We start from the raw sequence: 57671 nt of genomic DNA, 5'->3' as shown, positions 1-57671 counted from the left end.
TCAGACCAATACGGTGATCTGTTACACGATTTTGCGGGAAGTTATACGTACGAATACGTTCAGAACGATCGCCCGTACCAACGGCAGATTTACGTGTTGCCGCATATTCTTCCTGTGCTTCCTGCTGAAATTTATCATAAATACGAGCACGAAGAACTTTCATTGCTTTTTCTTTATTTTTAATTTGCGATTTTTCGTCCTGACATGAAACAACAACACCTGTTGGAAGGTGGGTTAAACGAACAGCCGACATTGTTGTATTAACACTTTGTCCACCTGGTCCGCTTGATGTAAACGTATCAACACGAATATCTTTTTCATGAATATCAATTTCTACTTCTTCCGCTTCAGGAAGCACGGCTACTGTCGCTGTTGACGTATGAATCCGTCCCCCTGATTCTGTGGAAGGAACACGCTGTACGCGGTGTGCACCGTTTTCGTACTTTAACTTTGAATACGCACCTTTTCCATTAATCATAAAAATAATTTCTTTATAGCCGCCAAGCTCTGTATAACTCGCTTCAATGACTTCCGGCTTCCAGCCCTGCACTTCAGCATAGCGGCTGTACATCCGGTAAAGGTCGCCCGCAAACAGTGCTGCTTCATCTCCGCCTGCCGCGCCGCGAATTTCAACGATAACGTTTTTATCATCGTTTGGATCTTTCGGAAGCAGAAGCACTTTTAATTTCGCCTGCAGCTCTTCTTCTTGATCCTGCAGTTCTGAGATTTCCATTTTCACCATTTCACGCATTTCGTTATCAAGCTTTTCTTCAAGCATTGACTTTGCGCCTTCAAGCTCTTCTGTTACCTGCTTGTATTCGCGATATGCCGCCACAATTTCCTGCATATCAGACTGCTCTTTTGAATATTCGCGAAGCTTATCCATATCACTAATCACTTCAGGATCACTTAATAATTCATTTAATTTTTCATAACGATCTTCTATTGACTGTAAACGTTCTAACACGCTTTTCACCTCATTTACATTGCATTACAATGCGAGAAAACCCCAGCAAGCTGACTGTTTTCTTCTATGTTTATTTATTAACTGTACGCTGTTTATTAAAACGTATCAATTTAAACTGATTTATAACAGTATAATTATAGTATACGTTATGATGGGAGTCAAAGTGTTTAACATTCCCGAACACATCCTTTCCCATTAAACTTTCCGTTATAATGAAAGAAGGAAATCTAAACTTTTTACCAGCACCTCCACACATTATCTTTAAAAAGGTGGGAATACCGTTGCCTAAACGTCTTTATTGGAAGGTATGGCTTCTTATTACTTTAATTTTGATCGTTATTTTTTCCCGCGGATTTTATGGGAATTTCGCGAAGAACGTCCGCTTAACATTGCGGTTTTGGATAAAACCGTTCCAAAAGAAGATTATCGGGAACACCTCGGCTTGTTTTGGTTATTAACCCATGAAAAAATCGCAACGCCCGATTATAACCTTTATGAGCTTGAAGAAGACTATTACGGCTATGATCCTTATGAATCAAAAGGGGATACAGAGATGGAGCTTCTTCCTAATCTTGATATGATTTATATTGCCGATACGTACGGTGTTTATACTGATGATCTAAGAGAACTTCCTGAAGGAGAACGCTCTGAACTTCTTTACGGTGCTCTTGAACTAAAAGAACTCGATCAGCTGCTGCTTGCCAAAGAAGAACATACCACTCTCATCGCTGAATTTAATACCTTTGCAAGCCCAACCAGTGGGATTGCACGAAAAGGTGCTGAAAAAACCTTTCATCTCGATTGGAGCGGCTGGATAGGGCGGTATTTTCCTGACTTAAACAGTTCAGAAGTTCCACCTTGGCTAATTCGAAACTATGAAGCACAAACAGGGGAAAAATGGCGCTTTAAAGAAGGCGGACTTGCATTTGTTCATGAAAGCGACCGCGTTATCGTCTTTGATCGGGAAGGATATGAGGAAAAGGTAACATTTCAATGGACTGATTTAGGAAAACGCCATTATCCAAACGGAAAGAATACTGAATACCGCTATTGGTTTGATATTGTTGTTCCCGAAAAAGATACAACAATTGAAGCCGTGTATGAATTAAGCTTACGAGAGAGTGAAAAAGAAATTTTACAAAAAGAAGGCATTCCGCTTACATTTCCCGCTGTGATTCATCACCCCCAACACCATACCTATTATTTTGCGGGTGATTATGCGGATACAGTGAAAGTTGGATTTGAAAAGTAGACAACTTCCATTCTCGTTTCCAGCTGGGCCGCTTCAAAAAATGAAGAATTTTATTGGCGTTCCTATATTCCAATGATGCAAATTTTACTAGAAGAAGCAGAAGTAAAAAGAGAACAACAAGCGAAAAAAGGTGAGTAAATGAAAAACATCGATCGAAAAAAGCTGAAAAAGTTTTTATTATGGTTTCTATTTCTTAGTACGTTCGGCGTAGCTGGCGGGGTTACTTTTCTTTTTTCTGTCATCGTTCCATACGAACAGTATCTTTCTGATCAAGGAGCCTCACAGCGGAAAGTTGACAGCATTTTAAAATATTTCGTCGTCGGCTGGGTGGTGTTTGGATTTTTTGTCTCGTTTTTATATTACCGCTTTTTGCTTCGAAAAAAAGAACGTTTTATTATACCAGCACTTATTGCCTTTTTAACAACGATTGCGGCCGGTACGGTGACCTATTTGTTTTTTTCAGCAAACTCGACTGTCGTAATTGCCTCACAAGGTGATGTGGAAAGTTATGGAAAGAAGACTATGAAAAAGCCGTTCTCCGTTATCAAACCATTTTAAGTGAGGTTCACGAAGATACCGAAAAGTTAGGAATACGTTTTGAAGCAGACATTCCTTTTTGGTTTGATAAGCGCCGTTATGAAAATAGTCGATACGGAAGCGGGACATTAAGCGAATGGATTATTAACCTTGCAGACAGTGTGACAGTGATGGCTTACCGCAATAAGCTTGATGGCAATAACGGCATTTTAGCACTAACGAAAAATGAAATCGATTATGCCGAAAAACAGAAAAAAGAAATTGTCATTGCCCTTGAAACAAAACCGCTTGAAGAAAGTCATTTAAGCTTTGCCGGTAATCTGAAAGGACTCGATCAAGCAATCAATGAAATTAACAACATTTATAGCTCATACAAAAGCTTTCGCGGCATTGCCGTTCATGATTATAACTATTGGAAAGCGCTCGAGACGAAATAACGAACGTTACAATTTGTGCCTAAACGGGAATAATGAATGCATCAAAAGAAAATGAGGTGAAGGTATGCAGTATGTTATTATTGGCGGTGATGCGGCCGGCATGAGCGCGGCAATGCAAATTATTCGAAACGATTCAAATGCATCTGTCATTACTCTCGAAAAAGGCGGCATCTATTCCTACGCCCAGTGCGGGCTGCCTTATGTAATCGGTGGGAAAATTCCATCCACAGATAAACTGATTGCGAGAAAGCGAGAAACGTTTCAAGATAAATATGGGATTGATGCCCGCATTTATCATAATGTGGAGCGCGTTGATCCAAATCATAAACGAGTAGATGGAAAAAACTTAAAAACCGGAGAAACTTTTTCGATTGAATATGATCGCTTGTTAATCGCAACAGGAGCGGATCCGGTTCTGCCAAAATGGGAAGGGATTCATCTTAAAGGTGTACATAGCTTAAAAACCATTCCTGACAGCCATGAAATTATGAAAGACATAGACACCGCCGAAAAGATTACGATTATTGGCGGTGGTTATATCGGACTTGAAATGGCTGAAAATTTTGTGGAACTTGGAAAACATGTCACCATTATTCAGCGCGGTGAACAGCTTGCAACGATTTTTGATCAAGAAATGGCCGAACTCATTCATGCTGAAGCGAAACAGCACGGCATTGAAGTGCGGACAAGTGAAACCGTTACAGCGCTCAAAGGAAAAACGCGTGTTGAAGCGGTAGAAACAGAAAAAGGAACTTATGAAACAAATTTTGTCCTGGCCGCAGTCGGCATTTCACCAAATACCGCCCTTATTGAAGATACAGGCATCGTGACAAGCATAAAAGGAGCGATTGCCGTCAACCGCTATATGGAAACAAACATAAAAGACATTTATGCGGCGGGCGACTGCGCCGTCCATTATCACCGGGTAAAGGAAAAAGATGATTACATTCCGCTCGGCACGCACGCCAATAAACAAGGACGCATCGCAGGTCTTAATATGGCTGGAAAATCACGCACTTTTCAAGGGGTTGTCGGCACGTCGATTATGAAATTTTTTACCCTTGCACTCGGGCGCACAGGGCTATCAGAAAAAGAAGCAGCGCAAATGAATATTCCATGTGAAAGCATTGTCTATGATTCAACCGATCATGCAAGCTATTATCCGAATGCAGAGCCTATCCACATGAAACTTCTTTATCGAACAGACAATAGGCAGCTTCTCGGCGGACAGTTTATCGGCAAAAGCGGTGTAGATAAACGTGTCGATGTGTTAGCTGCTGCTCTTTATCACAACATGACAATTGAAGACTTAGAAAACCTTGATTTAGCTTATGCGCCCCCGTTTAACTCTGTATGGGATCCGCTGCAGCAGGCGGCACGCAGAGCAAAATAGCTGTAAGAAAAAGAAGGGGCGCCTTTAAAAGCCCCTTCTTTTTCTTATCGGTTGGAATCAGCAAACGGCAGCAGAATTTCAGCCGTTGTACCTTCGCCTTTTTTGCTGTAAAAATGAAGTTTCCCTTTATGGTTTTCAATAATTTTATAGCAAATCATCAGTCCTAAGCCTGTTCCTTTTTCTTTCGTTGTATAAAAAGGTTCACCAAGCTGTTTTAAACGCTCTTCTGGAATGCCGCACCCTTGATCAATAATACGCACTACTGCCTGCTCGTTATTTTGCTTTTTGCCTTCAATAACAATAGTACCGCCCTTTTCCATTGATTCGATGCCGTTATTTAATAAATTAATAAGCACCTGCTTTAATTGATTGCCCTCACATTCAATGAATGGAATATCCTCTTCACAATTTGTCACAAATTGAATATTTTTTAAAAGCGCTTCTGCTTCAAGTAATTTCACAACATCGTTCAAAAGGTTCTTCACGCTCTTCTTTTGAAAGGAGATTGCCTGCGGTTTTGAAAGAACGAGAAGTTCACTAACGATAAATTCAATTCGTTCAAGCTCTGACATCATAATATCGACATATTCCTGCTGTTTGCCGTTTCCTGATGCTATAAGCTGTGTAAATCCTTTTAAAGCTGTTAACGGATTGCGAATTTCATGGGCAACTCCTGCCGCAAGACGCCCTACAACGGAAAGCTTATCCGACTTCTTTAAAAGCTCTTCTGCTTGTTTGCGTTCGGTAATATCGCGAAACACAACAACATAGCTTTCAAGAAAACCTTCTTCATTTGTTACAGACATTCCTTTTGCTTCAAACACAACCCACTCACCATCTGTATGAAGCTTTCGAAGCTCAATTCCATTTCGAAGTTTTTGATCAAAGGCACTTCTTAATTCTTCCCTATCCTCAGGGTGAATAAAGTCAAAAATCGATTTTCCTTCATAATCGCGCGGCTGACGCTTTAGCACCCGTTCATGTGAAGGTGATGCATAGAAAACAATGCCTTCTGGATTCAAAATGACAATGAGATCGTGGGTATTTTCAGCAATAATCCGGTATTTTTCTTGGCTTTCCCGAAGTGCCTGTTCAACAAGTTTACGATCTGTTATATTGCGAAATACTGTTTGAACGGCAGGCATATTTGCATATTCGATCGGCACGCTCGTCATTTCCACATAAATACTTCTGCCTTCACGGCTAATAAATTTTTGTTCGATAAAGGGAAGGGTTTCACCTTGCTCGACAAGTTTCATTCGTTTTTTCATATCGTCTAAAGAATCGGGGTGAATATAAGAGATAAACGACTCTCCAATCGCATTTTCTTTCTTTTCAATTCCAAGCACTTCTGCCCCCGCTGTATTAATAAATAAAATTTCACCATCGTGGTAGACAACAAAGCCATCCGGACATAATTCCACTAATCGGCGATAATGTTCTTCACGATCTTTTATTTCCTTCTCTTTCTGCTTTTTCACCGTAATATCACGCGTAATGCCGGCAATGCCGGTAACATTGCCATATTTATTGCGCACAGGAGAAAGAGTTAAACTAATATGAAACAATTTACCGCTTTTATGTCTTCTTATCGTTTCAAACCCTTCCACACTGCCCCCATAGCGAACAATTTGAAATAAGTTTACAAACTCGCTTTGAAATTCAGGCTGAATCATTACAAAATTAACTCCCACCACTTCTTCCTGCTTCCAGCCGTAATTTTTTTCAAAGGCACTGTTAATTTGGAGCACTGTCCCCTGCAAATCTAACACGACCATTGAATCAGCAGAATGAAGGAAGAAGGATTCATACACTTCTTTTGTAAGCATCAGTTCATTTTCAAGTCGTTTTTGTTCACTTTGATCTTTTGCCACAACATAAACGCCAACAACTTCATCGTTGCTTATTTTCGGTAAAAACGTAACATTTACATCCACTGTATGCCCGCTTTTACAGGCAAGAACAACATCAATCTGTCGTGACGTTCCCCCGCTGACAAGCTTAAAAAGTTTCTTAATATCAATGAGTTCAGAGGATAACAAGAGATCCTCAAATAACATGCCGCTTAACTCTTTCGTTTCATATCCAAACAACATGCTTGCAGCCGCATTGCTTTCGATTATTTTAGTTTGTAAATCACAAGAAAGAACGGCATCAATATGCTGAGTAAACAATGATCTATACCCATCATCATCATAAAGGGAAGAGCTGCTTCTTTTATTAATAGGAGCTTTTGAGCTATGGTGTTCATAAGGTTTCATTTTATCACCTTTGAAGGAAAGTTTACTTCTATATTCCCTATTCCTTCAGCAAACTCCTGCACGTTAAAAGCAATCTCTCTTAATCATTCACCATAAAAAGCCTCGACAAAGGCTGTCGAGGTTAGTTATTATTTACCCGCAGATGAATGCGGTAGCGAGGTACTTCTTGTTGAATCGCCTGCTCCAGTTCTTGAATTCTGTTTTGCCGCTGGGCTTTCGATGGATTACCTGTAAGCGTGACGTTCACCCAGGCATGATTTCCAACAATTGAAACCGTTGTTGGCTTTGCAAAATTTGTTCGATTTACAAGCGCGCGAATTTTATCTTGATCATCACTAATTGTAAAGCGTTTATCCGATAAATTTCGATAATGATGAGGATTTTGGTTCGTGTCGAAACTGTACTGCACTCCTCTTCCTCCATCTGAAATTTCGTCAAGCTCTTCTTCATTGTTTAACTGATTATTGTAACCAACATCCAACACACCAGTTGTATCATTAGACTGTGCTTGCGGCGGCTCTACAGGCGAACAGGCACCAAGCAAAAGAACAGCGGTTAAAGTGAATGCACACATAATCTTCAAGCTATACACCTCCTACTTTTAAGGTGCCCTAATTTTTATTTTTATGTAGAAAATCTTTTTAATTAGAAAAACTTGGCTTATCGTATGAAATAGGATAGAACCGAAAAAAGCTGCCAAATCGGCAGCTTCTTCTCTATATTTCCGTTATGATTTCACTTTTCTTTGCTTTATAGGGCTTGCCGGGTACTTCATGGCAGTGACGGCACCGCGGTTCATATGATTCGGCAGCACCAACTAAAATAATTGGCTTTTCATATTTTGTATATTTTTAACATAAGAAAAGAGGGGGATGTTTATTATGTCCCCTCTTTATTTTTTATAATGCTACAACACAATGGTTATTTTCCATTGCGACTTCCTCTCCGTTCACAAACAATTTTCGGTCTTCGTTTTCAGGTAAATAGAAACGAAGGCTCTCATATGGAAGCTTGTATTCCCCTTCAATTCTGTAGGTTACATGAATTGCTTCAGAATCAGCATTCATTTGAACGGAAACGATCGTATGATTTTCTTGATAATTTGCTGAAATACCATCATCCTCAAAAAGATCATAGGACGTGCTTCCTGACTTCTTCTTATGCGGGAATAACAAGAAGCCCCTTTCATCCTTTTCCTTACTTTCAAATGAGGAATCTGCATCATTAATCGGAATCATACTTCCAGCTTTAATTAATAAAGGATTATATTCTAATGGTGCCGGGATCGTAACCGTTTGACCACCTTCATACCACTCAGAAGTGTGGAAATCATACCAGCCTGCTTCATGTTTTGGCAGGTAAACAGCTCTTTCTCTTTGTCCTTCTTCCACAACTGAAGCTACAAGTATGGATTCACCTAACATGAAATCATCATTCTCTTCAAATGTTTTGTCATCTGACTCAAACTCATAAAAAGTTGGACGTAGGATTGGCTCATACTTTTCATGTGCTTTGTACAAAGCATTATATAGATAAGGAATGATACGCTGACGGAACTTAATTAAATCACGGATTAACTCCGTTGTCTCTTCATACATCCAAGGCACATTAACCGATTGATCCTCATTCCATGAATGGATCGTAAAACGCGGATGGAAAATCCCATTTTGTACCCATCTTACTAATAATTCCGGTTCCGGAGCCGGTCCTGAGAATCCTCCGATATCATGACCAATATTATAAATACCTGACAAGCTTAATCCAAGTCCCATCTTAATATTGTATTTTAAGGATTTCCAACTCGTATAGTTATCTCCAGACCATGTTTGTACATAGCGCTGCATGCCTGGACTTCCAGATCTAGAAATTAAATACGGTCTAATTTCGGGAGCGAATTCCTTTTGTGCTTCATAAGAAGCCTTCATCATAAGAAGCGGCTGCAGGGAACGTAAAGCTTCAAAACTTAATTTCTCCCCAAATCCATCTACAATTGTATTTTTTGACCAAATTTCAAATTCATTATTATCATTCCAAGTGGAATCAATGCCATATTCTAAAAGCTGCTCTGTTACCTTTTGCTTCCACCAATTCACTGACTCTTCATTGGTAAAATCAAGATATGCACCGACTTCATCCCAAAACTGAGCCATTTCAACTTCTCCATGGTCATTCATAATAAACTTTTTTTCTTCCTTTAATTCATTAAAAACAGGGTGATCTTTTAGCAAAGCCGGTTTAATATTCGCGCAAAGTTTTACACCTTTTTCATGATACTCATTTATAAATCCTTTAGGATCTGGAAACTTATCCGTATTCCAGTTAAATACATAGCGCTTATCTTCAATGGATGTATATCCAGAAGATAATTGAAAAGAATCACAAATAATATCATGTTCTTCACACTGGTCTATAAACTTTTTTAATTGATTTTGTGCATCAGGCGCATCTGTATAAGTCATCGTTGAACCTGAATATCCAAAGCTCCATTTCGGGGCAAAAATTGTTTTACCAGTTAACCAAGAATATTTTTTTACAACATCCTTTACTTCCGGGCCCAGAATCACATAGTAGTCTAAATCTCCAGCCATGGATTGATAATAACGATACCACCCATGATAATTATCCATTTCATTTCCCATATCAAAAATACTTTGTGCCATATTATCATAGAAAATACCAAAAGAAATTCCTGTTTGATTATTTCTAGTAATATAAAATGGAATATGTTTGTATAATGGATCTGTGTATTGAGCATCATAGCCCATCGGATCTATACTTAACATACGATATCGTTTTCCATAACGATCCATTTCTCCACTTTTCTCACCAAGCCCAAAATACTGTTCATTTTTGTCCCGCTGTAAGTAATGGAAGATTCCCTCACCTAATGAACCATCAAAATTATAAGCCTGTGTATTTCGATCAGCAGCAATTTGCTGCATATTCCCATTACCATCTATTGAAAACCAAGTGACTTTAAAGCCATCTAAATCAATATGCAATTTTAACTTTTTTGTTTCAATCGTAACATTATTTCCTTCATTCCGAAAAATATATTGCGGTAATGAAAACGGTGATAAGTCAAAACGATCTCTACCTTTTAAAGGAACGTCATCCATTCCCGGAGCAACAAGCCATGTTTTATTGACCTCAAGTTGTTCACTTTTCGTCATTACTACTCGAATCATATCTTCTTCTAATACAATGACTTTTGCTGTAACTTCTGAACCTTCCAATTGGAACGTTAATATATTACTTTTTTCATCCAAAAATTGAAATTGATAATTTTCTTTTAAAGACATCAAACTCACCTTTTCTTATAGTTATCTGTTATTAAAATTCAAATGGTTTGCACCGATCTTACAGTCATTTCATTTATAAATAAGTTAGCGAATTACTAACTTGCCAATACGATCTTAGATCTCATTAATAACCGAACAACTTTGGCAGAACCATACTAATTTGTGGTATATACGTCACAAGAAGCAGAACGATAATAATCACAAAATAAAATGGGATAAGCGGTTTTATAACGTCCTCTAAATCTAAATTGGCAATACTTGCTCCAACAAATAACGCACTGCCTACAGGAGGTGTAATATTTCCGATACTTAAATTCATGACTAACATAATTCCAAAATGAATGGGATCCATGCCAAAACTTGTAACAATTGGTAAGAAAATTGGCGTAAAAATAAGTACGGCTGGCGTAATATCCATAAATGTCCCTATAAATAATAAGAATATATTTAGAATTAGAAGAATAATAATTGGGTTGTCAGAAATACTCATAATCATTTCACTAATTACAGTAGGAATACCTGTAAAAGCCATGACCCATGACATAATAGAAGAAGCAGCTACAAGCAGCATAATAACAGAGGTAATTTCGACTGCCTCCATTATTATTCTAGGAATATCTGAAATTTTAACCGTACGGTAAATCATAGCTAAAATAAATGTATAGGCTACTGCTACTGCCGCAGCTTCAGTGGCGGTGAACACCCCACCTAAAATCCCGCCTATCACAATCACAATCAACATTAAGCTTGGAATGGCCTCTAGAAACGTTTTAAGAGCTACTTTTAAAGGAACTCTTTCTGATACAGGGTATTTTCTACGCTTTGCAATAATAAAACCAACAACCATACATGCTAAGCCCCATAAAAATCCTGGTAAATAACCTGCAATAAATAAGGCAGCTACTGATGTTCCCCCACTTACTAGAGAATAAATAATTAACGTACCACTCGGAGGGATAATTAATCCGGTAGGTGCAGAAGCAATATTTACAGCAGCTGAAAATTTCGGGTCATATCCTTCTTTTTTTTGCAATGGCCCCATTACACCACCAATTGCCGCTGCAGCTGCAACAGATGAACCTGACAGAGACCCAAACAGCATGTTTCCTAGTACATTCGCATGTCCTAAAGAACCTGGCATTTTTCCAACTAGCACCTTTGCAAAATTTATAAGACGTTCAGCGATTCCACCATTATTCATTAAAATTCCTGAAAGAATAAAAAAAGGAACAGCTAACAATGTAAAGCTATCAAGACCAGTCACAATTTTTTGTGCTGAAGTAAATACAGCCATATCCATCGGCAAAACGATAAAAATAGCAGCCATAGAGGCAATTACAATACTTACCGAAATAGGGACACTTAAAACAAGCATAAGTACAAATACAATAACTAAAACAAGACCTGCTTGTAATGCCATGATGTTCACTCCTTTTTACTCACTATCTAAAGCTGTAGATTTTAGTTCATCTGCGACATTTGCTTATGTTTTACGAAATAATCTTTTATATGAAGAATGGAATAAAATAAAAATAAAACCCCTGATACGATAAGGCTTAAATATAAATACTCCATTGGCATCCCAATAGCAGATGAAACTTGTCCAATTGCATTTTGATATGCTTTTGTCCCTCCAAAAAGGAGAACAACAACAATAAACAATATAACAATTGCTTCAACGAGCAAATGAACGAATAATTGATATTTTACAGGTATTTTTCGAGCAGCAAAAACAACAGCTAAATGTTTCTTCTTTCCGTATGCATAAGCTGAACCAACCATAGTCAGCCAAATAAGAGAATACCTTAAAAACTCCTCTGATATTGTACTAGGTGCACTTAAAACAAAACGAGTAAATACTTGCCAACAAGCAATAAAAACCATCACGATCATTAAAGAACATGTTAAAAACGCTGTAACCCTATCTATTATTTCTCTCATAGGATTTTCACCTTCTCTTCCTATTTTTTAAACCTCTATTTCTGAAGATGAACCTATCAGAAATAGAGGCCTATTTCGTCCTTCCTATTTATTATTTAAGAAAGCTTTGGAAGTCATCAAAGAATGCTGCATTCTGTTCACTTTGTTGTTTATATGCTTCATGCAGCGGAGAGGCTGCATCAATAAACGCTTGTTTATCAATTGTATAAAATGTTACGCCCATTTCTTTTGAAGCATTAACAGATTTTTCAATTGCTTTTTTCCATGCATCTTTATGACTTTCGGATGAAGCTTTGGCTGCCTCTTGAATTGCGTTGCGCTGGTCATCTGACAGCTTTTCCCACATGGCAGTGCTTACAATTAACACATCAGGAACATATTGATGTTCTGTATACGTGTATGCCTTTGCAACTTCACCATGTTTACTATTCGTTAAAGCTGTTTCATTATTTTCAGCGCCATCAATAACACCTTGTTGAAGAGATGTGTAAACTTCACCATAAGACATCGGAGTTGGTGCTCCCCCCATCGCCTCAATCATTGAGATAGATGTTGGACTTTCTTGTACGCGAATTTTCAAACCACTCATATCATCAGGAGACGTTACTTTTTTGTCAACTGTATAAATACTGCGCTGTCCCGCATCATACCAACCAATAGCAATGAATCCATCATCTTTTGTACCTTGGAAAATTTCTTGAACAGCCTCACTATTATCCATTACTTCATAATAATGCTCTTTGCTTTGAAATATATATGGAAGTGAAAAAATACCGTAGTTTGAATCAAACGCTTCCAATGCGCTCGCACTTACCTTTGTCATATCAAGCGTACCTGACTTTACAAGTTCAATCACATCACGCTCTTGACCTAATTGTCCATTTGGAAAAATCTCAACCTTTACGCTTCCATCTGAATTTTCATCAGTAAGTTTAGATAACTCCATTAATGAAGCATGAACAGGATGATCTTCAGGCTGATTATGTGCTAAACGCAATGTAACAGGCTTTGCACCAGCGTCTTCTGAACTTCCATTATTTGCATTATTATCTCCACCACAACCAGCTAATAATGATAAAGATACAATACCTGTTGCTGCTATTGATAATATTTTTTTCAATTTCATTTAATATTCCTCCCATTTTTATAATTGTGTAATAAACATACGCTGTTGGGGTGTAATCCTTTTCAAAACAGTTTAATGAAACAAGTAATTTAAACGATAGAAAGAAAAGATTACTTACAAGAGAGCTAAACTCTTATCATTATTATCCATCATATAAAAAACGTTTTCATAAAACACTTTAAAAGGATGCTTCTAAATCTTTTCAAAACAATAATAACAACGTGATTATTACAATGTTCATTTTACTGTATAAAACAGAACATTTCAAGCGCTTTCTTAAAGATTTTATACTAAATAACCTGGAATAGTTTGACACATCGCCATTTTACTGTAAAAATATAAATATTAAATTACTTTTTTTCATTTTTATAATCACGTGATTATAATATATAATTTATTTGTACAAAATAATAAACAGTTGGTGAATTCTCATGAAAATAACGATAAAGGATATCGCAAAACAAATCGGTGTTAGTCATTCAACCGTATCTAAAGCTTTAAATGATAGTCCTCTTGTTAAACCAGAAACAAAGGATAGAATTATAAAATTAGCAAGAGAGCTGGGTTATGAGCCAAATTACGCCGCTCAAAGACTTGCCTCTAAACAATCTAATGTGATTGGCCTTATATGGCCAACACTAGAACGTGTTGCACCATCTATCTTGGTAACGAAAATTAATGAAGAGGTTAGCAAACATAACTATAAAATGATTCTTTCCATCGACTCAATTGAAGAATCGATAGAAATGTACAAACGTTTCCAAGTGGACGGTGTGATTGTATTTAATAAAGATAACATTGGTATGCCTAACTCCTCCCCGTTACCCATTGTTTCTTATGGTGTAAGTGAAAATAAGTCAATTCCTGTTATTGATGTAAATTACAGAGAAGCCATGCATGCAGCCGTTGAATACTTATACCACCTCGGACATGAAAACATTGCATTTGTTGGAGACTTCTCTTTTAATGACGAAAGACAAGTTGAAAAATGTTACGGTTTTCAACAAGCGATGGAAAAATTCGGACTTAAGATTGGTAATCATAACTTAATCAATACGAGAGGGCTGGATTGGTACGATGGATATATGTCCACGATTCAACTTTTAAAATCTTCGTTTAAGCCTACTGCAATTATCGGGTCAAGTTACGACATCAGTGCAGGAATTATCCGTGCATTGAGACAAGCGGACTATATCATTCCAAAAGATATGTCCGTTATTAGTTACGATAATATCCCACAGTTGGAAAGTTTAGAGATTCCATTAACAAGTGTGGGTGTACCTGTTGAAGAAATTGCCAAACATATGGTGAAAACATTGTTAGATTATATTAAAAATCCCAATTCTGTTCCACTAAGTCAAACGTTATCACCCAAAATTTCTGAAAGAACATCCTGTGCACTAGCTAGAACGATAAAAAGCTGAGTATTATTTATAACACCCGTTGTTGTTTCAACTTGATTTTTATATTCTTTTCTAATTTGTTAATTATAAACATGAAAATTAAAAAAATATGGAAAAAAGCAGACCTTGACTCGAGAAGATGATCCCTATAATAGAGGGGGCATCTTCTCCATTGTGATACAATTTTTTGTTTAGAAACTTTCATGCAGAGACTTTATACTCTGGTGACTTAATCGTCTTCTCTCAATCAAACCGATGAATAAATTGAGATAGGAGTGATACTATGAATCCAATCCAGCAGCAAAAAAAGAGACCACAAACAGCATTACCTTAAATTAAAAAGATAATGTGTTGTGGTCTCTCCGCTTCTCATACCGAAAATATTAACTTATCTATAGTGTAACAAATATCTTTCTTTTTTTGTATGGTAAATTAATGAACAATTTCTCCCTTTTTATTAAAAAGCATTGCTCTTGACATTGTATTTTTTACAGTACATATAGAAAATGGTATAATTCACTAAGATTACTAATAATGAACCTTTTACAGGGGGAATATAAAAATGGATTTTAATAAAAGAGCATCTGATGCAACAAAGTTAGGTCGAGCGATACAGTCAGGTTCAATTAATGTAAAAGATATGGCTTCTATTGTAAACACTGCAAACAACTTTAAATCAAGTATTGTTTTACATATTGAAAACAAAATAGTTGATGTAAAGAGCTTTCTTGGACTAAGTGTATCCTTATTGTCTAATTCCACTCAATATAAATTAGAAATTCATGGTGATGACGAAGAAGAAGCAAAAAATGAAATGACAAATGCTTTTAAAGAATATGGAATTAATGTAGAAATTATTTAATCACCATGATAACAAAAAAGAAGCTGCCAATCGGCAGCTTCTTCTATACTTCCGTGATGATTTCACTTTTCTTTGCTTTGTCTGGCTTTCCGGGCACTTCATGACAGTGACGGCACCGCGGTTCATATGATTCAGCGGCACCCACTAAAATAATTGGATCTTCATAATGTGCCGGTTCTTTATTAATAAGGCGCTGTGTACGGCTTGCCGGTGCGCCGCACTGCAAACAAATTGCCTGCAGCTTTGTCACAGATTCCGCCAGTGCCATTAATATCGGCATATGCGAAAAAGGTTCACCGCGAAAATCTTGATCAAGTCCAGCTGCAATGACGCGTTTGCCGCTATTTGCAAGCTCTTCGGCAACATTGACAACATTGTAATCAAAAAACTGCACTTCATCAATTGCGACCACATCTGTATCTTCTTCAATTCTTTCAGCAATTTCATAGGAAGTTTGAACAGGCAGCGCTACAACTGAGTTTCCATTGTGAGAAACAACTGATTCTTCACTATACCGATCATCGATTGCTGGTTTAAATACTTGTACTTTTAACTTTCCAAAGCTTGCTCGACGCACACGGCGGATGAGTTCTTCTGATTTCCCGGAAAACATACTGCCGCAAATAACTTCAAGCCAGCCGCCTTTTTCGACCCGATACATAAATGGTTGCCCCTTTCTCGATGTTCCTTTTTTAACATGTCCAGCTGCAGGCGCCATCGGCTTGAGGTCATAAGTCAATACGTCCAGAAGGTAAAAACCGACCTTCCAGCCGTTTTGCTTTATGCTTGTCGCCGATAAACAGGCGCCTTCCGCTTTTCTCATGACGTAAAAAAACAGGCAAGAGCGATTCTTGCCTGTGGTTTGGTTATTTACCAAATAGAAATCTAGCTTATTTAAGGTTATATTTCTTCTTGAAGCGATCAACGCGTCCACCTGCGTCCGCAAAGCGCTGACGTCCTGTGTAGAATGGATGACATTCAGAACAAATATCTACGCGAAGTTCTTCTTTAACAGAACCGGTTTCAAATGTGTTACCGCAAGATGTACATGTTACAGCAACCTTTTTATATTCCGGATGAATAGCTTGTTTCATTCTTTTCATCTCCTTCCGCCCTGAATCCTTTGGAAACAGAGTTATCTTAAGCACATAGAAGTATTATAACAGGGTCATTTTAAATTTGCAACGTTCTACATAAGAATTTAATCCATCCATCTTTTCAATGATTTCTTAGCGCTTTGCTCCTGCTTTATCTTTTTGAAAGCGTTCAAAGAACTCTTGATTGGATTCTGTTTGTTTTAAACGTTTTAAGAAATGTTCCACAAATTCCGCTGAATCATCCATTGTTTTTCGAATCGCCCATAATGTATCAAGCTCAGGTTTTGGCATTAATAGCTCTTCTTTTCTCGTACCAGAACGACGAATATCAATCGCAGGGAAAATACGGCGTTCAGCGAGACGGCGATCTAAGTGAAGCTCCATATTACCTGTTCCTTTAAATTCCTCATAAATAACATCATCCATACGAGAACCTGTTTCAACAAGCGCTGTTGCTAGAATCGTTAAGCTTCCGCCTTCTTCAATGTTACGCGCTGCCCCGAAGAAACGCTTTGGACGGTGGAATGCTGCTGGATCAATACCACCTGAAAGCGTACGGCCGCTTGGCGGAATCACTAAGTTATAGGCACGTGCTAAGCGCGTAATGCTATCTAATAGAATGACTACATCTTTTTTATGCTCGACAAGACGCATGGCACGCTCTAATACAAGTTCAGCCACTTTAATATGATTTTCCGGCACTTCATCAAATGTTGAATGAACAACTTCTCCTTTTACAGAGCGTTCAATGTCTGTTACTTCCTCAGGACGCTCGTCAATTAAAAGCACAATCAGTTCTGTTTCGGGATGATTTGTCGTAATGCTGTTAGCAATTTGTTTTAAAAGCATTGTTTTACCTGCTTTTGGAGGGGCAACAATTAAACCACGCTGACCAAATCCAACTGGAGCAATCATATCGATAATTCGTGAAGAAATGCTTTTTGCTTCTGTTTCAAGCGTCATTTTCACTTCTGGATATAACGGTGTAAGCGCCGGGAAATGAACGCGTTCTTTTGCTGAATCTGGATCTTCTCCATTAACAGCTTCAACATGAAGAAGACCGTAGTAGCGCTCATTTTCTTTCGGAGGACGTACTTTTCCAGAAACACGATCCCCATTTCTTAAATCAAAACGGCGAATTTGTGACGCTGAAATGTAAATATCCTCTGAACTTGGTGAATAATTAATTGGACGTAAAAAACCAAATCCTTCTGAAGGAATAATTTCTAAAATTCCTTCCATAAACAATAAACCATCTTGTTCGGCCTGCGCTTTTAAAATTGAAAAAATTAGTTCTTTTTTATTCAGTTTGCTGTAGTAAGAAACTTTATATTTACGCGCCTGCTCATAAAGTTCCTTCAGTTTCATATTTTCTAATTCTGATAGGTTAACTCCCATTATGACACCACACTTTAATTGTATAAGATCTTATTTTTTATTGATCATGATAAACGTCTTAAGATGAAGGACATTTAAATCGCGAAGTAAGAATAGAGAAGCAAAAATGAAGTACATACGTAAGATGGCAAACAAGAACCATAATTCATATTTTAACCACATTTCCTATAACTATTCAATCTTTAAATTATTTTTGTTTCATTTTGACAAGGTTACTTTGTTTATTTTGAAAAAAATTGCATAATAAATGGAGGAATTTTTCTGACTGACCATACAACTTATCTGTATGAAAAGCAGGAATCAGAAGATAACGGGGATAATATGGAAAGGTACATGTACTGCCTTTGTTATTACCAATTTAATCATCCCCGGTACAGATGAAATCTTCAAATTTCTTAATGATCGCGCACCATGCAAATACTGCAGGTTGTTCTAGTAAAAACTAAAACTATTCACACTTTATATAAAAAGCATTTTATTTCCTTTCGTTTTCGAAAACATGCTTTTATTTTCAATTTGTTATAAGAGCGTTCTCTCTCAATCACCTGTTCATGACTTAGGAGCTTTTTAACTCTTTTATTTCCTCTTGATCGAGACCTTCTCGCCAAATTTTAGCACCAAGTGTGGACAGCTTTTCAACTAATTCTTCATAACCGCGGTCAATGTGTTCAAGACCTGAAATTTCAGTCACTCCTTTTGCCATTAAACCTGCTACAACTAATGAAGCACCTGCACGTAAATCACTTGCTTTTACCTTTGCCCCTTCTAATTGAGCTGGTCCATTAATAATGGCTGAGCGACCTTCAACTTTCACATTTGCTCCCATACGGCGCAGTTCATCAATATGTTTAAAGCGCGCACTGTAAATCGTATCTGTTACAATACTTGTTCCTTCTGCATTTGTTAACAATGATGTAAATGGCTGCTGTAAATCCGTTGGAAAACCAGGATAAACGAGTGTTTTGACATCAACGCTTTTTAGTTTTCGCTCTTCGTTACCGCGAATGACGACTTGGTCTTCGTTTGCTTCAATGGATATACCCATTTCACGAAGCTTTGCAATGAGTGACTCAACATGCTGTGGAATCACATTATCCACCACGACTTCTTTGCCCATCGCAGCACCTAAAATCATATACGTACCTGCTTCAATACGATCTGGGATAATAGAGTGGCTGCAGCCGTTTAATGTATCCACACCATCAATGCGAATCACATCAGTTCCAGCGCCTTTAATTTTTGCGCCCATGCTGCTTAAAAGGGTGGCAACATCAATAATTTCAGGTTCTTTCGCCGCATTTTCGATAATCGTGCGACCTTTAGCACGTACGGCAGCAAGCATAATATTAATCGTTGCCCCAACACTGACAACATCTAAATAAATACGCGCTCCTTTTAACTCATCAGCACGAAGGTAAATCGCACCTTGTTCATTGGTAACTTTAGCACCAAGCGCTTCAAACCCTTTAATATGCTGATCAATTGGTCTTGGGCCTAAGTTACATCCACCAGGAAGTCCGATCACTGCTTTTTTAAAGCGTCCAAGCATTGCGCCCATTAAATAATAAGACGCTCTAAGCTTTTTTACTTTTCCATTTGGCAGCGGCATAGGAATCATTTTCTCTGGATGGACGGTTAACGTTTTCTCTTCCAATGAGGCCGCGCCGCCAATCTCTTCAAGAAGCTCCCGAAGCAGATGAACATCTGAAATGTTTGGCAGTCCATCAATGGTTACTTTTGATTCAGCTAAAATGGCTGCTGGAATTAAAGCAACCGCACTATTTTTAGCGCCGCTAATATGGACTGTTCCTTCGAGAGGATAACCTCCCTCGATCATTAACTTTTCCATAATAGTCTCCCTTCTTCAGCCCTTAATTAAGAAACCCGTCTTAGAGGGAACCTTAACTATAAAAGGCTTAATATCAAAAGTTGTGAATGTTGTTATAAGAAAAGTGCAAAGCGCCCGTTTATCGGCGTCTGGAACTAGACAACCACTGACGTACAAAAGCTTACACTTCCTTATCGTCTGTAAAAAAGGAAGTTCATGATCATTCGCTTGGACTTATCGTTCTATGAAGATTATTCGATAAAGAATGGGTTTTATTGTACAGTGAGTGGGCAATGAGGATGACTAAATAGGGTCTATTCCCCTCAGATGAGGAGGGGCTGATCCTACACGTTTAAGTCAGCCTCTCTCTATTATTTTCAGGATGTTTAGCTATTTACCTGCACTTTTTTCCAATCTTCTAAAAACTTTTCAAGTCCTTTATCTGTTAATGGATGGTGAATAAGTTGTCCGATGACATTTGGTGGAATGGTTGCAATATGTGCACCAAGGCGGGCTGCTTCTGTAACATGAATGGCATGGCGAATCGATGCTGCGATAATTTCAGTGTTAATTTGATGACGATCAAAAATTTCAGCTATTTGTGAAATTAATAATAACCCATCTTGCCCTATGTCATCAAGTCGGCCTAAAAATGGCGATACATATGTAGCACCAGCACGAGCTGCAAGCAGTGCTTGATTAGCATTAAAAATTAATGTAACATTTGTTTTAATTTTTAAGTCTGTTAATGCTTTTACAGCTTTTAAGCCGTCTTTTGTCATTGGAATTTTCACTGTAATGTTCGGTGCAATAGCGGCTAATTCTTTTCCTTCTTCAATCATTTCCTCAGCAGTTGTCGCAATAACTTCACCACTGACAGAGCCTTTTACTTCTTCACAAATTTCACGAAGACGGTCATGAAAATCTACGCCTTCTTCTTTTGCAACAAGTGAAGGATTTGTTGTAACCCCTGCAAGAATACCTAGTGCATTTGCCTCACGAATTTCTTCTAAATTAGCAGTATCAATAAAAAATTTCATGTTTCGCCACCCCTTTTGATTTTCTAACAGAAAAAAACAATTCTAATTAGAAAGCTGTTTGTTTTTATTCCCATTCAAAACAAGGATAAACCAAAATCACAAAATGTAAACGTTTTATAATTAGTAAAGAGGAAACCGCCTTTTTACAGGCGGTTTTCAATCATAAAAACGAATGATAATTATGCTTTATTTGAAGAACCGAACTCGCGCATTTTACCTTGAACTGTTTCTTTGATCGCTTCACGAGCAGGACCTAAGAATTTACGAGGATCGTATTCATTTGGCTTTTCAGCCACTACTTCACGAAGTACTTTCGCAGAAGCAATTTGGTTTTCAGTGTTTACGTTAATTTTCGCAGTACCGTAAGAAATCGCTTTTTGGATATCTTTTGTTGGGATACCAGTACCACCGTGTAACACTAGAGGTACACCAGTGCTTGCGCCGATTTCTTCCATTTCAGTGAAACCTAAGTTTGGTTCACCTTTGTAAGGACCGTGAACAGATCCTAGTGCTGGAGCTAAGCAGTCAATACCAGTACGCTTAACAAGCTCGCGGCACTCTTCAGGATCAGCGTAAATAACGCCTTCTGCTACAACGTCGTCTTCTTGTCCACCTACAACACCAAGTTCTGCTTCTACAGAAACTCCGTGGATGTGAGCTAATTCTACTACTTGAGCAGTTGTTGCAATGTTCTCTTCAAATGGGTGGTGAGAAGCATCAATCATAACAGAAGTAAATCCTGCATGAATTGCTTTCGCACATGATTCGAAGCTTGAACCGTGGTCTAAGTGAATTGCAACTGGTACAGTTACGTTATATTCTTCGATTAACGCTTTTACCATTGCTACTACTGTTTTGAAACCGCCCATGTAGCGGCCAGCGCCTTCAGAAACACCTAAGATTACTGGTGAATTCTCTTCTTGAGCAGCTTGTAGAATCGCTTGTGTGAACTCAAGGTTGTTTAAGTTAAATTGTCCAACGGCATAACTTTCTGCTTTTGCTTTTTCAAGCATTTCCTTCATAGAAACTAAAGGCATAATGTAAATCCTCCCTTTTCCTAATTGCTATTCCTTGCGCAGCAAGAAAAACGTTTCATCTTCAAGATGGTACAAACGTCGTGTTTTTATGTACACTTTCTTAACTTTTGCGCAAATCACAACTTTTATGCTTAATAGAAGTCGCTTTTATTATAGCATATCACACAGTTATTAGGAGGGGAAAAAGCTGAATATTTCAATGTTTTTATTGAAAACGCTTCCTTTTTGAGGTGTTTAGAGGGCGAGCCTGCTTTTAATGCTGTCCTCGTGAAAAGGAACATTTCGCACCTCAACGTTAAAAGCAGCCTCGCCTAATGATCGAAGTTTGTAGTATTAATCAAGCGGTACTTCTTTCTTTACCGCTTCCCGAATTTCATCAATATCAAACGGCTTCGCAAAGTGTGTAATCGCGCCAAGATCCATTGCTTCATGAATCATATCCAGTTCACCGTAAGCAGTCATAATAATTACTTTAATATCTGGATCCATTTCTTTCACATGCTTTAAAATTTCTAACCCGTCCATCCCAGGAATTTTCATATCTAAAACCACTAAATCAGGATCTTCATCTTTCACAATGGCTAATGCCTGTACCCCATTAGCAGCTTGATAGGTTTTATAGCCTACCTTTTGAAAAATTTCGTTTAATAGAATACGAATTCCATATTGGTCATCAACGATGAGAATTTTTTTATCCATTTTATGTCTCTCCCTAGGTCCATTTTTCTCTGCTTAATTATAGTATAGTTCTCTATTAATTGTATATTTCCTTCCATTTCGTTAAAATCTAATATACAATGATTGTCGGAATTTGACTAGAAAAAATGAAAGATGGTGAAAAATAGATGTTGAAAATTTTTACAACACAGCTTTTAGGCGCCTTTCAAAACATTCAAAAAGAGGAATTTGAAATTGAAGACAGCGCACGATTGCTTGCCCAAACGATTGTAAGTGATGGCACAATTTATTTTTACGGAACAAAAGAAATGAAAGCGGTCGAAAGCGCTGCAGTCTTTGGACCGGACACACTGCCAAACCCGCAACAGCTAAACCTTGAGACAGTTGAACAGCTCACATCACTTGATCTTGTTGTGCTCGCTTCTCGCTTTTCCACAGATAAAGAAGCGGTTGAGCTTGCCAAAAAGATAAAAGCCCAGGGCGCAAAGTTGATTACACTGTCTGCTCATAAAGAAGGAGAGGCTTCCCTTATAAACATTGCCGATTTTTCTATTGATACAAAACTTATGAGTCCTCTTGTTCCGGCTGAAGATGGTTCAAAAATCGGTTTTCCCTCGGCGATTACAGGGCTTTACGGATATTATGCCCTTTATTTAACAACAAAAGAAATAGTGATTGAACATGAATTATAAGCTGATTACTTTTTAAGATGTCCATATTTTAAAAAGTTATCATAAAAAATGAGGATGATCCAAAAGCTTAGGGTCATCCTCGTTTTATTTACTGTTTATTCATTGATGCTTCAATAAAGTCTCTAAATAATGCTTGCGGTCTTGTTGGACGTGATGTAAATTCCGGGTGGAACTGTGACGCCACAAACCATGGGTGGTCTTTTACTTCAACGATTTCAACAAGACGTCCATCTGGGCTTGTCCCAGAGAAAACAAAGCCTGCTTTTTCCATTTGATCGCGGTATTCGTTGTTAAACTCATAGCGGTGACGGTGACGCTCATACACAACTTCATCCGCGTATGCCGCATATGCTTTTGTATCTTCATTTAGCTTACATGGATATAATCCTAAACGAAGCGTACCGCCTAAGTCTTCTACATCCTTTTGTTCAGGCAGTAAGTCGATAATTGGGTATGGTGTGTCTGCTTGAATTTCAGCAGAATGTGCACCCGTTAAACCAAGAACATTGCGCGCATATTCAATCGATGCAAGCTGCATGCCTAAGCAAATCCCAAAGAAAGGTACTTTATTTTCACGCGCGTAACGAATCGCTTCAATTTTCCCTTCAATACCGCGATCACCAAAGCCGCCTGGTACTAAAATACCATCTGCGTCGCCAAGAAGCTCTTTGACATTGTCAGCTGTAACATCTTCAGAGTTTACCCAGGCAATTTCAACATCTGCATCAAACGCATAGCCCGCATGGCGGAGTGATTCAACAACAGAAATATACGCATCTTGAAGGGCCACATATTTTCCAACCAGTGCAATTTTCGTTTTCTTTGATAGATTTAATACTTTATCAACAAGTGCTTTCCACTCTGTCATATCAGCTTCATTGCATTTTAGTTTTAAATGCTTGCATACGATTTGATCAAGTTTTTGCTCTTGAAGTGAAAGCGGCACTTGGTATAATGTTTCCGCATCTTCTGCTTCAATGACCGCATTTGGATCAATATCACAGAAAAGCGCAATTTTATCTTTCATATCCTGCGGAACAGGCTGCTCTGTTCTTACGACGATTACGTTTGGTTGAATACCTAAACTGCGCAGCTCTTTTACGCTGTGTTGTGTTGGTTTTGTTTTCATTTCACCTGCAGCTTTTAAGTAAGGAACAAGCGTACAGTGAATGTACATGACATTTTCTTTGCCGATATCGCTTTTAATTTGGCGAATCGCTTCAAGGAACGGTAAGCTTTCAATATCTCCTACTGTTCCACCGATTTCAGTAATTACAACATCAGCACTTGTTTCACGACCAGCACGGAAAACGCGCTCTTTAATTTCATTTGTAATGTGAGGAATAACCTGTACTGTTCCGCCTAAATAATCGCCGCGGCGCTCTTTGCGAAGTACGGTTGAATAAATTTTACCTGTTGTAACATTGCTGTTTTTGCTTAGATTAATATCAATAAAACGCTCATAGTGACCAAGATCTAAATCTGTTTCAGCACCGTCATCTGTTACGAATACTTCACCATGCTGATATGGACTCATCGTACCGGGATCGACATTAATATACGGATCAAATTTCTGGATTGTGACTTTCATTCCACGGTTTTTCAATAAACGGCCAAGTGATGCAGCTGTAATCCCTTTTCCAAGTGAAGATACAACACCGCCGGTAACAAAAATATATTTTGTGTTCATTAGATTGCCCCCTCAATACAAAGTTATTTTTTCAAATTTAAAAAGAATCTATACAAAATAGGAATAGAGAAAATTGCTGTTTGCTTCATGTATGAAAAACGAAAGCGCCCCGCTTAGCCCAATTTCAATTGGTGCCGGACGCCTCAAATCCACCATTCCTGAAAATAAAAAAACAAAAGTGACACCACGCCTAGGGACGGGGGCACTTTTGTTGAGTAGAAATAAATTATGTGAATTGTTGCATTTTTTAATTGCTATCGGTAAAGCCCAAAAATGATTCTACCTACTCTATCGTAAAAAGTCAAGCTGTTTTAAAGAGAAGTTTTTTTAGAAAAAAAGAATTAAAGCTCTTCCTCTTCGTCGTCAAAGTCTTCCTCTTCGTCGTCTTCATCAAAATCTTCCTCATCCTCGTCATCAAAATCGTCTAAATCTTCCTCATCAAGATCATCAAGATCATCTGTATCAAGATCTTCATCATCTAAATCATCCAATTCATCATATTCGTCGACAAGATCAAAATCATTCTCGTCATCGTCATCTTTTTTGCGGCGTTTTTTTGACTTAATTGTTGTCGCCAGTTCTTCTTCTGTTTGCTCAACTGGGTACCAAGCTTTTAATCCCCATTGATTATCGCCAAGGGATACAAAACGACCATCAACGTTTAAATCCGTGTACGCTTGAAGTGCGCGCACTTTCTTTTCTTCTTCAGATAGCTTTTTGTACTGCTGTACTTGATCCATTAATGTATAGAAAGATACTGGTTGTTTTGCTTCTTGAAGAAGGATATTGATGATATCAATTGATGCGATTTCGTGAAGATCTTCTTTTGGCATATTGTCCAACTTACTCATATCGGCACTCCCTTTCATAAATTACGCTGTTAGAAATCATACCATTCATTATAAACAAAAGCACTAGATATATGCTAGTAAGGAGCAAATTATTCATATTATTAAATAACTCACTGAAGCATGGTTAGGACCACGAGGATTATTCAGAGAAGCCTCTTTTAAAAATTATAAATTAATTAAAAAAGAGAGGAAAATTGCTCCTCTCCTAACAATAAAACGAAATTTTTTATTTTACAAGTGGAAGTGCTATAAATTGCGGCGGTATTTGCCGCCGACTTCGTAGAGAGCGTTTGTAATTTGACCGAGACTTGCCACTTTAACGGTTTCCATTAATTCCGCAAAAATGCTGCCGTTTTGAAGGGCGGTTTGTTTTAGACGAGTGAGCGCTTTAGCTGCGCTTTCCTGATGCTTATGTTGAAAAGCGTGAAGGTTCGTAATTTGACTGTTTTTTTCTTCTTGTGAGGCGCGGGCAAGCGGAATATTAAAGTCATCGTCTTTTGGCGGATTTGGATTTTGATACGTATTGACACCGATAATCGGCAGCTTTCCGCTATGTTTTTGCATTTCATAGAGCATGGATTCCTCTTGAATTTTACTGCGCTGATACTGCCTTTCCATCGCGCCAAGCACGCCGCCTCTTGCGCTGATTCGCTCGAATTCCTTTAGAACGGCTTCTTCGACTAAGTCAGTGAGCTCTTCAATAATAAAGGAGCCCTGCAGTGCGTTTTCATTTTTGGCAAGGCCGAGTTCTTTCGTAATAATAAGCTGAATCGCCATCGCCCGTCTTACCGATTCTTCTGTCGGCGTTGTGACCGCCTCGTCGTATGCATTCGTATGAAGCGAGTTGCAGTGATCATAAATGGCGATTAACGCCTGCAGTGTGGTGCGGATATCGTTAAAAGCCATTTCCTGTGCATGAAGAGAACGCCCTGATGTTTGAATATGATATTTGAGCTTTTGGCTGCGCTCATTTCCACCATACTTATCGCGCATCACGACCGCCCAAATTCTTCTTGCAACACGCCCAATGACCGTATATTCCGGATCAAGTCCATTGCTGAAAAAAAATGATAAATTCGGGGCAAAATCGTTAATATCCATGCCGCGGCTTAAATAATACTCCACATACGTAAAGCCATTGGCAAGTGTAAACGCAAGCTGTGAAATCGGATTTGCCCCCGCTTCCGCAATATGATAGCCAGAAATCGAAACCGAATAATAATTGCGTACCTTATGATCAATAAAGTATTTCTGAATATCACCCATCATTCTTAGCGCAAACTCTGTTGAAAAAATACATGTGTTTTGACCTTGATCTTCTTTTAAAATATCGGCCTGCACCGTCCCTCTTACTGCCTGTAATGCCGCGGCCTTGATGTTTTTCGCTTCTTCTTTTGTCGGGAGGCGCTCGTTTTCTTCTCTGAATTTTTCACGCTCCTGCTCAATCGCTGTATTCATAAACATCGCTAAAAGTATCGGTGCCGGACCGTTAATCGTCATCGAAACAGATGTTTTCGGATCACATAAACGAAAACCTTTATAAAGCTTTTTCATATCATCAAGTGTGCAGACACTCACACCGCTTTCACCAATTTTCCCAAAAATATCAGGTCTTACTGCCGGATCTTCCCCATATAATGTCACGGAATCAAAGGCAGTGCTGAGCCGCTTCGCTTCATCATCTTTTGATAAATAATGAAAGCGGCGATTCGTCCGCTCCGGCGGTCCTTCTCCGGCAAACTGGCGCTTTGGGTCTTCTCCTTTTCGTTTAAACGAAAACACGCCTGCTGTAAACGGAAAACTTCCGGGCACATTTTCCTTCATTAACCAGCGGATAATTTCACCCCAATCTTCAAACTTTGGTAAAATCACTTTGGGAACCTTAAGTCCTGATAAGCTCTTTGTTGTCAGTTCAACCTTCATTTCTTTATCACGAATTTTTATAACAAACTCATCGCCGCTGTACTTCTCTTTTACCCTTTCCCATCCGTCTAACATTTCTTTTACAGATGGATGAAGCTTTTTTACTTTTTTCGTTTTTAACGCTTCAAGTTCTCTAACTAAATAGGCATCCCGTCCTTCTTTTTCTAGCGCTTCAACTGCGCCGTGCAGTTGAAAGCATTCGCGTGAAAGCTTTACCTGCTCATCGACATGTGTATGATACTTGCGGACAGTGTCGGCAATTTCTTGTAAATACTGCTCGCGATTGCTTGGTATAATGATGTTTTGTTTTTTTACTTTTCCATTCGTTGAAAGCTCGGTTTTCCAATTTACAGCACACTTTTGATTCATTCTTTCAATTAAAACGTTAAAAAGAATATTGACACCCGGATCATTAAACTGACTTGCAATTGTTCCGTATACAGGCATCTCATCAAGCGGTGCTTCAAAAAGCATCCGGCTTCGTTGAAATTGTTTTTTCACATCTCTTAGGGCATCTTCTGAACCTTTGCGCTCAAATTTATTAATCGCGATCAAATCAGCAAAATCAATCATATCAATTTTTTCAAGCTGTGAGGGTGCTCCGTATTCACTTGTCATCACATACATGGATACATCAGAAATCGCTGCAATTTCCGCATTTCCCTGGCCAATCCCGCTCGTTTCCACAATCGTAAAATCAAATCCTGCTGCTTTTACAACAGACAGCGCATCGCGAATCGCAAGCGAAAGCTCTGTTTTTGAGTTTCGTGTTGCTAAGCTTCGCATATACACGTTCGGTGAATGAATTGCGTTCATCCGAATTCGGTCTCCGAGCAGCGCCCCACCTGTTTTTTGCTTGGTTGGGTCCACTGAAAGAATCGCAATCGTTTTATCAGGAAATCGATTTAAAAACCGTCTTACAATTTCATCGGTTAGCGAGCTTTTTCCAGCTCCGCCTGTTCCGGTAATGCCGAGCACCGGTGCTTTGCTGCTTTCCTTTTTTACTTTTTCGAGAATGCCATCAAGCGCTGCCGCCGTTTCATTTGCTGCTTCGACTTGATGCTCAACAAGGGAAATAAGCCTTGCAATGGCGAGAGGCTCCTGCTTTTTTAGTCGACTAAAGATATTTTGTGGTAGATCTTTTACAATCGGAAAATCACACTGTTTAAGCATCGTATTAATCATTCCCTGCAGCCCCAGGGTGCGCCCGTCTTCTGGAGAGAAAATTTTCGCAATGCCGTATTCATGGAGCTCTTTTATTTCCCTCGGAATGATGACACCGCCACCGCCGCCGTAAATACGAATATGTGAAGCACCTTTTTCCTTAAGGCAATCATACATATATTTAAAATATTCGACATGTCCGCCTTGATAAGAAGAAACAGCAATGCCCTGCACATCTTCTTGAATCGCGGCATTCGCGACTTCTTCAACAGAGCGGTTATGGCCAAGATGAATGACTTCAGCCCCGCTTCCCTGAAAAATACGGCGCATAATATTAATGGAGGCATCATGACCGTCAAACAAGCTTGATGCCGTCACAAACCGAATCGGATATTTCGGACGATATCCTTCTGTTTCCATCATTCCGTCACCTCGCTTACATGTTTCATTCCAAAATACAAAAGACGCCACTGCAGCTCGGTATATGTGTTAATATCATATGCTTCCTGCAGCGTCCATCTCCGAAACGCCCACATTTGGCCAGCAATCACAAGATTATTAGCGGCACAGCGAATTTCCTTCTGTAAAAGCGACAGCCGTTTTTCAGCAACACAGCGCGTTAAAAGCTCTTCAAACACCTCTTCCATATCACGCTCCTTTTTTAATACATATGGCAGTGATTCTTTTGAGAGCGATTTCACTTCTTGATACATGACAACAACTTCATCCTGCATACTGTCCATCACTGAAAAATAACCAAACAGTGCTCTTTTCAACTGAACAACAGCATCTGTATGAAAACCAATTGCTTCAGCTGCTTTTCTTTGAACTTCCTCATAAATCGCATCACAAACAAGATACAATACATCTTCTTTTTTGCGGATATATTCATACAATGTACCGATACTAAAGCCTGCTTTTTCAGCTATTTCTCGTGTGGTTGTTTTATGAAAGCCCTTTTCTTTATAACACTCGACAGCAGCTTCAATAATTTGTTTGCGGCGCCTTTCAACAAGTTTTTGGTCTTTAACGAGTGAAGGAATTTTTTTACGCTTCATTAACGCCATACCTCTCTACTCTTTCAAAAGCATTCTCGAAATAACGAGACGCTGAATTTCATTTGTGCCTTCATAAATTTGTGTAATTTTCGCATCACGCATATAACGCTCAACTGGATATTCCTTCGTATAACCGTAGCCTCCAAACACCTGCACCGCCTCTGTTGTCACTTCCATTGCCGTATCCCCTGCAAAAAGCTTCGCCATCGCTGACTCTTTTCCATAGGAAAGGCCGTTATCTTCACGCCATGCCGCTTGATACGTTAACAGTCGGGCTGCTTCAATTTTCGTTGCCATATCCGCAAGCTTAAAGGCAATTCCCTGCTGATGGGCGATTGGACGACCGAACTGCTTGCGTTCCTTTGCATAAGCGACTGCGGCATCAAGAGCCCCTTGAGCAATCCCGACAGCCTGTGCGGCAATACCGTTTCGGCCCCCGTCTAACGTCATCATCGCGATTTTAAAGCCTTCTCCTTCTTCACCAAGGCGATTTTCCGCTGGAATTTTACAGTCTTCAAACATAATTTCAACAGTTGGCGAGGAGCGAATTCCGAGCTTTTTTTCTTTTTTGCCGATTGAAAACCCTTCTGTTCCTTCTTCCACAATAAAGGCAGTGCTTGCTTCACCCATTTTCGCAAACACAATATAAATGTCTGCTTCACCGCCGTTTGTAATAAAAATTTTTGAGCCGTTTAAAAGATAGAAATCACCTTTTTTTACTGCCGTTGTCCGCATTGCCCCCGCATCACTGCCCGATCCTGACTCTGTTAAAGCATAGGCACCAATTTTTGTACCGAGTGCGAGCGGTTTTAAAAACGTTTCTTTTTGCTTCTCTGTTCCAAACTTATAAAGCGGCCAGCCCACAAGCGACGTATGAGCAGAAAGCGTGACTCCTGTTGACGCACAAACCCGCGATAGTTCCTCGACAGCAATCACATAGCTTAAAAAATCCATCCCCGAACCGCCGTACTTTTCAGGCCACGGAATACCCGTTAAACCAAGCGACGCCATTTCCTCAAAAATTGTGCGATCAAAACGTTCTTCTTCATCGCGCTCTGCCGCGGTTGGTTCCACTTCATTTTTGGCAAAATCACGAATCATTTTCCGAAGCATCTTATTCTCTTCTGAAAGCTGAAAGTTCATAAAACGGCCCCTTTCTAGGATCTCAGCAGCATATTGCTGATTACCATATGCTGAATTTCACTCGTTCCTTCATAAATTTCGCACACTTTTGCATCGCGAAAATAACGTTCAACCGGATAGTCTTTCGTATAGCCGTAACCACCAAAAATTTGTACCGCTTCAATCGCCGCTTTCATCGCTGTTTTTGACGCATAAAGCTTTGCCATAGAGGCTTTCTTTTTACACGGCTTTCCTTCTGCAATAAGGGAAGCCGCTTGATAGACTAATAGTTTTGCTGCTTCAATAGATGCCGCCATATCGGCAAGCTTAAAGGCAATTCCCTGCTGATACGCAATCGCTTTACCGAACTGCTTGCGGCTTTTCGCATAATTTAGGGCATGAAGATAAGCGCCTTCTGCAATGCCAAGTGACTGTGCCGCAATGCCAACACGTCCTTTATCTAAGTTGCTGAGCGCAATTTTAAAGCCTTCCCCTTCTTTTCCAAGTAAGTTTTCATCGGGTACTTTCGCATTTTCAAAAATACATGCAAGGGTATTGGAGCCGTTTAACCCCATCTTTTTCTCTTTTTTACCGAATGTAAAGCCTGCTGTGCCTTTTTCAACGATAAAGGCGGAAATGCCATTTTTACCGCTTTCAGCACTTGTACGAGCAAACACAATATACGTATCGGCAGCGAGTCCGTTTGTAATAAAAACTTTTGTGCCGTTTAAAAAATAGAAACTGCCTTTTTTCTCAGCCCGCATCTTAAGACTCGCCGCGTCAGAGCCCGCTTCAGGTTCTGTTAAAGCAAAGGCACTGAGAAACTCACCAGAAGCAAGCTTTGGAATATAGTGATTTTTCTGCTTCTCTGATCCAAAATAAAGAATCGGATTTGTGCCGACTGATGTGTGGACACTTAAAATGACCCCAACTGCGGCGCTTACTTTTGAAATTTCATGAACCGCTAAAATATAGGACACAAAATCCATCCCCGCCCCGCCGTATTTTTCAGGGATTGGAATGCCTAAAAACCCGAGTGCAGCCATTTTTTTTACAAGCGCAAACGGAAATTCATCGGTTTCTTCCATGCTGGCGACAGCAGGAGCAATTTCAGCCTCCGCAAAATCACGCACCATTTTTCGTAGCATTTCCTGTTCTTTCGTAAACGAGAGTTTCATACTGCTCTCCCCCTGTTAAGTCATGATGTTATATTCGTAAAAGCCTTTCCCAGTCTTTTTGCCAAGCCAGCCTGCTTTTACATATTTACGAAGAAGCGGACACGGTCTGTATTTATCATCACCAAAGCCTGCATGAAGTGTTTCCATAATCGATAAGCACGTATCAAGACCGATAAAATCTGCAAGCGTAATCGGTCCCATCGGATGATTCATGCCAAGCTTCATCACATCATCAATCGCTTCAGGAGAGGCGACCCCTTCATAAACAGCATAAATCGCTTCATTAATCATCGGCATTAAAATACGGTTTGACACAAAGCCGGGGAAATCTTTTACTTCAACAGGCACTTTGTGTAATGTTTTCGTGACATCTTCAATCGCTTGATACACCTCGTCCTCTGTCGCAAGGCCGCGAATAATTTCAACAAGCTTCATGACCGGAACCGGGTTCATAAAATGCATGCCGATGACTTTTTCGGGACGTTTTGTGGCAGCAGCAATTTCTGTAATCGGTAAGGAAGATGTGTTTGTTGCTAAAATAACATTCTCAGGAGCGATTTTATCGAGATGATAAAACAGTTTGCATTTAATATCCATATTTTCAACAACCGCTTCGACAACAAGATCAACATCAGCAGCACTTGCTAAACGGGTTGATAATGAAAGCCGCTTTAAAACCGCTCTTTTTTCTGTTTCTGTGAGCCTTCCTTTCGCTGCTTGACGGTCAAGATTTTGTTTAATTTTCGTTAAGCTATTCTTTACAACCTCCCCCTGCAAATCATGAAGAATGACTTGATAACCAGACACAGCAAACACCTCTGCAATGCCTGAACCCATTTGACCTGCCCCAACAACCATTACCTTCTCTATTTTCATCGTTCCACCCCTTTAATTCACTTCAATCATGACTGCATCCCCCTGGCCGCCGCCTGAGCAAATCGCCGCAATGCCAACTCCTCCGCCGCGGCGCTTTAGTTCATGAGCAAGTGTTAACACAATTCGCGCCCCGCTTGCGCCAATCGGATGACCAAGCGCTACTGCACCGCCGTTTACATTTACTTTTTCAGGATCAAGATCAGCAATACTGCCGCTTACTAAACTAACGGCTGCAAAAGCTTCGTTTATTTCAAACAATGTGATGTCTTCTTTTCGCTTTCCTGTTTTTTGGAGAAGTTTATTAATAACAAGACCAGGTGTTTCTGGAAAACGCGCTGCTTCTACCGCAAGTGCGGTATGTGCAGCAATCGTCGCAAGAATTTCTTTTCCTTCCTGCCGTGCCCTCTCCTCACTCATAACCACGAGTGCCGCCGCGCCGTCATTTATGCCTGGTGCATTTCCTGCAGTAATCGTACCGTTTTCCGAGAACACTGATTTTAAGCTTGCCAGTTTTTCATAAGACGTGTCTGCTCTTGGTGATTCATCATCTTGAATGAGTATGATTTCTCCTTTTCTGCCTTTCACTTCAATTGGTACAATTTCCTCGCGAAGCTTTTCTTTTGCAGCCGCTGCACGCTCATGACTTCTAAGCGCCCATTCATCCTGAACTTTGCGGCTGATTCGATATTCTCTTGCCGTTTCATTTCCATACGTCCCCATATGTACGTTTTGAAACGCACATGTTAAACCGTCATGAATCATTAAATCTTCCACTTTACTATCACCCATTCTAAGACCAAAGCGCGCGTTTTTCAGAAGATATGGGGCACTGCTCATCGATTCCATCCCACCTACAGCAGTAATGTCAGCATCTCCTGCGCGAATAATTTGTTCAGCAAGCGTAATGCTCCTCATTCCTGAAGCACATACTTTATTAATCGTTTCGGTTGGCACTTCCCATGGAATTCCCGCAAACCTTGCCGCCTGCCGCGATGGAATTTGTCCCTGTCCACCTTGAAGCACCGAGCCAAGAATCACTTCATCTACTTCATCTGGAGACACTCCCGCGCGGTTTAGTGCTTCTTTTAAAGCAATTCCGCCAAGCTCTGCTGCACTAAAGCCGCTTAAACTTCCGCCAAACTTCCCAAATGGGGTCCGCACCCCACTTACGATCACTGCTTTTGTCATTTTCATTCTCCTTTTTATTCAAGTTGAGCCATTGCTCATTTAGAAAAACGGAAGCGCCTTGCTCACCCCCGACAAGCAAATGTTCTTGCGATGAAAAGGTGCTTTTTTCCTTTACGGCGCAAGGTTATTTGACTCGAGGGGGTAGGCGCTGAAGCTGGACAACCAGAAATGTGAAAGGCGCTTGGGTATCGGCGACAAGCATAAGGTAAGCTGACTGGAAGGCCGGTTTTTGCCTTCTGGACAGATTAACTTATGACCTCGAGCCGATAACGCCTGCAGCTGGACATCAAAACTTTCTTAATTTATTGAAAAAGGGACCGCTCTAAGATTTCCACAACATCAAATGTTTTTACACGATCTTCTACTTCTTTCGCTTTTGTTCCATCGCTCATCATCGTTAAACAATACGGACAGCCGCTTGAAATAACAGTTGGATTAACGGCAAGCGCCTGTTCCGTTCGGGCCACATTGACTCGTGTTCCTGTTTTTTCTTCAGTCCACATTAAGCCGCCGCCAGCTCCACAGCACATTCCGTTTTGACGATTTCGCTTCATTTCAATAAGCGTTACACCTGGAACCGCTTTTAAAATGGCTCTTGGCGGTTCATATACTTCGTTGTAGCGCCCGAGATAACAAGAATCATGATACGTAATCGTTTCATTCACTTCATATTTCGGCTTTATCTTTCCTTCATCAAGCCACTGCGCGAGAAGCTCTGTATGATGATACACCTCAATATCAAGGCCAAATTCTTTGTATTCATTTTTAAAGGTGTTATAAGCATGAGGATCAATCGTAATCATTTTTTTGATGTTATGCTTTTTAAAAAGTTCCACATTTTTAGACGCTAAGTCTTGAAATAAAAATTCATTGCCTACACGTCTTGCGGTATCGCCGGAATTTTTTTCTTTGTTTCCAAAAATCGCAAATGAAAGGCCGGCTTCATTCATAATTTTTGCAAGCGACAGCGCGATTTTTTGACTGCGGTTATCATAAGAACCCATTGAACCAACCCAAAACAAATACTCGAACGTTTTTTCTTCTTTCTCCATTTCTTTTACGGTTGGAATGACAAGTTCGGCACTCGCTTCTCGCCAGTTTTCACGCTCTTTTTTACTAAGTCCCCACGGATTTCCTTGGCGCTCAATATTAGTTATTGCCCGCTGCACGTCAGCATCGAGCTTTCCTTCTGTTAAAACAAGATAGCGCCTTAAATCAATAATTTTATCAACATGTTCATTCATTACCGGACATTGATCTTCACAGTTGCGGCACGTTGTACACGCCCAAATTTCTTCTTCTGTAATCACATTGCCGATAATTTCATCCGCGACAAGACCGCTTAGTGCAGCAGCGGTTTCACCTTTATTTTGTTTTGATTGAAAGGCAAGCTGATTTCCTGTTGTTCTGCTAAAAGCGGCGGCAGGAACCCACGGTGTCCTCGACGTAATCGCGGCTCCCTTATCTGTTAAATGGTCGCGAAGCTTTACAATTAAATCCATTGGGGAAAGCATTTTTCCTGTCCCAGAAGCCGGACAGACATTTGTACAGCGGCCGCACTCCACACACGCATACAAATCAAGAAGCTGTTTTTGATTAAAATCTTCAATTTTGTTTACACCGAATACTTCTTTTGTTTCATCTTCAAAATCAATCGTTGAAAGCTTGCCAACAGGCTCTGTGCGGCCAAGATAAACGTTAACAGGTGCGGCAATGAGATGGGCATGTTTTCCTTGAGGAACATAAACGAGAAAGGCAAGAAGAGCAATCAGGTGAATCCACCATGAGATGTAAAAAAGAACGCCTGCTGCGGTTGGACTAAGAAAGCTAAACAACCAAGCAATGCTTGAGGCGACCGGTGCTGTCCAGTGCAGCTCAAGATTATGCCAAAGCATCTCCATCCCATTTCCGAATAAAACAGACAGCATAAGAACGGCAATAAAATAATAAACAAGTCCGGCAAAAACCGTTCTCTTTAAACGTTCAAGCTTTTCAATGTAGCGGCGGTAAAACGCCCATATAACAGCAACTAAAATAAACAAGGTTACGATTTCTTGAAAAAAGGTAAAACCAGAGTAGAAGGGACCAAATGGAAGGTGGGTGTTCGGAACAAGACCTTTTACGATCATATCAACTGCACCAAACTGAACGAGGATAAATCCGTAAAAAAAGAGCACATGAATGATGCCGCTTTTTTTATCTTTTAAAAGCTTTTTTTGACCAAAGACATTCACTAAAACAGCAGAAATTCGCTCTTTCAGCGTTGAATAAAAATTGGCTTTTTTGCCAAGCTTAATAAATTCATAACGCGACTTTACCACATAACTAAACAAATAAAGCGCATAACCAAGTACGAGAAGAAAAGCAATCCAATTCATAAGCAGGAGAACATTCACTGTAAAACCCCTCTCTTTTATAGTTTCAAGCCATGTAAAAGAGGAAAGATGATTAAATTGAATTAATTTTCTGAATTTATTATATCACAAAAGAAACGCTGAATGAACACTCACTCACCTTCATTTTCCTAATTTTTATCGTTTCGGGCATACTAAGAAAAGCGGAGGGCGCCTGCTTATCGGCGACAAGCATAAGGAAAGCTGGCTGGAAGGCCGGGTTTTGTCTTCTGGACAGATTACCTTATGACCTCGAGCCGATGGCGCCCGAAGCTGGACAAATAGAAAAGCGGAAGCGCCTTGCTTATCGGCGACAAGCACAGAACAAACTTATATGAAGCTCGATCCAACCTTTATCATTTTTAAATAATTTCATAAAAAGGAGCATCGATATGCTGACATGGAGCATCATCGCCATTATTTTCCTTACAGCTTGGATTACAGCTGACTTTTATTTTGGTAAAAAACAGCACCAAAGAACGACAAAACAAACAGTTTTTCCTGAGCGTCATAGTACAGTACACTTTTTTGCAGATGGAGATGATTTTTTTAAAGCCTTTCTTCGAGATATTACAGATGCTGAGCATCATATTCACGTTCTTTTTTATATTTTTAGAGAAGATACCCTCGGGCATCGTGTTATTGAGCATCTTGCAAAAAAAGTAAAACAAGGTGTCTCCGTTCGCCTGCTCGTTGATTATATCGGCAGTCACGGCTTATCAAAAAAGACGATTCAACATATTAAAAAGCTTGGAATTGAGTTTTCCTATTCTAATAAACCGAAGCTTCCATTTTTATTCTATACATTAAATCAGTGCAACCACCGGAAAATCACCGTTATTGACGGCAAAATCGGCTATATGGGCGGCTTTAATGTTGGTGATGAATATTTAGGCAAAGATGCCGCTCTTGGTGATTGGCGTGATTATCATCTTCGTCTCACCGAAGAAGGTGTAAAGGACTTACAAGTGCAGTTTGCTGAAGATTGGGAGCGAGCGACACATCAAAAATTGACTCATCCCTCCTTTTATCCGACACTTTCTAAAGGAAGTACCTCACTGCAAATTATTCCAACAAACGGCATGAACGGGGATCATGTTTTTTTAAAATTAATACAGCAGGCGAAACAATCAATTTTAATCGGTTCACCTTATTTTATTCCGGGAAAAGCCATTCAAGAAGCATTAATTGAGAAAGTAAAAAGCGGGGTAGCGGTAAAACTTTTACTTCCGATGAAATCTGATCATATCCTCGTTCAAGAAGCAGCGTTTCCATATTTTCAGCCGCTTCTTTATGCCGGCGTTGAAATTTACCGCTTTTATCAAGGCTTTTATCATTCAAAAGTATGTATGATTGATAACGAAATCTGTGATATCGGAACCGCCAATTTTGATCAGCGTAGTTTTCATATCAATTTTGAAGTAAACTGCATCATTCGTGATAAACGCGTCATTAACACCGTCTCAAAAGCAGTTGAATGGGATATTTATCGCTCTGAAAAGCTTACATTGGATGCCTATGAAAACCGGCCGCTTCTGCACCGCAGCAAAGAACAAGTCGCTCTCCTCATGTCCAAATTATTATAGAAATGCGGAAGCGCCTTGCTTACCCCCGACAAGCAAATGTTCTGACGATGAAAAGGTGCTTTTTACCTTTACAGCGTAAGGTTATTTGACTCGAGGGGGTAGGCGCCTGAGGCTGGATATCAAAAGAAAGGAACGATCACTATGCTTGTTCGCTTTGGCTATGTTTCTCATGCCTTATCATTATGGGAAGCAAGCCCAGCCCGAAACGTTACATTTACACAGTGGAAAAAACTTACGAAAGAAGAACGAAAAGAAAAGCTTCACGGAGCGGCAGAACGAAATTTAAAAAGCACCATCCGCGCTCTTCATTATAATATTGCCCATGAAATTCCGCTCTACCGGATGTCGTCATCTCTTATTCCACTTGCAACGCATCCTGAGGTGATGTGGGATTATCGAACCCCGTTTCAAGAACTGTTTCAAGAAATTGGTGCGCTTGTCAAAAAGCACAACTTAAGAGTAAGCTTTCATCCGAGTCAGTTTACTTTGTTTACAAGCGACAAAACACATGTCACCGAAAATGCTGTAAAAGATATGACCTATCATTATGAAATGCTTGAAGCAATGGGACTAGAAAAAGAAGCGATTATTAACATTCACGTTGGCGGCGCGTATGGTGATAAAGAAAAGGCGATTGCACGGTTTTATAAAAATCTTGAAACACTTTCAAACGACATCCGAAAGCGTATGACGCTTGAAAATGATGATAAAACATATACAGCAGAAGAAACGCTTCACATCTGCGAAAAAACAAAGATTCCAATGGTATTTGATTATCATCATCATGAAGCCAATATAAGTGCTGTTTCCTATGAAGAGCTTTTACCGCGCATTTTTAACACTTGGGAAACAGTTGGATTAACGCCGAAAGTCCATCTTTCATCACCTAAATCAGAAAGCGCTTTTCGTCATCATGCTGAACATGTAAGCCTTGAATTTGCAATGCCATTTTTTGAAGCATTAAAAAAACGAGGTCAAAATATTGACGTCATGATTGAAGCAAAACAAAAAGACCGCGCCATGCTGCAGCTCGTGGAGGAGCTTGGCAAAAAGCGCGGTTTTACGAGAACAAAAGGCGGCATCATTACGGTGAAGAACTAAATAATGGTGCAAGCCATTGAAAAATTTGATAGCCGAGATAAACGCCGAAAATCCCCATAATTCCACTAAGTACCGGTGGAGCAGGAATTGGCAACTTTAAAAATGCAAAAATAAATCCAACAATTAAACCAGCAAGAAGTGCGAGTAAAATTTCTTTCATCTAAATTCCCCTTTCCACAACATTATGTTGTTTTCATTATTCCCGAACTTTTCAAGAAAAACTCGGGTTATTTAGAAAGATGAATCGCTTCTAAAGGCTGTCATGAAGCTTGCGGAAAATAGTAATCTTTGCAATAAATAAAAACGACTGCTCTCAACAGTAAAAAAAGAAGAGTCCTCTCCATGAGAGATTCTCTTCTTTTCTCGTTTAATTTAAAATTTGAACTTTTACTTCTTTAACGCCCCAATCAAAGGCTTGATCTTTTGTTGGGATGAACACATCGATTCGGTTTCCTTTAATCGCACCGCCCGTATCGGCTGCGATCGCATGACCGTAACCTTCTACATATACTTCTGATCCTAATGGAATCACATTTGGATCAACCGCAATCACTTTTTGATTTGGATTTGATCGTAAATCAACCCCTGTTGCAGTCACGCCGCTGCATCCCGTACAGTATGCTGTATAAGCAGTTGCTGTTACGGAAACTTCTTTTACAGCTGCTGCCGGTTTTTCTTGTGACGCCGGGGCTGGATTCGATGTTTTTTGAACAACATGTGTGCTTGCCTTTACTTGGGCTTGGGCACTACCGCTTCCATTTATATTTAATGAACGACCAGCGTAAATTAAGTCAGATGACAGACCATTCCACGCTTTTAAATCGCTCACTGATACTCCAAATTTTTGTGAAATACTCCACAAAGTATCGCCTGCTTTAATTTCATAAGTATTTGTATGATTAACTGCTGCTTTTCTGCTGCCTTCAGAAATTTCTAAATCTTGATTTGGATAAATGATGTTAGATGAAAGATTATTCCACGCTTTCACCTGATCGACTGTAGTAGAATGATTGTTGGCAATACTCCATAATGTATCGCCTGCTTTTACGCGATACGATTCTGCATAAGCTTCCCCCGCAAACCCCGTTGTTAATGTTGCTGCTGCTGTTAATGCTAGTACAGATTTTTTCAAGGTAATGCCTCCTTTTTTTCTTTACGAGACCCATTGTAACAATCCAATATAACAAGCCCATTACAATGAGAAGAAAAAGTGTGTAATGTATGTTACGTTTTGGGCGGGAAAAGGAGGGGTTATGTAATAAATGTAATATTTTATAAGTCATTCTTCCTACTAAACACTATGATTCATTAACAGTATACAAGCTTTCATTTAAGGAAAAAATAAATTCAATTACTATTCTCATAAAAAGGGATTTTGTTTAGATGAGTAAAATTAGCAAAACACAAATCTTTACCCTTATTGTTTTATTTGAGGTTGGAAGCACCACATTATTTGCAGTAGGAATTAAAGCAAAGCAAGATGCATGGCTCGCGATTTTGATTGCAATGGTAATAGGCTGGGGGATACTTTGGATGTACAACTTCATTCAACAAACATATCCAGATCAGCATTTAGGTAATATTTTAGTAACAGTATTGGGAAAAGGTCTGGGGAGTGTTTTAGTGTTTTTCTATGCTCTCTATTTTTTGGTAAACACCTCTTTTAACTTTTGGGAATTTGGCGAGGTGACAGTTCTTCTTGCTTTAAAAGAGACACCGCTCGAAGTTGTCCTTCTTGTAAGTTTGCTGTTAATGCTTTATGCTTCCTATCTTGGCATTGCCATCATCGCAAGAGCAAGCGAAATCTTCATTCCTTACTTTCTAAGTTTTATTGCACTTATTTTTTGTTTTGTTCTTTTATCAGGCGATGTCGAAACAGCGAGACTTCAGCCGGTATTAGAACATGGCATCATGCCTGTTATTCATGCAGCCATTCCAAAGGTTGTAAGTTTCCCTTTTGGTGAAGTGGTTGTATTTCTTTTTCTTTGGCATAATGTAAAAGAAAAAAAAGGACTGTTTAAAACATCGTTTGCTGCGATTACGATGTCAGGCATTATTTTAACATGTTCATTATTTTTAATTATTACAACACTAGGGCCAGAAAGTGCCGCACAGCGCACCGTTCCCCTGCGAAGAGTAACATCGATGATTAATATTGGAGATTTTATAAAAAATATTGACGCATTAGCACTTATGACCTTTTTTATTGGCGGTTTTTTTAAAATGACACTTAATTTCTATGCCTGTATCGTTTTAATTCAAACTTTATTTCCTATTAAAAAAATGAGATGGATTCTTTTCCCCTTAGGTATCTGTTTATTTGGATTCAGTCTCGCGATTTTCCCAAGCATCATCTTTCAACGCTGGCTTGGTGCTGAGGTTCACAGCACTTACGTTCACCCGCTTTTTCAAGTAATCATTCCAAGTCTTCTCCTGTTAGTGATTTGGATTAAGAAAATAAAGACTTAAAAAGTATCGGCTTCCACACAGTAAGGCAGATGCTTTTTTTACTTTTACCTCGAAATCACTAACTTCTGGTACCTCATATATGCTGTTGAATTCATTTAGTTTTCTTCTGCCCCTGCTTGAATCAAAAAACAACCATTCACCATTTTAATTTGCTGAAATTTAAATTTAAAATTTATGAAAAAAGGCGAAATTCATAGAAAAAGAGAGAAATAAAGAGATAAATACCTAAAAATAACCTAAATCTAAATTTTTCGAATATTTACAATATAAAAAGTATTAAGTATACTAAAATCAAGAAGTAACCAACAACCACTACATAGAAAGGAGTGAATCTCTTAACCGAAACATGGGAGAAAGAATTCCTAAAGAAAGAGGTTGGTTCCAGTGACATAACGATAGGCGAAATGTACAGAGCATCTCGTACATGGGATTTCATTTTAAGATCCAAACGAAAAGGTGGTGCCAATGACATAGCGGTAGCGAAGTGTACAAGCCTTATGTACACAGGATTTCATTTCAAAATCTAAACGAAAAGGTGGTGCCAATGACGTAGCGATAGGCGAAGTGTACAAGCCTTATGTACACGGGATTTCATTTCAAAATCTTAAACGAAAAGGTGGTGCCAATGACGTAGCGATAGGCGAAAGCGTGAAAGAAAACGCTGGGTATAAAAAAGAAAGAGCATCATTAAAAATCTTTTAATCAAAGCACAGTAAGAATTGTTTGAAAGAGAGTGAAAGGAGTATCTGTAATTAGGATGAGTGAAGAAATAGTATAAGCGCCCTTGTCAATTCTAATATGAATCGACGAGGGCGCTTATCGTTTGTCTTACATTTTTTCAGGTGCAGAAACACCGACAATTGCTAATGTATTTTGAATCACAATTTGTACAGCTTTCATTAATTTAAAACGTGCCTCACTTTTTGCTTTATCTTCAGGATCAAGCACACGCTCTGCATTATAAAAGCTGTGCAGAGCAGAAGCAAGCTCAAACGCATAGTTTGTAATACGGTGCGGTGAAAGCTTATCTGCCGCTTCAACGACCGCTTCAGGAAGCTCGCCAAGTTTCTTTAACAGCTCAATTTCTTTTTCAGAAGAAAGAAGAGATAAATCAGCTTCCGCGTCATAAGATAAGCCCATTTCTTCGCCTTGACGTAAAATGCTGCATACACGCGCATGCGCATATTGAACATAGTAAACAGGATTTTCATTTGAGCGAGAAACCGCTAAATCAATATCAAAATCTAAATGAGAATCAGAGCTTCTCATTGCAAAGAAGTAGCGCATTGCATCAAGGCCCACTTCTTCCATTAACTCACGCAGCGTAACAGCCTTCCCTGTTCGCTTACTCATTTTCATTTTTTCGCCGTCTTTAAACAAGTTTACCATTTGAATAATTTGTACTTCTAACTGCTCCGATGCATATCCTAATGCCTGCACCGCCGCTTTCATACGCGGAATATAGCCGTGGTGATCAGCACCCCAAATATTAATTAGCTTTTCAAAGCCGCGCTTAAATTTATCTTGGTGGTAGGCAATATCAGGTGTTAAATATGTGTAAGAACCGTCATTTTTAATAAGGACGCGGTCTTTATCATCGCCATATGTTGTCGAACGGAACCATGTCGCACCGTCTTCTTCATAAATTTCATTGCGTTCTTTTAATGTTTTTAACACGTCATCAATTTTACCAGACTCATAAAGAGAAGTTTCCGAATACCACACATCAAAGTTAACGCGGAATTCTTCTAAATCTTTTTGAAGTTTTGCAAGCTCACGTTTTAAACCGTAAGAACGGAAAAAGTCATAGCGTTCTTTTTCATCCATTGTCACAAACTTGTCACCATATTCTGCTGCTAGATCTTTTCCAAATTCAATAATATCAGCGCCATGATAGCCGTCTTCAGGCATGTCCCACTCTTTCCCTAATGCTTGGAAATAACGCGCTTCAACAGAAAGAGCAAGATTATGAATTTGGTTGCCGGCATCGTTAATGTAATATTCACGCGACACATCAAAGCCTGCTTTATCTAAAATATTGCAAAGCGTATCACCAACCGCCGCACCGCGGGCATGTCCTAAGTGAAGGCTTCCTGTTGGGTTTGCCGATACAAACTCAATTTGCACTTTTTTGTTTTCACCATGCGTTGACGTGCCGTATGCTTCGTTTTCATCTAGAATCGCTGGAATCAATTTTGTTAAATATGAATTATCCATGAAAAAGTTAATAAATCCAGGACCTGCTATTTCAATTTTTTCAATCGATCCTTTTTCTTTATCAAAGTTTGCAACAATATCCTCTGCAATCGCACGCGGTGCTTTTTTCGCAATACGCGCAAGCTGCATCGCCATGTTTGTCGCATAATCGCCATGTGTTTTTTCCTTTGGTGTTTCAAGGACAACATCAGGAATTTGTTCTTTTTCAGCAAGACCTGCTTTTATAACAGCTGAAACAACTTCTTCTTTTAAACGCTCCTTGACCTGCTCCACAATCGTCATCTTTAGTGTGCCCCTTTCATTTTCAATGTGACCGTATGTGTGCCAACATTGTGATCTTGTAATGTTAATTCATATGATAAGTCCACTTTGCCAAAATGTGTTTTTGGATTCCAGTGAAAGTTTATTTGCTTTGTTTTCGTCATCATCCCCATTGTACCGAGCGGACTTTGATAGACGCCTTCTGTTAGCTTTCCCTGCACAAAATGCTGCCGCATCGACACGGCGCCGCGGCGAATAATCGTAATATCATTATTTACTATTTTAACAGTATTGCTCACCTTGCCAACTTCTAATTCATCTTCATACATAATAAATGTTGCATCCGCTTTTTCATAGAGCGTCCCTTTTGCCTCTATGACACTCTTCTCTTTTCGTTTTCCATCTTTAATGACCGTCACAACCTCTAATACAATCGGTGTCGGCTGGGACTTTTCCTGCATAGTAAGCACTTCCTATCAATGAAAACTCGTTAACTCTCCTATTATAACGATTCTATTAAGCCGCTTCAATGGGGTGTTTTAATCCGTTCATATAAGCGGGGTTTGAATGCTCGTGAACAAATCAGTGAAAATGCCCTTTGGCGAAGTCAGCGTCCTCTACTCCGACCACTTTACTTCTTCTTTCTAACAGAAGCACATCAATCCACCTCCCATTTAACTTTCCAATTTGTTCACGTCTGCCAACAATTCGAAAACCGTGCTTTTGATGAAGGACAATGCTTGCTTCATTTCCTTCAAGAATTCCAGCCTGCAGTGTCCAATATGTATGTTTTTCTGAAAGCTGAATTAATTGATGCAGAAGGGCAGAGCCGACTCCTATTCCTTTATAATCAGCATCAACGTAGACGCTCACTTCCCCAACACCTCGATACACTTCCCGATGTGAAACAGGACTAACGGACGCCCAGCCAATGATTATATTCTCATCAGTGTGGGCCGCGACCGTACATTCAGCCTTCTTACTGCTGATCCATTTTTCCCAAGACGGTACTTTCGTTTCAAATGTTGCCTGCCCGCTTTCAATACCCTGTTTGTAAATATCACGAATACGGTGCCAGTCTTGTTCTTCGACTTTACGAAATAAAAGGTTCATTTCCTGCTCTCTCCCTCAGATTATATTTACAACCGCCCCTTATGTTTTTGGAAGAACTTTTTATGTATCACTTGTTTTTCTTTCCGTATTTATTCTTATTTAGAATGAAAGTATACAAAAATTCCACTTCTTTATCGAATCCTTTTTAGCTTTCCTCAATATTGGCCTCATATTAAAATCTAATTTATAAAACTATCTTGCCCTCCTCATATATATAAATAGGGGTAAATATCCTTTTGTTGAGACAAACCTCTTTTCATAATCCCTTTACATTGCCTTAACAAATATCCTATATACTTAAATGAGCGAAACAATTAACTAGAAAAAGAAAGGTGTACAGGAACGTGGAAAAAAAATCATTCAACCTAAAAACCTTATTAGAAATTTTACTGATTTCAACACGGCTTGGTCTTACTTCCTTTGGCGGTCCTGCTGCGCATTTAGGTTATTTCCGCAATGAATATATCGAAAAGCGAAAATGGCTTGATGATAGAAGTTATGCTGATTTAGTCGCGCTTTGTCAGTTTCTCCCCGGACCGGCGAGCAGTCAAGTTGGTATAGCAATCGGGATGCTTAGAGGCGGTATTTTAGGCGGGGTCATCTCATGGATCGGCTTTACGCTTCCATCTGTCGCTGCCCTTGTTTTATTTGCTTATTTTTATCAAACCTTTCATTTAGACGGTGCAGGCTGGATTCATGGCTTAAAAATTGTTGCCGTTGCCGTTGTCGCACAAGCTGTAGTCGGAATGGGTCAAAAATTAACACCTGATCTTCCGCGTATTACGATTGCTGTAATCTCGGCGATCTTCTTATTAGTATGGCCGACTGCGTTTGGACAAATCGTTTTAATTATCGCTTCCGGTATTGCAGGTGTGATTCTTTACAAAAAAGCAGAAACACCTGATGTACCTTCTTTGCATGTTTCCATTAGTCGTAAAATCGGCCTTACTGCATGGGGATTATTTTTTAGCTTGCTCATTATTCTCCCGCTTTTACGTCAAGTTATTGAAAATGAGCTGTTCGCTCTTTTTGATATTTTTTACCGCGTAGGTTCAATCGTATTTGGGGGCGGTCATGTTGTATTACCGCTTCTTGAGCGTGAAGTTGTCCCAACAAGCTTGATTTCAGCGGAAGCATTTTTAGCTGGATATGGAGCCGCTCAAGCTGTACCAGGGCCGCTCTTTACGTTTGCCGCTTATTTAGGAGCGATGATTAACAGCTGGCAGGGAGCGCTTATTGCAGTACTTGCGATTTTCTTCCCATCATTCCTGCTTATTATTGGCGCGCTGCCGTTTTGGAATACCGTAAGAAGCCATCCGCGCGTGCAGTCGGCCTTACTTGGCGTTAATGCGGCCGTTGTTGGAATTTTACTCGCCGCACTTTATAACCCTGTCTTTACGAGCGCTGTGAAAACACCTGTTGACTTCTCCCTTGCACTCGCAGCATTCACTCTCCTTGTTTATTGGAAGCTGCCTCCATGGGCTGTTGTTCTTGCCGCAGCAGGTGCGGGAAGCCTATTTTTATAAATATAAAAAACGAGCGTCTTTTGTACGCTCGTTTTTTATCTTTCACACCTCATTTTGTCCTCTCCAAATGGACAAATCAAGGGAAATGTCTTTTTGCGGGGTCTGACCCCTAAAAAAACTACTTCACCCATCCCAACAGCATCTCACGCACAAACTTGCTTGCCGCGATTTGTGTTTGTTCAGATGAATCATAAGCAGGAGCGACTTCAACTAAATCAGCGCCTACTACGTTAATATCAGAGTTTGAAATCATCGTAATCGCCTCAAGAAGTTCTTTTGATGTAATTCCGCCCGCTTCTGCTGTTCCTGTTCCAGGCGCGTGTGCTGGATCTAATACGTCAATATCAATTGTAACGTACACATTGCGTCCTGCAAGTGTTGGAAGTACTTCTTTTAACGGCTCTGCCACGTTAAACTTGTACATGTGCATGCCCGATTCTTTTGCGTATTGAAACTCTTCGCGCATCCCAGAACGAATTCCGAATGAGTATACATTTTCAGGTCCAATCAAGCCACAAATTTTTCGAACAGGGGTCGAGTGAGACAGCGGCTCGCCTTCATACTGCTCGCGAAGATCGGCATGTGCATCAATGTGAATCACAACAAGATCATCATATTTACGATGAAAAGCTTTAATAATTGGCCATGTCACCAGGTGCTCACCGCCAAGACCAAGCGGGAACTTTCCAGCATCAAGAAGCTTTTCAATATATTCTTCAATCATTTCAATGCTTCTTTGCGGATTTCCGAACGGAAGCGGAATATCGCCGGCATCAAAATAGGTCACTTCTTCTAAATGACGATCCGCATAGGGGCTGTATTCTTCAAGACCAAGTGATGCTTGGCGAATTCTTGCCGGACCAAAACGTGAACCAGGACGAAAGCTTACCGTCCAGTCCATCGGCATCCCGTAAATAACTGCATCGCTTTCTTCAAACGTTGGATTGCTTAAAATAAACACATTTCCTGAATAAGCTTCATCAAAACGCATTCCAGTCACTCCTTTACTTTACAAGATCCGCTACAAATTTAGGCAGCACAAAGCATGCTTTATGAAGCTCTTTTGTATAATACTTTGTATCAATGTCATGGAAACGTTCTTCAGAAACTTCTAATGGATCATGCTGTTTCGAACCGATTGTAAATGTCCACATGCCGCTTGGATAGGTTGGAATATTTGCTGTGTAAAGACGCGTAATTGGGAAAATTTCTTTTACGTCTTTGTTTACCTGCGTAATTAAATCCGCTTTAAACCAAGGGTTGTCTGTTTGCGCAACGAAAATACCGTCTTCTTTTAACGCTTTTGCGATTCCTGCATAAAAGCCTTTTGTAAATAAGTTTGCCGCAGGTCCAACAGGCTCAGTTGAATCAACCATAATGACGTCATACTCGTTTTCGCTTTTGGCGATATGCATAAAGCCGTCATCTACTTGTACATCAACACGCGGATTGTCTAACTCGCCAGCGATTTCCGGTAAATATTGTTTAGAATACTCGATTACTTTTCCATCAATTTCAACAAGTGTTGCTTTTTCAACAGAAGGGTGTTTTAACACTTCACGAATTACCCCACCGTCACCGCCGCCAACAACAAGAACATTTTTCGGGTTTGGATGTGTAAATAATGGTACATGCGCCACCATTTCATGATACACAAACTCATCTTTTTGCGTTGTCATCACCATGCCGTCTAAGACAAGCATGTTGCCGAACTCTTCTGTTTCAATCATATCAAGCTTTTGAAATTCTGTTTGTTCTGTATGATACGTGCGCTTAATTTTCGCTGTAATTCCAAAGCTTTCTGTTTGTTTTTCCGTAAACCATAATTCCATTTTTATCACTCCTAATTTTAATTTGCTCTTTATCTTCAAAGGCATTCTATTACCCTTTATAGCCTGTTCAATAAATACCAAACAAGAAAAGTATAGTAGAAGATATGAAAAAAGCAAAGAAAATTTTTCAGCATTACCAAACGTTCTCATGATGTTTAAAAATCCACAAATTTTTCCATACTAAACATGAGAGAATGTGGAGGTGAACGCTGTTGGAAATTAAATCGTATCCGATCAAAAACCCTTGGCTTCGCATCGGTCTAAGAATTGCATTTATTTTTGCAGTGTTAGGCTTTTTTATGCTTGGAAGTCTCCTTATGTACGTGAAACTCTCTGGACCTCCTCCACTTAGGGTAACACAAACAACTACATTTTATGGCTCCGATCAATCAATTATTGGCGAAAAGCATCAAAACGGCCAAAACCGTTATTGGGTCGGACTTGATGACATTTCTGAAAATGTGATTCATGCAACAATCGCAATTGAAGACCGGAAATTTTATGATCATAACGGATTTGACTTTAAACGAATTGCCGGTGCGATCATCGCTGACATTAAAGCAATGGCAAAAGTACAGGGTGCCAGTACGATCACCCAGCAGTATGCGCGGAATTTATATTTAGGTCATGATAAAACATGGAAGCGAAAAGCGGTCGAAGCGCTGTATACGATGAAGCTTGAAATGAATTATCCGAAAGATAAAATTTTAGAAGGTTATTTAAATACGATCTATTACGGACATGGCACTTACGGCATTGAAGCAGCCGCAAACTATTATTTTAATAAAACGGCGGCTGAATTAACACTCGCTGAAGCAAGCATTTTAGCCGGCATTCCAAAAGGTCCTGCTTATTATTCACCATATCTTAATCAGGAAAATGCCGAAAATCGCCAAGACATCATTTTAAGTTCAATGGAAAAAATGAATTTTATTACCGAAGCGGAAAAAAAAGATACTTTAAAAGAAACACTCACATTCGTTTCTCATGATCAACCGAAAGAAAAAGTCGCCCCCTATTTTCTAGATGAAGTAAAGAAAACAGTTGCACAGCAGTTAAACCTAGATCCTGAAGCAAGTGAAGCAGGCGGTTTAAACATTTATACAACACTCGATCCTGTTCTTCAGGAAAAAGCGGAAAAGTGGGTTGAAACGACCATTGGAAAAGAAAGCGAGCTTGAAGCGGCCCTTGTGGCAATCGATCCGAGAAACGGCGAAATTAAAGCATTAGTTGGTGGAAGAGATTATCAAAAAAGTCAGTATAACCGGGCTACACAAGCAAGAAGAGCGCCCGGCAGTACGTTTAAACCATTTTTATATTATGCGGCCTTACAAAAAGGCTTTACGCCATCTACACTGCTGCGGAGCGAGAAAACAACGTTTCGTTATAACGATGACAAAGAAACATATACACCGCATAATTACGGCAACCATTATGCCAATGACTTTATTACGCTCGCACAAGCATTGGCGTTATCTGATAATGTGTTTGCGGTCAAAACACATATGCTGCTCGGTTTAGATGAATTAATCAATACCGCAAAAGTATTTGGAATTAACAGTCCGCTTGCCGAGCTTCCTTCTCTTGCGCTTGGCACAAAGCCTGTTGGCATTCTTGAAATGACAAACGCATACAGTATATTTGCAAACGGCGGCTTTCAAGTTCCGCCATCTTTTGTAACAAAAGTAACTGATCATGTCGGTAATGTCCTTTACGAGCGGGAACTAACCCGTGAAAGAGTCATTGATAAAAAGAGTGCCTTTGTCATGACGCACCTGATGACAGGAATGTTTGATGAAAACTTAAACGATTATGCCGGCGTAACGGGCGCAAACATTAAAAACTTCCTTCACCGCCCTGCAGCTGGAAAATCTGGGACAACATCGATGGACAGCTGGATGATCGGCTTTACACCACAGCTTGTTACAGGCGTTTGGATTGGCTATGATCAAGGCAAAACATTAGATAATATGAGCGGAAAATACGCAAAGAAAATTTGGGCACAATTTATGGAAGATGCGCTTCAAGATAAACCTGCCGCTTCCTTCAAACCTCCAAAAGGGGTTGTCGGTGTAATGGTAAACCCTGATAACGGCCTGCTTGCCTCAGAAGGCTGTCCTGTACAGCGGCTTACTTATTATATAGAAGGCACAGAACCAACCGAATATTGTGAAGAACATATTCATGAAGAACCGCTCCCAGAAGAAAAGGCGCCGAAAAAAGAAAAAGGCTGGCTGAAGCGTTTACTACCGTGGTTTAATTAATTAGAAAAAGAAGCTGTTTCATTAAGGGAGACCCCATTAATGAAACAGCTTCTTTTGCTTTAAGTGTTCCAAAACATATTCTGCGGCCTGCTTACCCTGTGCAGAACAATCCCCAATACCAATACCATTATAAGAAGAACCAGCTAAAACAACGCCAGGCATTTCTTCTTTTAGCTTTTCTTTTACATCTGCGACCATGTTTTGATGACCAACACTGTACTGCGGCATCGCCTCATTCCAGCGAGTCACATAATAAAAAGCAGGACTTTTTCGAATTGGTATCACTTTCTTTAAATCTTTTAAAACTGCTTCGACAATTTTTTTGTCTGACTGCTGCACGATTTCTTCCTCACCGGGACGACCGACAAAGCAGCGCATCAGTACCTTTCCTTCTGGCGTGGTATGCGGCCATTTTTTATGTGTCCACGTACAAGCCGTGATATTATATTCACCCTTACTTGCAACGATAAATCCTGTACCGTCTTGATCAAGTGTGACGTCTGATTCTGAAAATCCGAGCGCAACATTCGCTACTGTTGCTGCTTTCATTTTCTTAATATTTCTCATAAAATCATATTGGTTAAGAAGGTTTCCAGACACATGATGCGGAGATGCCATCACAACCGCATCTGCTCTTAGTTTCTTCCCGTTTTCTAAATGAACATTATATTGTTTTCCTTCTTTTTGTATAGAGGCAGCGGCCGTATTAACTAAAATTTGCTGCGTTTTTAAAAGCTGTTCTTCTAACGCCTCAACAAGTGAAAACAGCCCCCTTTTCAATGTAAAAAATTGACCTTTGTCTTTTCCTGCTTGTTTAGAAGGACGGCTATGCTGCATCGCTAAAATTAAACTGCGGTGCTTTTTTTCAAGCTGCTGAAAATGTGGAAATGTCGCTGTTAAACTAAGCTCATCAATATCACTCGCATAAATGCCGGATAAAAGCGGCTCAATAAACGAATCCACAAGCTCATTTCCGAGCCGTCGGCGAAAAAAGCTGCCAACAGATTGATCGCCATTCACCTCAGCGCGAGGAATCACTAAATCACATGCAGCGCGCGCTTTCCCTTTTACCGATAACAAACGCGAGTGTACAAACGGCTTCATCTTCGTTGGAATTCCCATCATTGCACCCTCTGGAATCGGATAAAGCTCACTTCCCTTTAAAATATAAGCCTGCCCTGTTTCATTTGTAACAAGCTCTTTTTCAAGTCCCACTTCTTTAATAAGATCAACTGCACTTGTTTTCCGCTTTAAAAAAGAGTCCGGCCCTTTCTCAATTAAAAAGCCGTTATGAGAGATTGTTTGAATTTTTCCGCCCAGCTTTTCACCTGCTTCAACAAGCGAAATCATAAGCGGTAGATTTTTTTTCTCTGCTTCTTTTTGTAAGTAAAAGGCTGCTGACAGTCCTGTAATTCCGCCGCCGATTACGACAGCATGATCGTTCTCACTCATCACGTTCTTCCTTTCTAAATTGTCCAGCTTTTATTAAGAGGATCCTGCTCACTTAAAACCTTATATTCACCTGATTTGGCTGATGTTTGTTCGAATCAAATTTCCTTATATTAATAATTAAACAAAGAAGTGTAAACAGAGCGAGCAGTACAAAGCCGTAAGCATAACTTCCTGTTAGATCGCGAATCGCTCCAAGTACAATCGGCGGAAAAAATCCTCCGAGTCCTCCAGCTGCTCCGACAATCCCAGTGACAGCCCCAGTATTTCCTGGGGAAATTTCGGGTACGAGCTTAAATACTGCCCCATTTCCCGCCCCAACTAAAAAGGCAATGCTTAAGCAGCCAATACTAAATAATGGGAAATGATTAATTAAGAAGGCAAGTACGAAGGCGCATATGAAAATTCCGCTAAAAATAACTGTTAACAACCTTCCTGTCCGAAGCCGATCGGCAAGGTGGCCGCCAATTGGTCTAACAAGTGTCGCAATCACAACAAACCCGGCTGCACGAAGACCTGCATCGACTGCACTAATCGCAAATAAGTCCTGCATTAATGTTGGCAAATAAATGCTAAAAGCAACAAAACCGCCAAATGTTAAAAAGTAAAACAACGAAAGAATCCATGTTTCGTTAAATTTTAAAACAGACAGTGCTCCTTTAAATGTTTTACCTTCTTTTGGCTTTGGCAGCTCCTTTGTGCTAAACCAAAAAATAACCGCCATTATTCCTACAGTTGCCGCTACACTCCAAAATGCCCATGAAATGTTGTACATCGCCACAATCGTTGGAATCGCAAATCCAGCAATAGCCGTCCCGATATTCCCCATCCCCGTAATTCCTAATACAAGTCCTTGTTTATCAGAAGGGTACCATCTTGATACGTACGTAATCGCGATCGCAAACGTTGTCCCAGCCATTCCGATAAAAAGTGCCCAAACTAGAAGCATCTGATAGGAATTGGCAAATCCAGCACCAACCATTGGAAGTACTAAAAATAACATCGTCATCGTATACACTTTTCTTCCGCCAAGTCGATCAGTTAAAATCCCCATCGGTATCCGCATAATAGACCCTAACAGCACAGGTGCGGCAACAAGAAAACTTTTTTCAATAGTGGTTAAGCCGTACATCTCCTGCAGTGTTGAAGCCATTGGCGATATAATCGCCCATGCCGCAAACGCAGCGATCATTGCCAATGTGGAAAATACCAATGCAGATGTTTGTCCCCTCATTTTCAGTCCCCCTCTTTTTATTCATTTGGAGTATTTCTCCTTCCGTTACTATCTGCATCATAACGGAAGGACAAGCTGGGGATCTGTGACATAATTCACTTTAAAGCCAACTAATTTTAAACCGTTAACACTTTACAGCCGCATTTTTTCTAGCATAAAACACCCAACAAACAATTAAACTAATCACATAATAGCCGATAAATAAATAGAGCGCTAAGTTTGCCGCACCTGTTGTACTAATCGACCAGCCAAATACTTTCGGAATTAAGAATGCGCCGTATGCAGCAATCGCTGCCGTAAACCCAAGAACTGGCGGCGCCTGTTTTTCTGGGAAAATAAATGGAATCATGCGGAATGTTGAACCATTCGCAATCCCAGTTGTGAAAAATAACACAATAAACATCGTTAGAAAACCTGTAAAGTTATGAGCATTCAAGAAATAAACAACCCCAAATGTCGCACCAATCATGACAACGATATCCCAAAATGTAACGAGCGCACCACTTCCGACTTTATCAGAAATCCAACCACCAACCGGCCTTACTGCTGCCCCAACAAGTGGTCCTAAAAACGCAAGACCAATCGCATTTAACTCTGGAAATTCAGAACGAATTAATAATGGAAATGCTGCTGCGTAACCAATGAAAGAACCAAAGCACATTGTGTAAAGCCATGTCATAATCCATGTATGCTTGTTTTTAAAAATAACCGCTTGCTGTTTAAACGTTTGTTTTGTGCCTGGAAGGTTATCCATCCCAAACAGCGCTAAAAGAGTAACAACAGCAATTGGAATCACCCATACAAAAGCTGCATTTTGAATAAACACTTTTGTACCATCTGATAAAAACTGGCCCCCTCCTGTTAACATCCCAATTGAACCTAAACCAATCACAAGCGGTGTAATAAACTGCACCGCACTAACACCAAGGTTTCCAAGACCGGCATTTAATCCATTTGCTGTTCCTTTTGATTTTTTCGGAAAAAATGGGCTGATATTGGCCATAGATGAGGAGAAATTCCCTCCGCCGATCCCGCAAAGCGCCGCAAGGATGGCCATCGTCATAAAAGGGGTTTCCGTGTTTTGAACCGCAATTCCGATTCCGATTGCCGGAATTAATAATGCCCCTGTACTAATCACAGTCCAGTTCCGTCCGCCAACAATACCCGGCATAAACGTAAAAAAGATTCGAAAAGTCGCACCAATTAATCCAGGTAAAGCTGCAAGCGTAAACAGCTCACCTTCTGAAAAACGAAAGCCTACATCATTTAAATTAACAGCAACAACAGACCAAATTTGCCACACTGCAAATGATAAAAACAACGCTGATACGGAAATCCAAAGATTTCGATTGGCAACCTTTTTCCCTGTTTGTTCCCAAAACCGTGTATCTTCAGGATTCCACTTTCCTACTACTTGTGCCATATGTGAACAACCTCCATTCAGTTAAAACTCATTTTTAATTTGTTGTTACCTACATCATAAAAAATCAATGGAGCTGTTGATGTGATATTTTTCACACACATAACACTGTTCACGATTTGTTCAATAAATGGCAGATTTTCTCCGCTTTTTTCTTAACTTTCCTCCTTATCCTGTGAGTCATATCACATCTTTAAAATGAAAGGCTTGCTATACTGCTTGATAAGGAAATTTATTTTTATGAAAAGAAAATAAGTAAAAGGACGTTTTTGAGATGGGGTTACGAAAACACGCGGAATTTGAAAAACAAGATGATCTGTTACGAATGATTACAAAAAAGAAGATATCTATAAAAAAATTCGTTAGTCTGTGCAGCTGCTGCCAAAAATGCATCTACGCAAAAAATGGTGTTGTAAGCGGGACGAAATTACTAAACGAGAACTATATGTGCTTGTCTTGCGCTAACACATTAATTCATCAAAAGAAAATGATAACTGAACAAAGGCTGTCTCATTAGGATCTATTCCCAATGAGACAGCCTTTGTTCGTATCATCTGCTAAATAATGTACAAGCAGCCAATGATTACAAAGGCTGCTCAACTTAACTATATTCTCTTTAATTTAAGCATTTCGTACGCTCATACAACTTATGTTTTTGTAAATCGTTTAACCGATAATCAACAATTGAAAATAATCCATGCTCTTCTTGATATAAATGCTGCCGAAGCCAGTCAACCATCTGCCAACTTCGCCCAATAAATGCTTTTTGAAAGGTGACCTCTCTTTTTTTTGATAAAGAAAGAATTGTCCCTTCAAATATAAGATCATCAACCATCTGCTTCATAAGCCTATGCTCATTTTGCAAAAAATCTACTGGTTCATGAAAATCGATTTCTTCCGTAATAAATGAAAATAAGATGGCCTCTTCCGCATGAACGGCCTGCTTTAGTACTCTTGCAAAACGCTCAAGCTTTGTGATATAGGAAGAGAAATTGTCCGCACGCCCGCTTTCAATCTGTGCTAAACAACGCGCGAGTTCACAAAGATGTACTCTTACTCCTTGATGATACTCTAAATACGGTCTTAACGCATAAGATAATGACATGTTTTGCAGGCAATCATAACAAAGTGATTCACCTTTTTTCACAATCGTTCACCACCTTTCCAAATGATAAAAATTAATAAAGCCAAATCAGCATACCGATTAAAAAAAGAGCTGAATTTGTAAATTCAACGATAGCAATATGTTTTGGCGCCATCGGTTTTCCGTAACATACGATTGCACGAATTACGCTCGGAACATACGTCAAAGCTAATAGTGAGAACCCACTTATAAAAACAATAACAGGCAGTGCCCCATGATACCCCCAGGAAAGCCATTTAAATCGCGGGTTTTTCTTTTCGCGAATCATCGTTTTTACAAAAAAGACACTTCCCGTAAAAAACAAAATACAGGCACCCCAAATGACAAGCATTGTTTCATTCCATTCTCCGCTGCCGACAACATAACTCGCCGCTCCTCCTAAACATAACCCGATAATCGCACTCATATCGTTAAGAAAAGCTCGTTCCTTTCTCTTCTTCGCAAAAAATATGTTCATACCAAACAGCGGCAGTAAAATGAAACCAAACAACAAAAGCCGTGGATTATTAAGGAGTGGATAAACTAAAAACAATCCCGCTGTTCCTAAGTATTGAATCACCCATCTTAAATAGTCAGCACGCTTTTCCTTTTGCTTCAACGCTAAAATAAGTGGATGTGACGCAATATAAATAAACAACCACCCGATAAAAAGCGGCAGGTGTATCCACTTTGGCCCACCGACAATTACGCCAATTAAGTAAGGCAAACTTACCATTACCCACGCCCCGTGCTGTTTCGGGAGAAGAAGCTTCTTCATCTGTTTCACCTTCATTTTTAATAATTAACTTGCTGCTATTTGTATTATAAAAAATTGAAGGAACAGCTGTTGTGATAAACGTCACGTAGAACAAAAGAAATGCAAACAAAAAAGAAAGAGACTGACTCTAGTAAGTCAACCTCTACAACAATCTATCATTTTTGGAAAGAGTACCCCTTCCTCAAGGAATGTGAAGGACGATCGCCCAATAAGTAGGGAGGGGGTGAATTTCCATCATTTATTACGAACACAAGTACGTAATAAATGATATAATAATAGTTGTACATCCTTGTACATCCTTGTACATGCTCATTGAAAACTGAACATATAAGGTTGTAGCAGGAAAAGACGCTCTGCTGCGTAAAATGTTCAAGCCTAGAGAAACCGAAGATGCGTGATACATGACTAGCACAACGTGTGAAAATGTTGCAGTAGGCTTATTAAAAGAAGTCCCAAAGGCAAGACCGATGGGATAGAGGAGTTGGGCGTATTTAGACCGCCAATGTGTCAACTCCACTAACGTTAAGCGTTCAGAAATGTTCGATACGTTAGAAACCCCCACTTCAAATTTTCGCTAGAAAATTAAGTGGCGGGAGTATTCATA

The 57671-nt window shown here is 39.6% G+C and carries 48 protein-coding genes and 1 pseudogene (1 of these 49 running past the window's edge); 13 read left to right on the top strand and 36 right to left on the bottom strand.

Annotated features, from left to right (window positions below; genetic code table 11):
• Positions 1–967 carry the 5' portion of a peptide chain release factor 1 gene (gene prfA / locus DS031_RS15245; RefSeq protein WP_113806935.1) on the bottom strand. It extends 104 nt beyond the left edge of the window, so only the first 967 of its 1071 coding nucleotides appear in the window; it begins with the start codon at positions 965–967; the stop codon falls past the left edge of the window.
• Between the two features lie 307 nt (positions 968–1274).
• Between prfA and DS031_RS15240 the strand changes: the two genes are divergently transcribed.
• The 4 genes from DS031_RS15240 (at position 1275) to DS031_RS15225 (ending at position 4586) form a co-directional block, all read left to right on the top strand.
• Complete coding sequence (locus DS031_RS15240; RefSeq protein WP_181833183.1) at positions 1275–2219, top strand: hypothetical protein; 945 nt, start codon at positions 1275–1277, stop codon at positions 2217–2219.
• Between the two features lie 138 nt (positions 2220–2357).
• The gene (locus DS031_RS15235; RefSeq protein ID WP_113806933.1) at positions 2358–2777 is read left to right on the top strand and encodes a threonine/serine exporter family protein; all 420 of its coding nucleotides are present in this window, start codon (positions 2358–2360) and stop codon (positions 2775–2777) included.
• 140 nt (positions 2778–2917) lie between these two features.
• Positions 2918–3193 carry a hypothetical protein gene (locus DS031_RS15230; RefSeq protein ID WP_181833182.1) on the top strand — a complete coding sequence of 92 codons (276 nt, stop codon included), beginning with the start codon at positions 2918–2920 and terminating at the stop codon, positions 3191–3193.
• Between the two features lie 64 nt (positions 3194–3257).
• Complete coding sequence (locus DS031_RS15225) at positions 3258–4586, top strand: CoA-disulfide reductase (protein WP_113806931.1); 1329 nt, start codon at positions 3258–3260, stop codon at positions 4584–4586.
• Positions 4587–4630: 44 nt separating this feature from the next.
• Here the strand turns inward: DS031_RS15225 and DS031_RS15220 are convergent, their stop codons facing one another.
• From DS031_RS15220 to DS031_RS15190, 7 genes and pseudogenes are all read right to left on the bottom strand, one after another.
• Positions 4631–6847, bottom strand: a complete 2217-nt coding sequence (locus DS031_RS15220; protein WP_113806930.1) for a PAS domain S-box protein — start codon at positions 6845–6847, stop codon at positions 4631–4633.
• A gap of 121 nt (positions 6848–6968) precedes the next feature.
• Complete coding sequence (locus tag DS031_RS15215) at positions 6969–7430, bottom strand: hypothetical protein (protein ID WP_113806929.1); 462 nt, start codon at positions 7428–7430, stop codon at positions 6969–6971.
• Positions 7431–7563: 133 nt separating this feature from the next.
• Positions 7564–7680, bottom strand: a pseudogene (locus tag DS031_RS24215) (thymidine kinase); the annotation flags it as partial.
• 66 nt (positions 7681–7746) lie between these two features.
• Complete coding sequence (locus DS031_RS15205) at positions 7747–10149, bottom strand: glycoside hydrolase family 31 protein (RefSeq protein WP_113806928.1); 2403 nt, start codon at positions 10147–10149, stop codon at positions 7747–7749.
• 124 nt (positions 10150–10273) lie between these two features.
• Complete coding sequence (locus DS031_RS15200) at positions 10274–11569, bottom strand: TRAP transporter large permease (RefSeq protein ID WP_113806927.1); 1296 nt, start codon at positions 11567–11569, stop codon at positions 10274–10276.
• Positions 11570–11610: 41 nt separating this feature from the next.
• Positions 11611–12090, bottom strand: a complete 480-nt coding sequence (locus tag DS031_RS15195) for a TRAP transporter small permease (protein ID WP_113806926.1) — start codon at positions 12088–12090, stop codon at positions 11611–11613.
• A 91-nt stretch (positions 12091–12181) separates the two neighbouring features.
• On the bottom strand, positions 12182–13216 hold the full coding sequence (locus DS031_RS15190) for a TRAP transporter substrate-binding protein (RefSeq protein WP_113806925.1): 1035 nt from the start codon (positions 13214–13216) through the stop codon (positions 12182–12184).
• Between the two features lie 431 nt (positions 13217–13647).
• Between DS031_RS15190 and DS031_RS15185 the strand changes: the two genes are divergently transcribed.
• Entirely contained in the window at positions 13648–14640 is a 993-nt protein-coding gene (locus DS031_RS15185) for a LacI family DNA-binding transcriptional regulator (RefSeq protein ID WP_113806924.1), read from the top strand.
• A gap of 541 nt (positions 14641–15181) precedes the next feature.
• Complete coding sequence (locus tag DS031_RS15180) at positions 15182–15481, top strand: HPr family phosphocarrier protein (protein WP_342767251.1); 300 nt, start codon at positions 15182–15184, stop codon at positions 15479–15481.
• A 43-nt stretch (positions 15482–15524) separates the two neighbouring features.
• Here DS031_RS15180 and DS031_RS15175 read toward each other — a convergent pair whose 3' ends face one another.
• The 7 genes from DS031_RS15175 to DS031_RS15145 all read right to left on the bottom strand — a co-directional run bounded on the left by DS031_RS15175 (position 15525) and on the right by DS031_RS15145 (position 22580).
• On the bottom strand, positions 15525–16142 hold the full coding sequence (locus tag DS031_RS15175; protein WP_113806923.1) for a thymidine kinase: 618 nt from the start codon (positions 16140–16142) through the stop codon (positions 15525–15527).
• Positions 16143–16371: 229 nt separating this feature from the next.
• On the bottom strand, positions 16372–16575 hold the full coding sequence (rpmE, locus tag DS031_RS15170) for a 50S ribosomal protein L31 (RefSeq protein WP_113806922.1): 204 nt from the start codon (positions 16573–16575) through the stop codon (positions 16372–16374).
• A 135-nt stretch (positions 16576–16710) separates the two neighbouring features.
• Complete coding sequence (gene rho / locus DS031_RS15165; protein WP_113806921.1) at positions 16711–17976, bottom strand: transcription termination factor Rho; 1266 nt, start codon at positions 17974–17976, stop codon at positions 16711–16713.
• Between the two features lie 556 nt (positions 17977–18532).
• Positions 18533–19825: a UDP-N-acetylglucosamine 1-carboxyvinyltransferase gene (locus DS031_RS15160; protein ID WP_113806920.1), complete on the bottom strand. Its 1293-nt coding sequence runs from the start codon at positions 19823–19825 to the stop codon at positions 18533–18535.
• A gap of 365 nt (positions 19826–20190) precedes the next feature.
• Positions 20191–20844 carry a fructose-6-phosphate aldolase gene (gene fsa, locus DS031_RS15155; protein WP_113806919.1) on the bottom strand — a complete coding sequence of 218 codons (654 nt, stop codon included), beginning with the start codon at positions 20842–20844 and terminating at the stop codon, positions 20191–20193.
• A 179-nt stretch (positions 20845–21023) separates the two neighbouring features.
• A complete protein-coding gene (locus tag DS031_RS15150) occupies positions 21024–21881 on the bottom strand; it encodes a class II fructose-bisphosphate aldolase (protein WP_113806918.1) in 858 nt (285 codons plus the stop codon).
• A 333-nt stretch (positions 21882–22214) separates the two neighbouring features.
• Positions 22215–22580: a response regulator gene (locus tag DS031_RS15145; protein WP_113806917.1), complete on the bottom strand. Its 366-nt coding sequence runs from the start codon at positions 22578–22580 to the stop codon at positions 22215–22217.
• Between the two features lie 146 nt (positions 22581–22726).
• On the opposite strand from DS031_RS15145, the gene DS031_RS15140 reads away from it, so the two are divergent.
• The gene (locus tag DS031_RS15140) at positions 22727–23251 is read left to right on the top strand and encodes a DUF2529 family protein (RefSeq protein WP_113806916.1); all 525 of its coding nucleotides are present in this window, start codon (positions 22727–22729) and stop codon (positions 23249–23251) included.
• 88 nt (positions 23252–23339) lie between these two features.
• Here the strand turns inward: DS031_RS15140 and DS031_RS15135 are convergent, their stop codons facing one another.
• Positions 23340–24941 carry a CTP synthase gene (locus DS031_RS15135; RefSeq protein ID WP_113806915.1) on the bottom strand — a complete coding sequence of 534 codons (1602 nt, stop codon included), beginning with the start codon at positions 24939–24941 and terminating at the stop codon, positions 23340–23342.
• Positions 24942–25014: 73 nt separating this feature from the next.
• Between DS031_RS15135 and DS031_RS15130 the strand changes: the two genes are divergently transcribed.
• On the top strand, positions 25015–25218 hold the full coding sequence (locus DS031_RS15130; protein WP_113806914.1) for a hypothetical protein: 204 nt from the start codon (positions 25015–25017) through the stop codon (positions 25216–25218).
• 64 nt (positions 25219–25282) lie between these two features.
• On the opposite strand, the gene rpoE is transcribed toward DS031_RS15130, so the two are convergent.
• The 8 genes from rpoE to DS031_RS15090 all read right to left on the bottom strand — a co-directional run bounded on the left by rpoE (position 25283) and on the right by DS031_RS15090 (position 36697).
• Positions 25283–25792 carry a DNA-directed RNA polymerase subunit delta gene (gene rpoE / locus DS031_RS15125; RefSeq protein WP_113806913.1) on the bottom strand — a complete coding sequence of 170 codons (510 nt, stop codon included), beginning with the start codon at positions 25790–25792 and terminating at the stop codon, positions 25283–25285.
• A 246-nt stretch (positions 25793–26038) separates the two neighbouring features.
• Positions 26039–29302: a fused isobutyryl-CoA mutase/GTPase IcmF gene (gene icmF / locus DS031_RS15120; RefSeq protein ID WP_113806912.1), complete on the bottom strand. Its 3264-nt coding sequence runs from the start codon at positions 29300–29302 to the stop codon at positions 26039–26041.
• The gene (locus DS031_RS15115) at positions 29299–29937 is read right to left on the bottom strand and encodes a TetR/AcrR family transcriptional regulator (RefSeq protein ID WP_113806978.1); all 639 of its coding nucleotides are present in this window, start codon (positions 29935–29937) and stop codon (positions 29299–29301) included. The genes icmF and DS031_RS15115 overlap by 4 nt, the downstream gene beginning before the upstream one ends.
• Positions 29938–29952: 15 nt before the next feature.
• A complete protein-coding gene (locus DS031_RS15110; RefSeq protein ID WP_113806911.1) occupies positions 29953–31080 on the bottom strand; it encodes an acyl-CoA dehydrogenase in 1128 nt (375 codons plus the stop codon).
• Between the two features lie 14 nt (positions 31081–31094).
• A complete protein-coding gene (locus tag DS031_RS15105) occupies positions 31095–32237 on the bottom strand; it encodes an acyl-CoA dehydrogenase (RefSeq protein WP_113806910.1) in 1143 nt (380 codons plus the stop codon).
• A 15-nt stretch (positions 32238–32252) separates the two neighbouring features.
• Positions 32253–33113, bottom strand: coding sequence for a 3-hydroxybutyryl-CoA dehydrogenase (locus DS031_RS15100; RefSeq protein WP_113806909.1), 861 nt, complete (start codon positions 33111–33113; stop codon positions 32253–32255).
• A 12-nt stretch (positions 33114–33125) separates the two neighbouring features.
• Complete coding sequence (locus DS031_RS15095) at positions 33126–34301, bottom strand: acetyl-CoA C-acetyltransferase (RefSeq protein ID WP_113806908.1); 1176 nt, start codon at positions 34299–34301, stop codon at positions 33126–33128.
• Positions 34302–34603: 302 nt separating this feature from the next.
• A complete protein-coding gene (locus tag DS031_RS15090; protein ID WP_113806907.1) occupies positions 34604–36697 on the bottom strand; it encodes a (Fe-S)-binding protein in 2094 nt (697 codons plus the stop codon).
• 389 nt (positions 36698–37086) lie between these two features.
• Between DS031_RS15090 and cls the strand changes: the two genes are divergently transcribed.
• Together cls and uvsE are read left to right on the top strand one after the other, a co-directional pair.
• The gene (gene cls, locus DS031_RS15085) at positions 37087–38280 is read left to right on the top strand and encodes a cardiolipin synthase (RefSeq protein ID WP_113806906.1); all 1194 of its coding nucleotides are present in this window, start codon (positions 37087–37089) and stop codon (positions 38278–38280) included.
• Between the two features lie 141 nt (positions 38281–38421).
• Positions 38422–39381: a UV DNA damage repair endonuclease UvsE gene (gene uvsE / locus DS031_RS15080; RefSeq protein ID WP_113806905.1), complete on the top strand. Its 960-nt coding sequence runs from the start codon at positions 38422–38424 to the stop codon at positions 39379–39381.
• Here the strand turns inward: uvsE and DS031_RS15075 are convergent.
• Together DS031_RS15075 and DS031_RS15070 are read right to left on the bottom strand one after the other, a co-directional pair.
• Complete coding sequence (locus tag DS031_RS15075; RefSeq protein WP_113806904.1) at positions 39365–39541, bottom strand: XapX domain-containing protein; 177 nt, start codon at positions 39539–39541, stop codon at positions 39365–39367. The two genes, uvsE and DS031_RS15075, sit on opposite strands and share 17 nt — an antisense overlap.
• 207 nt (positions 39542–39748) lie before the next feature.
• Positions 39749–40513 carry a 3D domain-containing protein gene (locus DS031_RS15070; protein ID WP_113806903.1) on the bottom strand — a complete coding sequence of 255 codons (765 nt, stop codon included), beginning with the start codon at positions 40511–40513 and terminating at the stop codon, positions 39749–39751.
• A 251-nt stretch (positions 40514–40764) separates the two neighbouring features.
• On the opposite strand from DS031_RS15070, the gene DS031_RS15065 reads away from it, so the two are divergent.
• Positions 40765–41850 (top strand): GerAB/ArcD/ProY family transporter, encoded by a 1086-nt coding sequence (locus DS031_RS15065; RefSeq protein WP_113806902.1) that lies wholly within the window; start codon positions 40765–40767, stop codon positions 41848–41850.
• 828 nt (positions 41851–42678) lie between these two features.
• Here the strand turns inward: DS031_RS15065 and argS are convergent.
• The 3 genes from argS to DS031_RS15050 form a co-directional block, all read right to left on the bottom strand.
• A complete protein-coding gene (gene argS / locus DS031_RS15060) occupies positions 42679–44349 on the bottom strand; it encodes an arginine--tRNA ligase (protein ID WP_113806901.1) in 1671 nt (556 codons plus the stop codon).
• 2 nt (positions 44350–44351) lie between these two features.
• A complete protein-coding gene (locus DS031_RS15055) occupies positions 44352–44789 on the bottom strand; it encodes a YwiB family protein (protein WP_113806900.1) in 438 nt (145 codons plus the stop codon).
• A 121-nt stretch (positions 44790–44910) separates the two neighbouring features.
• Complete coding sequence (locus tag DS031_RS15050; protein WP_113806899.1) at positions 44911–45441, bottom strand: GNAT family N-acetyltransferase; 531 nt, start codon at positions 45439–45441, stop codon at positions 44911–44913.
• 344 nt (positions 45442–45785) lie between these two features.
• Here DS031_RS15050 and chrA point away from each other — a divergent pair, with 344 nt between their 5' ends.
• Positions 45786–46967 (top strand): chromate efflux transporter, encoded by a 1182-nt coding sequence (gene chrA / locus DS031_RS15045; RefSeq protein ID WP_245947461.1) that lies wholly within the window; start codon positions 45786–45788, stop codon positions 46965–46967.
• A 118-nt stretch (positions 46968–47085) separates the two neighbouring features.
• On the opposite strand, the gene speB is transcribed toward chrA, so the two are convergent.
• A complete protein-coding gene (speB, locus tag DS031_RS15040) occupies positions 47086–47958 on the bottom strand; it encodes an agmatinase (protein ID WP_113806897.1) in 873 nt (290 codons plus the stop codon).
• 13 nt (positions 47959–47971) lie between these two features.
• A complete protein-coding gene (gene speE, locus DS031_RS15035; protein WP_113806896.1) occupies positions 47972–48799 on the bottom strand; it encodes a polyamine aminopropyltransferase in 828 nt (275 codons plus the stop codon).
• 209 nt (positions 48800–49008) lie between these two features.
• Here speE and DS031_RS15030 point away from each other — a divergent pair, with 209 nt between their 5' ends.
• A complete protein-coding gene (locus DS031_RS15030; RefSeq protein ID WP_425451974.1) occupies positions 49009–51063 on the top strand; it encodes a transglycosylase domain-containing protein in 2055 nt (684 codons plus the stop codon).
• Positions 51064–51099: 36 nt separating this feature from the next.
• On the opposite strand, the gene hemY is transcribed toward DS031_RS15030, so the two are convergent.
• From hemY to DS031_RS15005, 5 genes are all read right to left on the bottom strand, one after another.
• Positions 51100–52515, bottom strand: coding sequence for a protoporphyrinogen oxidase (hemY, locus tag DS031_RS15025; protein ID WP_113806895.1), 1416 nt, complete (start codon positions 52513–52515; stop codon positions 51100–51102).
• A 52-nt stretch (positions 52516–52567) separates the two neighbouring features.
• Positions 52568–53746 (bottom strand): MFS transporter, encoded by a 1179-nt coding sequence (locus tag DS031_RS15020; protein WP_113806894.1) that lies wholly within the window; start codon positions 53744–53746, stop codon positions 52568–52570.
• 124 nt (positions 53747–53870) lie between these two features.
• Positions 53871–55169, bottom strand: a complete 1299-nt coding sequence (locus DS031_RS15015) for an MFS transporter (protein ID WP_113806893.1) — start codon at positions 55167–55169, stop codon at positions 53871–53873.
• A 613-nt stretch (positions 55170–55782) separates the two neighbouring features.
• On the bottom strand, positions 55783–56313 hold the full coding sequence (locus DS031_RS15010; protein ID WP_113806892.1) for a hemerythrin domain-containing protein: 531 nt from the start codon (positions 56311–56313) through the stop codon (positions 55783–55785).
• 31 nt (positions 56314–56344) lie between these two features.
• Positions 56345–57067: a YwiC-like family protein gene (locus DS031_RS15005; RefSeq protein WP_113806891.1), complete on the bottom strand. Its 723-nt coding sequence runs from the start codon at positions 57065–57067 to the stop codon at positions 56345–56347.
• Positions 57068–57671: the final 604 nt, after the last annotated feature.

The sequence above is a fragment of the Bacillus taeanensis genome (genome assembly GCF_003318295.1).
GTDB classification, from domain to species: Bacteria; Bacillota; Bacilli; order Bacillales; family UBA6769; genus Maribacillus; species Maribacillus taeanensis.
The sequence above is the reverse complement of the archived record's forward strand: the minus strand, read 5'-3'. Positions and strand labels throughout refer to the sequence as shown.

What these genes read in the sequence shown, in the direction of transcription:
- rho (WP_113806921.1), bottom strand. Translation starts at nt 17,976, where the DNA reads ATGGGAGTTAACCTATCAGAATTAGAAAATATGAAACTGAAGGAACTT.
- DS031_RS15150 (WP_113806918.1), bottom strand. Translation starts at nt 21,881, where the DNA reads ATGCCTTTAGTTTCTATGAAGGAAATGCTTGAAAAAGCAAAAGCAGAA.
- DS031_RS15115 (WP_113806978.1), bottom strand. Translation starts at nt 29,937, where the DNA reads ATGAAGCGTAAAAAAATTCCTTCACTCGTTAAAGACCAAAAACTTGTT.
- DS031_RS15175 (WP_113806923.1), bottom strand. Translation starts at nt 16,142, where the DNA reads ATGTATCGGGTCGAAAAAGGCGGCTGGCTTGAAGTTATTTGCGGCAGT.
- DS031_RS15220 (WP_113806930.1), bottom strand. Translation starts at nt 6,847, where the DNA reads ATGAAACCTTATGAACACCATAGCTCAAAAGCTCCTATTAATAAAAGA.
- uvsE (WP_113806905.1), top strand. Translation starts at nt 38,422, where the DNA reads ATGCTTGTTCGCTTTGGCTATGTTTCTCATGCCTTATCATTATGGGAA.
- DS031_RS15200 (WP_113806927.1), bottom strand. Translation starts at nt 11,569, where the DNA reads ATGGCATTACAAGCAGGTCTTGTTTTAGTTATTGTATTTGTACTTATG.
- DS031_RS15005 (WP_113806891.1), bottom strand. Translation starts at nt 57,067, where the DNA reads ATGAAGAAGCTTCTTCTCCCGAAACAGCACGGGGCGTGGGTAATGGTA.
- speB (WP_113806897.1), bottom strand. Translation starts at nt 47,958, where the DNA reads ATGCGTTTTGATGAAGCTTATTCAGGAAATGTGTTTATTTTAAGCAAT.
- fsa (WP_113806919.1), bottom strand. Translation starts at nt 20,844, where the DNA reads ATGAAATTTTTTATTGATACTGCTAATTTAGAAGAAATTCGTGAGGCA.
- hemY (WP_113806895.1), bottom strand. Translation starts at nt 52,515, where the DNA reads ATGAGTGAGAACGATCATGCTGTCGTAATCGGCGGCGGAATTACAGGA.
- DS031_RS15020 (WP_113806894.1), bottom strand. Translation starts at nt 53,746, where the DNA reads ATGAGGGGACAAACATCTGCATTGGTATTTTCCACATTGGCAATGATC.
- DS031_RS15100 (WP_113806909.1), bottom strand. Translation starts at nt 33,113, where the DNA reads ATGAAAATAGAGAAGGTAATGGTTGTTGGGGCAGGTCAAATGGGTTCA.
- speE (WP_113806896.1), bottom strand. Translation starts at nt 48,799, where the DNA reads ATGGAATTATGGTTTACGGAAAAACAAACAGAAAGCTTTGGAATTACA.
- DS031_RS15015 (WP_113806893.1), bottom strand. Translation starts at nt 55,169, where the DNA reads ATGGCACAAGTAGTAGGAAAGTGGAATCCTGAAGATACACGGTTTTGG.
- DS031_RS15105 (WP_113806910.1), bottom strand. Translation starts at nt 32,237, where the DNA reads ATGAAACTCTCGTTTACGAAAGAACAGGAAATGCTACGAAAAATGGTG.
- DS031_RS15180 (WP_342767251.1), top strand. Translation starts at nt 15,182, where the DNA reads ATGGATTTTAATAAAAGAGCATCTGATGCAACAAAGTTAGGTCGAGCG.
- DS031_RS15140 (WP_113806916.1), top strand. Translation starts at nt 22,727, where the DNA reads ATGTTGAAAATTTTTACAACACAGCTTTTAGGCGCCTTTCAAAACATT.
- cls (WP_113806906.1), top strand. Translation starts at nt 37,087, where the DNA reads ATGCTGACATGGAGCATCATCGCCATTATTTTCCTTACAGCTTGGATT.
- DS031_RS15160 (WP_113806920.1), bottom strand. Translation starts at nt 19,825, where the DNA reads ATGGAAAAGTTAATGATCGAGGGAGGTTATCCTCTCGAAGGAACAGTC.
- rpmE (WP_113806922.1), bottom strand. Translation starts at nt 16,575, where the DNA reads ATGAAACAAGCTATTCATCCGGAATATAAAAAGGTTGCTGTAACATGT.
- DS031_RS15190 (WP_113806925.1), bottom strand. Translation starts at nt 13,216, where the DNA reads ATGAAATTGAAAAAAATATTATCAATAGCAGCAACAGGTATTGTATCT.
- DS031_RS15185 (WP_113806924.1), top strand. Translation starts at nt 13,648, where the DNA reads ATGAAAATAACGATAAAGGATATCGCAAAACAAATCGGTGTTAGTCAT.
- rpoE (WP_113806913.1), bottom strand. Translation starts at nt 25,792, where the DNA reads ATGAGTAAGTTGGACAATATGCCAAAAGAAGATCTTCACGAAATCGCA.
- DS031_RS15225 (WP_113806931.1), top strand. Translation starts at nt 3,258, where the DNA reads ATGCAGTATGTTATTATTGGCGGTGATGCGGCCGGCATGAGCGCGGCA.
- DS031_RS15195 (WP_113806926.1), bottom strand. Translation starts at nt 12,090, where the DNA reads ATGAGAGAAATAATAGATAGGGTTACAGCGTTTTTAACATGTTCTTTA.
- DS031_RS15205 (WP_113806928.1), bottom strand. Translation starts at nt 10,149, where the DNA reads ATGTCTTTAAAAGAAAATTATCAATTTCAATTTTTGGATGAAAAAAGT.
- argS (WP_113806901.1), bottom strand. Translation starts at nt 44,349, where the DNA reads ATGACGATTGTGGAGCAGGTCAAGGAGCGTTTAAAAGAAGAAGTTGTT.
- DS031_RS15095 (WP_113806908.1), bottom strand. Translation starts at nt 34,301, where the DNA reads ATGACAAAAGCAGTGATCGTAAGTGGGGTGCGGACCCCATTTGGGAAG.
- DS031_RS15055 (WP_113806900.1), bottom strand. Translation starts at nt 44,789, where the DNA reads ATGCAGGAAAAGTCCCAGCCGACACCGATTGTATTAGAGGTTGTGACG.
- DS031_RS15145 (WP_113806917.1), bottom strand. Translation starts at nt 22,580, where the DNA reads ATGGATAAAAAAATTCTCATCGTTGATGACCAATATGGAATTCGTATT.
- DS031_RS15075 (WP_113806904.1), bottom strand. Translation starts at nt 39,541, where the DNA reads ATGAAAGAAATTTTACTCGCACTTCTTGCTGGTTTAATTGTTGGATTT.
- DS031_RS15235 (WP_113806933.1), top strand. Translation starts at nt 2,358, where the DNA reads ATGAAAAACATCGATCGAAAAAAGCTGAAAAAGTTTTTATTATGGTTT.
- DS031_RS15240 (WP_181833183.1), top strand. Translation starts at nt 1,275, where the DNA reads ATGGCTTCTTATTACTTTAATTTTGATCGTTATTTTTTCCCGCGGATT.
- DS031_RS15065 (WP_113806902.1), top strand. Translation starts at nt 40,765, where the DNA reads ATGAGTAAAATTAGCAAAACACAAATCTTTACCCTTATTGTTTTATTT.
- DS031_RS15135 (WP_113806915.1), bottom strand. Translation starts at nt 24,941, where the DNA reads ATGAACACAAAATATATTTTTGTTACCGGCGGTGTTGTATCTTCACTT.
- DS031_RS15050 (WP_113806899.1), bottom strand. Translation starts at nt 45,441, where the DNA reads ATGAACCTTTTATTTCGTAAAGTCGAAGAACAAGACTGGCACCGTATT.
- icmF (WP_113806912.1), bottom strand. Translation starts at nt 29,302, where the DNA reads ATGATGGAAACAGAAGGATATCGTCCGAAATATCCGATTCGGTTTGTG.
- DS031_RS15110 (WP_113806911.1), bottom strand. Translation starts at nt 31,080, where the DNA reads ATGAACTTTCAGCTTTCAGAAGAGAATAAGATGCTTCGGAAAATGATT.